General features: G+C 41.0%; 39 protein-coding genes, 1 tRNA gene, 2 pseudogenes and 1 other annotated feature (1 of these 43 running past the window's edge). Of the genes and pseudogenes, 16 read left to right on the forward strand and 26 right to left on the reverse strand.

Annotated features, from left to right (window positions below; all coding sequences use genetic code 11):
* Positions 1 to 598 precede the first annotated feature (598 nt).
* A complete protein-coding gene (locus tag FTU55_RS01980) occupies positions 599 to 1,864 on the forward strand; it encodes an integrase arm-type DNA-binding domain-containing protein (RefSeq protein WP_180046032.1) in 1,266 nt (421 codons plus the stop codon).
* A 146-nt stretch (positions 1,865 to 2,010) separates the two neighbouring features.
* Here FTU55_RS01980 and FTU55_RS01985 read toward each other — a convergent pair whose 3' ends face one another.
* Genes FTU55_RS01985 through FTU55_RS01995 form a run of 3 tightly spaced genes read right to left on the reverse strand, consistent with a single transcriptional unit; the run spans position 2,011 to position 11,184 of the window.
* The gene (locus FTU55_RS01985; protein WP_180046034.1) at positions 2,011 to 3,387 is read right to left on the reverse strand and encodes a hypothetical protein; all 1,377 of its coding nucleotides are present in this window, start codon (positions 3,385 to 3,387) and stop codon (positions 2,011 to 2,013) included.
* Positions 3,388 to 3,406: 19 nt separating this feature from the next.
* Positions 3,407 to 9,382 carry a DUF637 domain-containing protein gene (locus FTU55_RS01990; RefSeq protein WP_180046036.1) on the reverse strand — a complete coding sequence of 1,992 codons (5,976 nt, stop codon included), beginning with the start codon at positions 9,380 to 9,382 and terminating at the stop codon, positions 3,407 to 3,409.
* 44 nt (positions 9,383 to 9,426) lie between these two features.
* On the reverse strand, positions 9,427 to 11,184 hold the full coding sequence (locus FTU55_RS01995; protein ID WP_180046038.1) for a ShlB/FhaC/HecB family hemolysin secretion/activation protein: 1,758 nt from the start codon (positions 11,182 to 11,184) through the stop codon (positions 9,427 to 9,429).
* A gap of 198 nt (positions 11,185 to 11,382) precedes the next feature.
* On the opposite strand from FTU55_RS01995, the pseudogene FTU55_RS02000 reads away from it, so the two are divergent.
* Positions 11,383 to 11,689 (forward strand): annotated as a pseudogene (locus FTU55_RS02000) (integrase); the annotation flags it as partial.
* Positions 11,690 to 11,770: 81 nt separating this feature from the next.
* Here FTU55_RS02000 and FTU55_RS02005 read toward each other — a convergent pair.
* Positions 11,771 to 14,731 (reverse strand): DEAD/DEAH box helicase, encoded by a 2,961-nt coding sequence (locus FTU55_RS02005; protein ID WP_180046040.1) that lies wholly within the window; start codon positions 14,729 to 14,731, stop codon positions 11,771 to 11,773.
* Positions 14,732 to 14,888: 157 nt separating this feature from the next.
* Here FTU55_RS02005 and FTU55_RS02010 point away from each other — a divergent pair.
* Positions 14,889 to 15,397, forward strand: a pseudogene (locus tag FTU55_RS02010) (IS3 family transposase); the annotation flags it as partial.
* Positions 15,164 to 15,280, forward strand: a sequence feature (AL1L pseudoknot). Its footprint overlaps the pseudogene before it by 117 nt.
* Before the next feature lie 69 nt (positions 15,398 to 15,466).
* On the opposite strand, the gene FTU55_RS02015 reads toward FTU55_RS02010, so the two are convergent.
* The 3 genes from FTU55_RS02015 to FTU55_RS02025 are packed head-to-tail and all read right to left on the reverse strand — an operon-like array spanning position 15,467 to position 22,382.
* The gene (locus FTU55_RS02015; protein WP_180046042.1) at positions 15,467 to 18,718 is read right to left on the reverse strand and encodes a type I restriction endonuclease subunit R; all 3,252 of its coding nucleotides are present in this window, start codon (positions 18,716 to 18,718) and stop codon (positions 15,467 to 15,469) included.
* Positions 18,715 to 20,097, reverse strand: coding sequence for a restriction endonuclease subunit S (locus FTU55_RS02020; protein ID WP_180046044.1), 1,383 nt, complete (start codon positions 20,095 to 20,097; stop codon positions 18,715 to 18,717). Before FTU55_RS02020 ends, FTU55_RS02015 begins: the two co-directional genes overlap by 4 nt.
* On the reverse strand, positions 20,097 to 22,382 hold the full coding sequence (locus FTU55_RS02025; RefSeq protein ID WP_180046046.1) for a class I SAM-dependent DNA methyltransferase: 2,286 nt from the start codon (positions 22,380 to 22,382) through the stop codon (positions 20,097 to 20,099). Before FTU55_RS02025 ends, FTU55_RS02020 begins: the two co-directional genes overlap by 1 nt.
* A 301-nt stretch (positions 22,383 to 22,683) precedes the next feature.
* Between FTU55_RS02025 and FTU55_RS02030 the strand changes: the two genes are divergently transcribed.
* On the forward strand, positions 22,684 to 22,854 hold the full coding sequence (locus tag FTU55_RS02030; RefSeq protein WP_000935322.1) for a YhfG family protein: 171 nt from the start codon (positions 22,684 to 22,686) through the stop codon (positions 22,852 to 22,854).
* 12 nt (positions 22,855 to 22,866) lie between these two features.
* Positions 22,867 to 23,463: a putative adenosine monophosphate-protein transferase Fic gene (locus FTU55_RS02035; RefSeq protein ID WP_180046047.1), complete on the forward strand. Its 597-nt coding sequence runs from the start codon at positions 22,867 to 22,869 to the stop codon at positions 23,461 to 23,463.
* A gap of 103 nt (positions 23,464 to 23,566) precedes the next feature.
* On the opposite strand, the gene FTU55_RS02040 is transcribed toward FTU55_RS02035, so the two are convergent.
* From FTU55_RS02040 to FTU55_RS02055, 4 genes are all read right to left on the reverse strand, one after another.
* On the reverse strand, positions 23,567 to 24,463 hold the full coding sequence (locus FTU55_RS02040) for a hydrolase or metal-binding protein (RefSeq protein WP_180046049.1): 897 nt from the start codon (positions 24,461 to 24,463) through the stop codon (positions 23,567 to 23,569).
* Between the two features lie 138 nt (positions 24,464 to 24,601).
* A complete protein-coding gene (locus FTU55_RS02045; RefSeq protein ID WP_180046051.1) occupies positions 24,602 to 25,693 on the reverse strand; it encodes a YqaJ viral recombinase family protein in 1,092 nt (363 codons plus the stop codon).
* An 88-nt stretch (positions 25,694 to 25,781) separates the two neighbouring features.
* A complete protein-coding gene (locus FTU55_RS02050; protein WP_180046053.1) occupies positions 25,782 to 26,819 on the reverse strand; it encodes a DUF932 domain-containing protein in 1,038 nt (345 codons plus the stop codon).
* A gap of 47 nt (positions 26,820 to 26,866) precedes the next feature.
* Positions 26,867 to 27,184, reverse strand: coding sequence for a hypothetical protein (locus FTU55_RS02055; RefSeq protein WP_180046055.1), 318 nt, complete (start codon positions 27,182 to 27,184; stop codon positions 26,867 to 26,869).
* 812 nt (positions 27,185 to 27,996) lie between these two features.
* On the opposite strand from FTU55_RS02055, the gene FTU55_RS02060 reads away from it, so the two are divergent.
* Together FTU55_RS02060 and FTU55_RS02065 are read left to right on the forward strand one after the other, a co-directional pair.
* On the forward strand, positions 27,997 to 29,115 hold the full coding sequence (locus FTU55_RS02060) for a hypothetical protein (RefSeq protein WP_180046057.1): 1,119 nt from the start codon (positions 27,997 to 27,999) through the stop codon (positions 29,113 to 29,115).
* 102 nt (positions 29,116 to 29,217) lie between these two features.
* Complete coding sequence (locus tag FTU55_RS02065) at positions 29,218 to 29,721, forward strand: hypothetical protein (RefSeq protein WP_180046059.1); 504 nt, start codon at positions 29,218 to 29,220, stop codon at positions 29,719 to 29,721.
* A 178-nt stretch (positions 29,722 to 29,899) separates the two neighbouring features.
* On the opposite strand, the gene FTU55_RS02070 is transcribed toward FTU55_RS02065, so the two are convergent.
* The gene (locus FTU55_RS02070) at positions 29,900 to 31,285 is read right to left on the reverse strand and encodes a hypothetical protein (RefSeq protein WP_180046060.1); all 1,386 of its coding nucleotides are present in this window, start codon (positions 31,283 to 31,285) and stop codon (positions 29,900 to 29,902) included.
* A gap of 115 nt (positions 31,286 to 31,400) precedes the next feature.
* Here FTU55_RS02070 and FTU55_RS02075 point away from each other — a divergent pair, with 115 nt between their 5' ends.
* From FTU55_RS02075 to FTU55_RS02085, 3 genes are all read left to right on the forward strand, one after another.
* Positions 31,401 to 31,604: an AlpA family transcriptional regulator gene (locus FTU55_RS02075; protein WP_180046101.1), complete on the forward strand. Its 204-nt coding sequence runs from the start codon at positions 31,401 to 31,403 to the stop codon at positions 31,602 to 31,604.
* A gap of 267 nt (positions 31,605 to 31,871) precedes the next feature.
* Positions 31,872 to 33,164: an inovirus-type Gp2 protein gene (locus FTU55_RS02080; RefSeq protein WP_180046062.1), complete on the forward strand. Its 1,293-nt coding sequence runs from the start codon at positions 31,872 to 31,874 to the stop codon at positions 33,162 to 33,164.
* A 22-nt stretch (positions 33,165 to 33,186) separates the two neighbouring features.
* Positions 33,187 to 34,194, forward strand: a complete 1,008-nt coding sequence (locus tag FTU55_RS02085; protein ID WP_180046064.1) for a hypothetical protein — start codon at positions 33,187 to 33,189, stop codon at positions 34,192 to 34,194.
* 244 nt (positions 34,195 to 34,438) lie between these two features.
* Here FTU55_RS02085 and FTU55_RS02090 read toward each other — a convergent pair.
* Positions 34,439 to 34,528 (reverse strand) — tRNA-Ser (locus FTU55_RS02090).
* Between the two features lie 90 nt (positions 34,529 to 34,618).
* Complete coding sequence (gene greB, locus FTU55_RS02095) at positions 34,619 to 35,113, reverse strand: transcription elongation factor GreB (RefSeq protein ID WP_005176376.1); 495 nt, start codon at positions 35,111 to 35,113, stop codon at positions 34,619 to 34,621.
* A 366-nt stretch (positions 35,114 to 35,479) separates the two neighbouring features.
* Between greB and FTU55_RS02100 the strand changes: the two genes are divergently transcribed.
* A complete protein-coding gene (locus FTU55_RS02100) occupies positions 35,480 to 36,595 on the forward strand; it encodes a transglycosylase SLT domain-containing protein (RefSeq protein ID WP_005176374.1) in 1,116 nt (371 codons plus the stop codon).
* Positions 36,596 to 36,666: 71 nt separating this feature from the next.
* Here FTU55_RS02100 and FTU55_RS02105 read toward each other — a convergent pair whose 3' ends face one another.
* Both FTU55_RS02105 and ttcA read right to left on the reverse strand, forming a co-directional pair.
* Positions 36,667 to 37,050 carry an SCP2 sterol-binding domain-containing protein gene (locus tag FTU55_RS02105; protein ID WP_016659963.1) on the reverse strand — a complete coding sequence of 128 codons (384 nt, stop codon included), beginning with the start codon at positions 37,048 to 37,050 and terminating at the stop codon, positions 36,667 to 36,669.
* Between the two features lie 216 nt (positions 37,051 to 37,266).
* On the reverse strand, positions 37,267 to 38,190 hold the full coding sequence (gene ttcA, locus FTU55_RS02110) for a tRNA 2-thiocytidine(32) synthetase TtcA (protein ID WP_005176370.1): 924 nt from the start codon (positions 38,188 to 38,190) through the stop codon (positions 37,267 to 37,269).
* 509 nt (positions 38,191 to 38,699) lie between these two features.
* Here ttcA and FTU55_RS02115 point away from each other — a divergent pair.
* Positions 38,700 to 39,542, forward strand: a complete 843-nt coding sequence (locus tag FTU55_RS02115; RefSeq protein ID WP_034597413.1) for a lytic transglycosylase domain-containing protein — start codon at positions 38,700 to 38,702, stop codon at positions 39,540 to 39,542.
* Between the two features lie 115 nt (positions 39,543 to 39,657).
* Positions 39,658 to 40,563, forward strand: coding sequence for a protease HtpX (gene htpX, locus FTU55_RS02120; protein ID WP_005176364.1), 906 nt, complete (start codon positions 39,658 to 39,660; stop codon positions 40,561 to 40,563).
* Positions 40,564 to 40,657: 94 nt separating this feature from the next.
* On the opposite strand, the gene FTU55_RS02125 is transcribed toward htpX, so the two are convergent.
* From FTU55_RS02125 to FTU55_RS02135, 3 genes are all read right to left on the reverse strand, one after another.
* On the reverse strand, positions 40,658 to 41,251 hold the full coding sequence (locus FTU55_RS02125) for a DUF4112 domain-containing protein (RefSeq protein ID WP_005176362.1): 594 nt from the start codon (positions 41,249 to 41,251) through the stop codon (positions 40,658 to 40,660).
* A gap of 88 nt (positions 41,252 to 41,339) precedes the next feature.
* Positions 41,340 to 42,677 (reverse strand): magnesium transporter, encoded by a 1,338-nt coding sequence (gene mgtE / locus FTU55_RS02130; RefSeq protein ID WP_005176359.1) that lies wholly within the window; start codon positions 42,675 to 42,677, stop codon positions 41,340 to 41,342.
* A 117-nt stretch (positions 42,678 to 42,794) separates the two neighbouring features.
* Positions 42,795 to 45,887, reverse strand: coding sequence for a multidrug efflux RND transporter permease subunit (locus tag FTU55_RS02135; protein WP_180046066.1), 3,093 nt, complete (start codon positions 45,885 to 45,887; stop codon positions 42,795 to 42,797).
* A gap of 283 nt (positions 45,888 to 46,170) precedes the next feature.
* On the opposite strand from FTU55_RS02135, the gene FTU55_RS02140 reads away from it, so the two are divergent.
* Positions 46,171 to 47,349, forward strand: a complete 1,179-nt coding sequence (locus tag FTU55_RS02140) for a hypothetical protein (RefSeq protein WP_168381651.1) — start codon at positions 46,171 to 46,173, stop codon at positions 47,347 to 47,349.
* A 38-nt stretch (positions 47,350 to 47,387) separates the two neighbouring features.
* Here FTU55_RS02140 and FTU55_RS02145 read toward each other — a convergent pair whose 3' ends face one another.
* Together FTU55_RS02145 and FTU55_RS02150 are read right to left on the reverse strand one after the other, a co-directional pair.
* Entirely contained in the window at positions 47,388 to 48,542 is a 1,155-nt protein-coding gene (locus FTU55_RS02145) for a LuxR C-terminal-related transcriptional regulator (protein ID WP_180046068.1), read from the reverse strand.
* 205 nt (positions 48,543 to 48,747) lie between these two features.
* On the reverse strand, positions 48,748 to 50,538 hold the full coding sequence (locus FTU55_RS02150) for a YadA C-terminal domain-containing protein (RefSeq protein ID WP_180046070.1): 1,791 nt from the start codon (positions 50,536 to 50,538) through the stop codon (positions 48,748 to 48,750).
* Positions 50,539 to 51,050: 512 nt separating this feature from the next.
* Between FTU55_RS02150 and FTU55_RS02155 the strand changes: the two genes are divergently transcribed.
* Entirely contained in the window at positions 51,051 to 51,428 is a 378-nt protein-coding gene (locus FTU55_RS02155; protein ID WP_180046072.1) for a hypothetical protein, read from the forward strand.
* Here the strand turns inward: FTU55_RS02155 and FTU55_RS02160 are convergent.
* The 5 genes from FTU55_RS02160 to FTU55_RS02180 all read right to left on the reverse strand — a co-directional run bounded on the left by FTU55_RS02160 (position 51,415) and on the right by FTU55_RS02180 (position 55,729).
* Positions 51,415 to 51,609 (reverse strand): hypothetical protein, encoded by a 195-nt coding sequence (locus FTU55_RS02160; RefSeq protein ID WP_180046074.1) that lies wholly within the window; start codon positions 51,607 to 51,609, stop codon positions 51,415 to 51,417. The two genes, FTU55_RS02155 and FTU55_RS02160, sit on opposite strands and share 14 nt — an antisense overlap.
* Before the next feature lie 259 nt (positions 51,610 to 51,868).
* Positions 51,869 to 53,503: a chaperonin GroEL gene (groL, locus tag FTU55_RS02165; RefSeq protein WP_180046075.1), complete on the reverse strand. Its 1,635-nt coding sequence runs from the start codon at positions 53,501 to 53,503 to the stop codon at positions 51,869 to 51,871.
* A 57-nt stretch (positions 53,504 to 53,560) separates the two neighbouring features.
* A complete protein-coding gene (gene groES / locus FTU55_RS02170; RefSeq protein ID WP_004810787.1) occupies positions 53,561 to 53,851 on the reverse strand; it encodes a co-chaperone GroES in 291 nt (96 codons plus the stop codon).
* A 200-nt stretch (positions 53,852 to 54,051) separates the two neighbouring features.
* Complete coding sequence (locus FTU55_RS02175) at positions 54,052 to 54,810, reverse strand: metallophosphoesterase (protein WP_016659956.1); 759 nt, start codon at positions 54,808 to 54,810, stop codon at positions 54,052 to 54,054.
* The gene (locus tag FTU55_RS02180; RefSeq protein ID WP_180046077.1) at positions 54,791 to 55,729 is read right to left on the reverse strand and encodes a diacylglycerol kinase family protein; all 939 of its coding nucleotides are present in this window, start codon (positions 55,727 to 55,729) and stop codon (positions 54,791 to 54,793) included. Before FTU55_RS02180 ends, FTU55_RS02175 begins: the two co-directional genes overlap by 20 nt.
* 416 nt (positions 55,730 to 56,145) lie before the next feature.
* Here FTU55_RS02180 and FTU55_RS02185 point away from each other — a divergent pair, with 416 nt between their 5' ends.
* On the forward strand, positions 56,146 to 57,671 hold the 5' portion of the coding sequence (locus FTU55_RS02185) for a phosphoenolpyruvate carboxykinase (GTP) (RefSeq protein ID WP_104470892.1). The gene runs 304 nt beyond the window's last position; only the first 1,526 of its 1,830 coding nucleotides appear in the window; it begins with the start codon at positions 56,146 to 56,148; its stop codon lies beyond the right edge, outside the window.

A 57,671-nucleotide genomic window follows, 5' to 3' on the forward strand; every position in this document is an offset into this window, starting at 1 on the left:
CGCGACTCATGAGTGCTCGGTTATATGCGGGCCAATTGGTTGTGCGGTAGATTTTGTGTGCAGGCTTCTTCATTTGAAAATTATATCGCTGAAAAACCCTTTACAGATAGGTTTGTGCAACAAAGCCCTGTCAACCTATAAAATTTAAATAATTGATTTTAATCTTCATCTGTCGCATATACATTGCGACAGGTGAAAGATTATCAATGATTATTTTATAGAAAAGCAATCTATATAAATATTCATTTTTCATATTTTATGGATTTTTATTTTTAGATATTCGAAGCAAAATAATATATCTTAAAGGTATTTATATAATACCTATAAAATATGCTTAGCTCTCCTCTTTAAAATAAATCAGCTCCATATAAAGAATATAAAAATAAAACGGAGCGCAATAAAAAAAGCCCTGACAATGTCAGGGCTTTTTGAATTTGGCGGAAGCGGTGTCCGTCTAACAGTAGTCCTAAACAATCCCAAATAACATTATAAACATATATTTTTCAATTATTTAATATTTTAATTATCCAAAGCCATCTTGCCCAATCCTACTATTTCCAGTATTTTATGAGGGGTAGGTTGTGGGGTAAAATATAATATGCCAAAGAAATCTAAAGAGTTATCTGCTCTGAGTGTAGCAAAAATTAAAACGACTGGTCGACATTCTGTAGGGGGTGTTGATGGCTTATGTCTAAATGTCGAGGGTAATTCCCGTGTCTGGATTTTGCGTGCTGTTGTGGGGAAACGTCTGGATAAAGATGGAAAGTTGAAACCTCATCGTCGTGATATTGGTATCGGCCCCTACCCTGAAGTTTCTTTAGCTGAAGCCCGTGCCAAAGCCACTGAATTACGATTACAAATACGAAGTGGCATTGATCCAATTGCTCATAAACAAGAACAACTAGAAAAGCTGTATGTTCAGAAACTTCGTGACAAAACATTCCTTGAGTGTGCAAAAGTCGTTATTGCCAATAAAACCCGTGAACTGAAAAATGAAAAGCATATTGGGCAATGGACATCTACATTAGAATCCTATATCTATCCAGCTTTAGGCAATCGTTCAATTAGCACAATTACAAAAGTTGATATTGCCGAAGTTCTTAGACCTATCTGGATTGAAAAGAACGAAACAGCTAAACGTATTCGTGGTCGTATAGAAACTATTTTTGATTATGCTAAGGCTATGGGATATCTTGTTGGGGATAACCCAGCTGAATGGAAAGGTAATCTTGAACCTATATTGGGTAACATAAAACAGGAATCACGCCCCCACCCATCCTTACCTTATGAACAGGTAGCTGAGTTTATTCAGCACTTGAGGCAGAAAAAAGGTATTTCACCTAAGGCTCTGGAATTTACGATTTTAACGGCTTGTCGGTCTGGAGAGATTTTTGGTGCAACGTGGCAGGAAATCGATTTTAAACATAAGGTTTGGATCATTCCGAAAGAACGGATGAAAGCAGATAAAGAGCATCGCGTACCTTTATCTCAAGAAGCAATTGCTTTGCTAGAGTTAATTAGACCATATACGCAGCAACAAAATTTCATTTTCCCTGCTCCACGTGGCGGTATGCTTTCTGACATGTCATTGACAACTCTGATCAAACGTATGCATGAACAAAAGCTTAAAGAAAATGGCTTAGGCTATATTGATCCAAAGCAAAATCGAGTGATTACGACCCACGGTTTCCGTTCAACCTTTCGTGATTGGTCAGCTGACAAAACAGATTATCCACGTGAGGTTTGTGAGCATGTACTTGCACATAAGCTGCCAGATGAAGTTGAAGCTGCATATTTACGTGGGGCTTATCTAGAAAAACGTAAAGGATTGATGGCGGACTGGGCTGAGTTTTGTGTTACGTAAAAATAAATATTGTAAAAATCGTGCTTCATCATTAAATAGTAGAAGCACGAATATGCTCATAAATTTTTTTTATATTTGTAATGACAGTTTCACAAAACAATTTACAGGCTGCATAAATTCATTAATTTTTAAATAATAGTTAATTATTATTTAGCCTGAAATGAGCTGAAAACTGGATCAGAGTACTGTTTAGATTCACTCAGATCGTTACAACAATAATCCATAAAAGTTAGCTTAACAAAGTAACTATCAAAAATAATTACTTTAATTGCTATACGAAATAAACTGAACTCCTGTTGGTCTATTTGATCTAAATAGAGCTCTGAGTACTCTTTAAAATGTTCAATCTTACTTTTTACTGTAAACCATTTAGATACCGCTGGTGGATAACTCTTAATCAATGCGTGAATAATAGATTCAGTATATTCATGACGGCTTGTCTTTTCTTGTTCAGGTCGATCCCATGCACCAATAAACAACTCTTTTTCAATAGGTGAATCATAATACTCTGGCTGATAAAAAAATCTAATTTCTTTAACTGTGCCAGTTGATAAATCCGCTTTTTCTTCAGGATAAGCTTGTACAAGCCATTTTTGCGATAAAGCCAATTTCCACATATCCGTATTAATGAGTCTGAGTTGATTTAATTTTTTAGAATCATTTTGAATAGTATCACTCACAATATATTGCTCTGAATCTTCAAATGTAAAATGCGGTATATTAAAAACTTTAGGGCTATGTTCTACTTTTGGAATACGAATTAGATTATTTTCTGATCTTCCTGAAAAAAACCATAAAGTATTCCCAGGTCTATATCCTTTTTCGGGTGTATAAAACACATAGTTGTTTAAAAAACTCTTAACTTCTTCACGCTTAATTCGAGTTTCTTCAGATTTTTCTACAACGTCACTAATATTTTCTGTTAATTGTATAAAAATTAATTCATCTGATAATTTTTCAACTTTAAAGGCAGGTACATTTAATAATTTATCTCCCCACAAATCAATATATGGCTTACCAAATACTACTCCCCAATACATATCAGGTAACCAATTACGCAATTGATCTGTCGTTGGCTCAACTCCTCCAATATGTGGGTTAGCAAGACTCCAACTATCATTAACCTCTATATCAATAATAGTTAGATCAGCATTAAATTTCGTACAAACTTTTTTTACGTATTCAACTAGCTTATTTTGATCAGTTTGTTCTAACTCACTATGAATTACCTCCATAGCATGCATATTATTATGTATAGGAACACTAAAAGCCCCCCAAGCCTTTGTTTTCTTAGCTCTAGACCAGTATAGACTACTAGCCTGTCCGCCACGATCATCAGGAATTAATGTTTCAATTAAGTCTTGAGAAAATTTAATTTTAAATGGCTCTCCAAACCCGCATTTTTCAGGAACTAATTCAGGGTAATGTTCGCATCTAAACTTTATACGCCGAAAGAAACTTTCGGGATTAGCTAAGTTTTGATGAGTATAAATATTTGTACGAATCGCAGTACTAATTTTCATATTGATGATGTTCCTAAATTTAACTGAAATCTTTTAATAATTTAAGAGCTTGCGTCTTTTGATCAAATGTATAGATAGCCCCTTTAGATTCTCTGATTGTTTGCTCAATAGTACTGGAGTATTTAGTATCTGGATTAATAACTAATGTTACTGGCTTTTTAGTCGCAGCATACCCTCTAAATTGCTTTGTATCAGTGATGTACTTTAAATTTTTGAATTCAACTAATGTACCCCCATTACCAAATGCATCTGGAATGATATTGATCTGTCCATCTCTTTCTGTTCTAACCGTAATCATTTCTCGGTTACTATTTCTTTGTATTCCTAACTTGCTTGCAGCACTTACTTCAAACTCCCTTCCATTCAATCTATTGCGTGTAATTACATCAACTTTATTTTGGTAAACTGTTTGGACATAGGAACGATCTGTTTTTAATTTATCAAGCTCATTCTTTGCAAGGTTAAGTGAATCTCCTTTACCCGGTTTTAAGTCAGTTCCAACAATTAAATCTATTGCCGCTAAAGCGCGATCAAATGGAGAAGTGCTTCTACCAAATACTGTCAATAAATCATCGGCAATGCCTATTAGTTCATCTGCACTTTGTTCTTTTAGAGATTTTACAAGATCACTTTTTGTATACTGTAGACCTTTCTTTTTTGCAGCGTTAAATTCATCCAATGTTTTAACTAAAACTTTACCCGTCGCAGTCGCTAATTTAACTAAAGAATTATTTTGAATCGCAGTATCAGCGCTATTTGCAGCTGTATTTACATCATATCCTGCATATGCAGCAACAGTACCTGAAACCAATTTACCTATATTTCGAATTTTGAGTTTTTCATTGTCCGTATATTCAATGCCATTAGCAGGATCAGGCATTAATCCTGCGACGATTTCACCTACACCCGCCCCGATTGCCCCAGCCTCACAACTTGCTTTTGTTGCAGCTGCTGCCGCACAACCTACTGCAGCATGAGCAATTTTATGAATTGTGTATTCAAAGGCACTAGGATCAACTTTATCTAGACTTGTACCAATTTGACTTGCTAGTTCTCCCTGTAATGCCCCTGCTAACCCGGCTAATAAAGCAGCCTGTAAATTGTCTTCGAGATTTCCCCCTTTGATAGCAGTTTGTACTAAAGTAGAGCCGACAGAAGTCGCAAAGTTATTCATTAAACGATCAGGAAAATAAGTACTATCAGGCTTAAGATTTAAAGCTGTACTTACTTGACTCAACAAACCTGCTGTTACAATACTTGTAGCTAAACCTCTTACCGACTCTTTACTGCCCAGCTCATTTAAAGTCTTAGCAATATCTCCACCATTATTAATCAGGCTTACACTCGCTTGTGTTGCTAAAGTTGTAATTGCTGCCTGACTCATTGCAACTGCAGATCCCCCCAAAGTAGATGCTGTTCCCCCTAATGCCCCTACTGCTGTAGCTCCAGCGCCTGCAGTCGCTGCTACCACAACAATTGCAATGATTGCGGCGCCAGCGCCTGTCAAACCTTGCTGCTTATAATTCCAATTCTCTTGAGCAAGTTTAACCGCTTCCCAATTGACATCTTTTCGAGCAATAAGCCCTTTCAAATATTCATTACCAGGCTGATTAGAAAGCTTAATCACCTCAGCACGAACATCATTGTTTTGGCCAGAAACAACAGGCACTTGTACTGTTAGTCCGCCTTTCGCTTCAAACTTTGGTACAACTGGTCCATTAAAACTTGGCAGTTTTGCTGTTTCAGTAATTGAGCCTGTATCCTGCATAGATTGCCAAACAACTGAATTTTTTTCTTTATGAAGAGTATTTTCAATGAGTGTAGTTGCCGAAGTTAATGTAATTGTTCCTCCTGCAGTTATTGAAGCGCCAGATAGATAGTTAAATTCTGAACCTTGTAGAAGAGTATCAAATGCTGCTTTAGTACTTATATAATCAGCTTTTGCTTTAACAGGTAATTGTGTAATTTCTTTATATGATGAATTTGAGGTCGAATCATTATATTTAAATCCCCAAAATGAAGATTTTTTTCTTGAAGTAGTCTCTTTTCTTTTTATTTCATCAGTTACAAGTAGTTTTATATTTTTAGCTTTAATATCAATATCGCCATATGCATCCATATTTGTAGAATATAAAACCGTATCTCCTTTGCTTTTTAATAAAATATTTTTACCTTGTAAATTTACAGGAATTGAAGAATAGTTTTGAGCTTGATAAATAGTTTGTGTAGTTTTTTTCTTTCCGTACCAAGTTTTTTTAGTCGTTGTTTGCGTTGATTTATCATAACTTTGATCTTGACCAGTTAATAATTGAATATCTTTTCCACTTTGTAAATCAACATCTCCATACCACGAAATAATATCAGCACCTTGAATAACTAAATTATCTGTTAAGTTTTCACCTAATGAATTTATTGTTACTCCATTTGAGCCCCTAATTTGATTCGCAACAAAATTCTCTCTAACTTGATAATTAGCACCTGTATCAACACCAAAATCAAAACTATCAACTACTCCATCTATTAATATACCTGCATCCAGTTGCTCAGTAAGTTCTTTAGAGGTTTTAGTTTTTTGTAAAGTACCTTGAGACTCTATTAAGATTTTTTCTGGACTAGTAACATCTGTTGCTCTTAATAAAATTCCCTGCTTTGCATTAATTTCGATATTTCCTGTGTTACTTACAACATTAGCTTTTTTATGCTCAAAACCATTTATATTAGACAAATAGAAATTCATATCTGACTGAATTGCTTTACCTCTTTCTTCAGCAATCGCAATCTCATTAAGAACATATTGGGGTCCAAGTATTGCTAATAAAATTTGATCAGTAGGATATTGCGAAACTAACAATGCTTTAGCTGCTGCGATAAATTGATCATTATTTTTCTTTTCATTCGAAAGCATCTGATAATTTAAAGTATGAGGTGCATTAACATGTTTATTTTTTATACCATCAACAACAATATCCCCATTAGTGGCTACTAAATTTATAGCGCCTTTAGCATTTAAATTACTTCCATCTAACTGTATAGATTTACCAATTAAATTAATCCCACCATTACTTGTTACTAAGTTTACAATTTGCTCTGAACCATTACCTTTCATACCACCATAACCAGCCAATTTTAAATGACCATTCTTTGCAATAAGTTCAATATCACCAATTGCAGATAAATTTATTATCTTTGGGTCAATTGTTAAACCAGTAGTTCCGGTAGTTTGAATACTTAAATCACCATTTAAACTACTGAGTTTACTATCATTTTTTAATAGATCACTTCCCGTGGCATTGAAGACCAGACCTGGCTTCATAAATAAATTTGTGGTCTCTAATAAAATAGCACCACCTGTCAATTGGGCATTCTGCATCACCTGATTGCCCGTTGCAGTAAGGGACAAAACACCCTTTGCTGTTAAGTTGGTTTTAGCTGATGGATGCCACACAGTAGCGGTCGGCGTATAATCTGCATTCAGATATAGGGTTCGTTTTGAATTGACTGCTAAATGTTGATCTGAGTTCGCTGTGATATTTTTAAGAGCCAAAATATCCTTGGCGTAAATTCCAGTATTCCCCTTAGACTGCAGCTTACTGTCTGCAACACTGAGCATGCCTGCTTCACTGTTTAGATGTAGCTGGTTTACAGTTGAGGTCAACACAGTATTCTTAATATCAATATTACCCTTTTTAGTTCCGACTGATACAGACTGGCCTTCGAGCTGATTGCTAAGAGTAGTGTCATATCCATTATCTCCACCACCAACAACCACATCAATATTGGAATCTAGATTTACACCATTTTGTCCAAGGATTTTTAAATCACCTTTGACTGTAGTTAAATCTGCGGAATTAACACTGACTGTACCTTTTTCTGCACTGGCAATTACAATTCCTTGAGCTGCGTTAATCACGGTCTTATCTGTAATCTGTTCATCACGATCGGCCTGGGGCGCGGGCACAGTGGTTTGGACCGAATTCAAGTTTACATTTTCATGGGCGATGATCGATGCATGGCCTGCAGTGGAGTTAACTTTCAGACTTTGTGCCTGAATACTGCCCTGTAATGAGGCTAAATTGACATCTTTGACTGCAGTTAACGATGTGCCTTGTGCTAAAGACATGGCATTATGTGTCGTTAAGTCAATGCCCTGATCTGACTTTACTGTCGTGTTCAAGTTTAGAGTATCAGACTGGGTGACAATACCATTGGCTGCATGGAGCGCCGTACCCGCAAGCTCTAGTCCTTGCTTGGCTTCAAGTTGTAGTTTTCCTGAAATCTTAGCTAAGGGTTTCGCTTTATTATCCCAAGTCAGATTTTTGCCACTGTAGATATTGATATCTTTTAAACGTGTAGCATTATTGACTAGGTTAAAGCTTAAGTTTTTAAGACTGACATCACCTGAGCTATAGATATTTAAGTCTTTGCCGGCATAGAGTGTTCCACCATCTACTTGGAGCAAATGTGCCTCTTCAGCTGACTGGACATTGATTGAACCACTCGTGGCCTGTAGGGTATTTCCTATTAGTTTCAGATCTTTGTTGGCAGTCAAATTTAAATCTTTCGCAGCGATCAGTCTTGCTGTGCTGTTACTCACCAAACTTTCATTGGCATTAATATTGGCAGAACCACGGTTACTACGTAACTCTGAATTTGCTGCCAGACTGATCCCTTTAGCATCGACATATAAGTCCCCATTTGTACTGAGGTTATTAATTTTGGTCCCGGTGGCTAAGTTTAGATTACCTTGAGCTCCAATAATCAATGCTGCTGAGTTCAGAGTTGTGGCATCATAATTTAGCGTAATATCTTTTGCATTCAGATTTACGTCATTATCAGAATCAATATTGATCAGGCCATAGCTATTCACTGAACCACTTATAGCAATATCCGCAGCAGCTCCTGTTCCGGCAACGCTGACCAAACCATTCTTTTTATCTGTGGTTGAGATTGTCCCACTATGCACAATTTTACCAGTATTGGTCACCACTATATTATTTACAGCTTGGACTGTACCTGCATTCGTGACACCTAAGCCCTTTTCATTCCCCATCAGAAAAATGTTATTGGCATACATCCCGCCCAAACTTTTAATATCTACTGCCAATGCAGGTGCTGCAACTGTTGAAGTTTTACTGTCAATGCTCTCAAGATCGGCTGAGATGGTATTTGCACCTGTAATGACATTAATATCTTGATTAGCATGCAGTTGTGCATTCAAGTCTAACGCACGTGCATAAATATCTACATAATCAACATTATTGTTGTTCCCACCTAAACCTAAAGTTGAACCTGTGTTGGCTGTAACCGTCACCTTACCCTGGTCTACAACAAATTGCTTTAGGCTTCCATCCGCATTTAGCTGTGCCTTGCCTGTGGTAAAAATGGCCTTATTGGCATTAATGAAACCGCCACCTTTAATATTAATACCAGCTGGGTTAGCTATAACGACATCTGCACGTTGACCGGCAACCTCAAGATTTCCTTCAAAACGGGTTGCTGCAGTTGAATTGATTTCATTTAAAATAAGCCGTGCTTCACCTTTAGCTAAAAATGGGTTTGCTCCTACACTTCCCACAATGGCAGAACCGGCACCTGTACGGCTATTATTCAAGACTACACCATTACTCAGCACATCCATTTGTTTATAGATGTTATGGGAGACACCATTTACTGGGGTTTGAATGTTGACTACAGGTACATTTTGACCTTGGCTATTCTTTCCCACGCCCACGACTGGACGGTTCGCTGCATTAGCCACCGGATCTGCCTGAATCTGTGCATATACAGGCGCTACAGACATCCATATACTCATGCTGGCCACCAAGCTTTTCACTACCCAATGCTGGTGTAAAGCTGTACTATCATGAGTTCCTGGAGATATCGCTATTTTTGCACTCTCCCCAGCAGCTTTGGTTTGGCTTTTACTATTTTCCCCTACAGCGATGAACATATTGCGGGGTTTGCTGAAAATGATGCGATAAAGATTTTTATTCATTGAAAGTACTTCTATTTTTAAATCAAGTTTTTAAATTCAAAGGTTTAAAAGGAATAATTTAGACTAAAGCCTGTAATAAGCTCTTTTTTCATACGCTGTGGTGCAACCAGTCCGTGTCCAACAAAAGCATCCAGATATAGCCCTTGGTAGTAGCTACGTATTCCCGTAACTCCACCAGCTAAATAACACTGCCCTGCAATACTGTGTTCTCCAGCAACCCAGCCCTGATCTACCCCTAGATAGACTTGGCTGTTCAAGGGAGTGTTGATATTTATTTCTTGCTGCAGGAAATGCCCATTATCTCCAGATAACATGATTTCCCCATCAAAACCGCGAACACTATAGCGGCCACCAATATAGAAGCGGTCTTGGGGCACCAAGACCTTCGGCGCATATTGTCCTTTCCAATTGATGCGGTATTGAGCTGCCTGACTGAATAAATTAAAAGGATAATTTATTCGCAAGTCAGCGCTCCAAAGTGGTGCGCGTGAGTAACCTTCGACCGGAAGTGGATTTCCAAAAATGTCGGTAATTTCTTCTTCTGGCGCAGCCAGTGAATTAAAAGCGCCAACCCCTCTTCGATAATCTAACCCAACATCGACTAAGGTATTGCCAATATAGTGCTTATGCTGAATACCCGCATGCCAGCCAGCTGTACGTCGATGCTGAACACCGATTTCAATATCTTCAATATAGTTGCGGTTTTGCTTTTGATAAAATTTGCCATATACGGAAGTTTTATATTGGGTTCCGCGTAACAACATTTTAGACAAGGTGATATTAGCCTGCTGACTTTCACCACTGTATAAAATCGGACTCTCATAACCCGCAACATACTGATCGTATTCATACCAGTTGTAAGTTGCACTCAAGTCAAAGGTCTGGAACGGTAATTGATAGCTGGCAAAGTAACTTTTATTACGGTCTTGATCAAAATCATCAAGCGAATGGCTGAAATTAAGATACAGACTGTCATTCATTCGGGCAGGATTATTCAGGGTCAGTCCAATGTTACCAATATATTGTCCGGTGCTTTTATTGCCCGAATCATCTACAGACAGGCTGACATGAAGTTTTTTATAAGGTTGCGTGCTAATCAGAATGTTACTTTGCCCTACTGCCGTCTCTTCTGTAGCAGGCTCTATTTGAATATCAACCTCTAATCCAGATACTTTTTTTAAATTTTCTAATGCATGATCTAATGAGCGGATATTAAGAATATCTCCTTCTGTAAAAGGAAGTGCTGTCTTTAACTGCAGCACTGAAATATCAGGGCCATTGTGTCTAATCTTAGCTATGCGTCCTGGCACCAATTCAAACCTTAACATCCCTTGCGTCATATCCTGTTCAGGCACCACAATTTGAGTCGTGACAAAACCTTTCTTGATCAGCTCATTCTGAGCGAATCTCACCACGTTCTGTAAGCTCTGAGTACCAATGCACTGCTCTACAATCGTATTGCTTTTTTTATTGAGGATTTGGCTTAAAAAATTGAAAGTATCAAGAGTTTTTGGATGTGAATCAGTCACATCTATACGGATAGTGTGGATATCAAAACAAGGTTCTTCCGTAACAATAAGATGCTGTTTTTTGAGTAAAGGTGTCAAGCTAGGCTGGATAATAGCTTGGGTATCCAGCTGTTGCTTTAAATCACTTAAACGTTGATCCTGTCGAATGAGCTCAGGAAGCGATAAGTCTTGCGGAAACGTAGCGTTAGCAGCAAATAGATTGATATTTCCTGCAGCATGTACGTTACCTATTCCCCAAACATAACAAAGACTTAAATAAAGTATTTTTTTCATGAATTACATTTTTTAATATAGCTTTTCAATACACAACAAAATCTACTTTTTTTATCTAAAATTTGCAATGCTTTCTTACTACCAATTTCTTCTTTTTTACCAGATGATAAATTCTATTATTTACATTTTAGAAGTAGTTTCCCTGAATTCATTTGAAAACATATTCAGCTATAAGCTTTCATTTTTCTTGTACACTGTAATGGTGAAATGCTTTCTGACATACCCTTAACAACTTTGATAAAGTTCATGCATGAACAGAAGCTTAAAGAAAATAACTTAGGCTATATTGACCCTAAACAAAATCGAGTGATTACCACACATGGCTTCCACTCTACATTTCGTGACTGGTCAGCAGATAAACAGATTACCCTCGTGAAGTTTGTGAGCATGTACTTGCACATAAGCTGCCAGATGAAGTTGAAGCTGCTTAGTTACGTGTAGCATATCTCGAAAAACGCAAAGGCTTAAGGCTGATTGGGCTGAGTTTTGTAATGCACAAAATTAATAGCATAAAATCTATGCTTCCGCCTTAAATGGCAGAAGCATTAATATATTTTTCCCTCATCAAGTTTGATAGAGATTATACTTATTTAATAATATAATAAGTTTCAGCATTCAAGGTTTGTTTAATAATACATGCCAACTGCCCTAGTACTGATTCAACACGAGAATTCAATTCAGAATAATCTAGGCTCGGCTGAACTAATACTATTTCTATAGTAACGTCATAAGTTCTATACTTTTTAATCAAAGCATCTAAATCTGACATTTCACCTAATATGAATCTACTATTTTTAGTCTTTTTATAAGTGTTATTCTCTCTAATTTTTAATTGTTTTAATGCTTTTACTGCATCAGATAATTTATCACAAGTTGAAAGGGTTTGCTGAACCAGCTCATTCACAGCTCCAATAGAAGATTTTGTACCTATAGCATATTTACAATGATATAAACGCATACATACTTTTTGCTGTTCTTCATCAATCCAAAATCCAACTAAATCTGCAAGTTCATTACTACCATCGTCATAGAACAATATGTTCGGCTTATTTTCTTGAGATTGAAGTACATCAATTATTTTACCCTGAACAGAGTTTTTCACTGCCCCAAACTTCCAACTCTCTTTATTTATCTCCACCCCATTCCAGTCCAACTCAGTTACATTATCTTTTACTAATGTGTAAGAATATTTGTTCTTATAACCAATTTTTTCATTTAAACTAATTACTTCAAAACCTGAAGTCCAAGCAACAAGCCCAAGTTTTTTTGGAAGTTCCTTAATAAAATCTAACTCACAATTAAGTTTTATTCCATTATAAGACTCGGAAACTAAAATAAAACCATGAGTTAAATCATAGATATAATCAAGTGTACAAAAATAATCACCTTCAAAATAAATTTTTATCGAAAAACTTATTTTCTCTTCAGCTTGTTTAACATTTAAAACCTCATAAAAGCTAAAATTTAATGTTTTTAAGCCCAACTCGCCTCTAATCCGTATCAAATTAACAGCCTTAGAAATTAAATCTACAGGTGAGATTGTGAGAATTTTAAAGTTAGCTAAGTTTTCAACACTAAATGGCTCAAGCATATTATTAACAAATGAATCAATAGGAATATTTTCATTATGAATTTTGTCATATAACGATTCACACCATTTGACCCATTGATAAATGTTAGCACTAGACATTGACCATGTGATACCCTTCCTAGAGCACCCCAAGCTAGCTTTCTTACCGTCAATGTAACCATGGCCAAACAAATTTGATAATGCATTATTATTTAAATCTTGCTGTGTTAATTCTTTGTAGACATCTGTACCAGTAAACATTCTAAATCTTATATTTCTAGATGTTGATAACATACCTAAATTTGCAAACGCTGAACGTTCTAAATCATAAAACATTCGAAATAACTCAGGAAAACTAAAGTTAATATAGCCTAACTCTTTTGCTAAATTCTGGACTAAATCCTTATTACTTCCATGAACAAATAAGTCAGTACCTTTTCTCAGAAATATGAATATATCGAACAAATCAAATTGTAACTCATCACTAGACACCCACATAGGGGTAACTTTCTTTCTTGATAAGATAATTCCTAAATTTTCTTCCCTAAAAATTGCAGAAATATAATTATCCGACAACTTATTAAAATATTTTTTAAGATTAGTTTTTTCAAAAATCTCGTTAATATCATCATCAATTTCTTTATAAATTGTTGCGCTATTTTTAATATAGAATGAATTTGATGAGAACAATTTTCTTATCAATTCATGATTATATTCACCATCAATTGAAGAACTAAAAAATTCTTCTATCATTTTTTCTTTACTTAAACTCCCAATCAATAGGTTCCAATCTGCATCAGCCTGATAAAGCTCTTGAAATTGCTCTCCAATATCATCTGCAACAACATTTGAGATGATTGTTGCTTGACCTAGTTTTTTTGTTCTATTAACCCTTGTGAAACGACCCACTAATTGCATAAATATTGGCAAGCTCTTACATTTTTTATGTAAAGCTAATATTTTTAAATTAGGTAAATCATACCCTTCTCCAAACATATCAACACAAACCACTATTTGTGTTTTTCCTTCCTTTAATTTACTTTTATCTTCTTCATTTATTCCATCTTTGCTGGTTGCTAATAAAACTTCCATTTTTTCAGGGAAATATTCTTTTATTAGAGAGGTATATAATTTTTTTAATTCTTTTGCATGCTTAATAGAAGAAGTTTTAACCATAAGAACATGCTCTAGCCCTGCCAAAATATCTTTCTGTAATACTTCCAATGCTTTCCTTGCGACAACTCCATCGGATTTCTCGTCATAATATTCATTGACAGCTTCAAATTGAATTTTCTCAAAAATACCTTCATCAAAAGCTTTTGCAATTGAATATTGATATATGAGTTTTCCTTCTAATTTTTTACCATCTCCTCTGTAAGGGGTTGCGGTAAATTGAAATATCTTCTTTTTTCTTTGGGCGAAATTATCACGAAGTTTTTTCCATGTTGGAGCTTCACTATGATGAGCCTCATCAAAGATCAACCTATCAAACTGATTTAAAAAAACCTTCAAATTTTCATCTTGGAATGAATTAAAAATTTGCGATGTTGCAACGACAATAAACTGTTCTTCTAAATCATGTTCAACAATTTTATCAATATCTTTTGGTTCTAACCTAGAAATAATAGGTTGTTCACTATTCTCAGGAAGAATTCCCCAAGCAATATATTTTTTAAAATCGATTAGATCATCACTTATTTGCTTTCGTAAAGAGTCGGATGGAACAACGATTAGTGTTCTCTTAAATATTGCTTTAAATAACAATGATGCAATGACACCCGTTTTTCCTGTCCCTGTAGGCATATTAATTATTACAGGCTCTTCCTCATCATTTAAATCATAGTCTAAACATTTAAGCAATGCTGACTTTTGAGGTAGCCTTAAGGCTGTTTCATGAATAGCAAGGGTTGATTTCCACGATGAAATTATCTGATCTTTTGACTTATCATTTCCAGTATCAACTCTTACTAGCCCCATATTTAACCTGTTAGATTTATTGAAATAAGTTCCATAATGATAGTATAAACTATTTAAAACAAGAGCAAATAATCAATAAAAATATATTATTACAATTATAAAGTTTATGAACCGTACCGGGTTTGTCGGAGAGTCAATATTCTGAGAGACTATTCCGATGAAAAAACCAAACTATATCCCCGAAATCAGAGAAAGAGCGGTTCAATTACTAATTGAATCTGAAAAAGATTATCCTTCTACTTGGGCAGCAATCACAGCTATTGCGCCTAAAATCGGTTGTACTCCTGAAACATTGCGCGTTTGGTATTTAAAGCATATGGATCAACTAAATCCTGCCAAAGTACAACAGATATCTGACCAAGAAAAAATGAAGCAAATGGAACGTGAAATTAAAGAATTAAAACGTGCCAATGAAATTCTACGTAAAGCAGCCGCTTTTTTCGCCCAGGCGGAGCTCGACCGCCCACACAAATAATGGTGGATTTTATCCATTACAATAAAGATCGATATGGCGTTGAAGCGATTTGTAGAATTTTACCGATTGCAGCTTCGACCTATTATCGGGCTTTAGATCTCGTTGATAACCCAGAACATCGAGCGAAACGTGCTCTGCATGATGTAAATCATGCAGAGCAAATCAAACGTATTTGGAAAGAAAGTTTAGGTTGTTAGCGGCAGTGTAAAAATGACCCCCTAATGGCATTTAAAAACTGACCCCCTTGGTTAATTTAGCGGTCATTTTGGACTGCTCAACATATCAAAGATCACCCGTGCAAAGATGCTGGCCTTCGCCGGATCAGACAGCAACTGCATCATCTGTTCCTGATGTGCCGCACTACTGCCAAGAATGGCATCATCCATCGCTTTCGGGAAATCACCCAGCATGGCTTGTTCACGGGTATTGTTGGCAATCTGCTTCATCACAATCTCATTTTCCGCCAGCTTGTCACGTACCGTATAGGCATAGTTCAGCATGTCTTTATCGGTTAGGTTATCAGTGATAAAGACATCATTCAGACGCTCAATGATCTGTGACAGGAACTCTTCTTTCTTATCGCGTGGCTTGGCTGCACCGAGGTCATTGCCGGGTTCTAGCTTAAAATCTTCGGCATCTTCTTTCAGCTTGATGTCTTGCTGACGGATCTTGGACAAGCGGTAATGGCTCATACTGACATTACTTAGATCTACCTCATCGTCTTTCGTTGCGGTTTCACGCAGCAATGGACGCAGGTTACGCGCATACAGACTAAGTTTTTCCAGTTCTTTATCATCGTAGTCCACGATCTGCGACATAAACTCGTAAAAACGAGTAAAACTGCCCAAGTCTTTTTTAAAGATTTCCAGCTTGTCTTTTTCAAGCTTGGCCTCTTTAAAGGCATTGTCGGCATTGGCAATCAGCACGGCATCATTGGTTTTCTTGCAGCGTTCCAGCATATCTCGGGTGGTGTTATAGGCTTCGATGGCTTGGCTATAGCGTTTCTGCCAACGTTCAACCGCAGGCTTGCAAATGTTACTGATCGCGGCATTGGATTTGTTCTTGGTAAAGAAGGCTTCTACAAACTGCTCGACTTCCGTCCACAAGAAAATTTTGCTGGCTTTCAGCTTTTCAAACAAGTCAAAGATCTGATCCGGATTGGAGACATCGGCCAGTTCTGCGGTTTGATAGTAAGGCTGGAAGGCCGCAAGAATGTCTTCAGGATCGTTAAAGAAGTCCAAGACAAAGGTGCCAGATTCCGCTTTGCCCGGATAGGTGCGGTTCAAGCGTGACAAGGTCTGTACACACTCAACACCACCCAGCTTTTTGTCTACGTACATGGCACACAGTTTTGGCTGGTCAAAACCTGTTTGGAACTTGTTGGCAACCAACATGACCTGATAATCATCACTGTCAAAGGCTTTGCGCATTTCTCTGCCTTTGAGTCCTAGGTTCATGTTGCGTTCGTTAAAGGTCTGCCCGACTAAGCCGCTGCTGTCGGTATCCTTGTCATTAAACTCAACCTCACCCGAGAATGCGACCATAGCCTGAATGGACTTATAGCCCTGATCAGTCACATATTTGTCAAAGGCCAGCTTGTAACGCACCGCTTCTTTACGTGAACTGGTCACCACCATGGCTTTAGCCTGCCCACCCAATAAGCCCATCACGTTATTTTTAAAATGTTCGACAATGACTTTCACTTTCTGAGAAATGTTGTGGTCATGCAGGCGCACCCACTGATTCAGTCTGATCTTGGCTTTTTTGGCATCGACCTGTTTGTCGGCTTCTTCAATTTTTTGTTTTAGCTTATACACCACTTTATAGTTGGTATAGTTTTTCAGCACATCCAGAATAAAGCCTTCTTCAATGGCTTGGCGCATGGAGTAAACATGGAAGGCTTCCGGCTTGTTTTGCTTGGATGGGGGTAGCTCAGGATTGGGTACACGGCCAAACAGTTGCAGGGTTTTGTCTTTCGGTGTCGCGGTAAAGGCATAGTAGCTGAGGTTATTACTGCCCTTACGTGCAGCCACCACCGCATCCAGAATATCTTCCGAAGACAGTTCAGCATCCTCTTCGCGCTCTTCCAGCATCAACACTTCTTTCAGTTGTCGTGCCGTAGAGCCGCTTTGTGAAGAATGCGCTTCATCGGCAATCACCGCATAACGTCGCTGTTTCAGATTGGTACTGTTTTCAATCGCACGCAACACAAAGGGGAAAGTCTGGATGGTCACAATGATAATCGGCTGTGAGGTTTCCAGTGCCTTGGCCAGTTTTTCTGATTTGGAGCCATCGCCTTCTTTGTTATTGATGCGTCCGACCACGCCATCGGCATGTTCAAACTGGTAGATGGTGTCCTGTAGCTGGGCATCCAGAATGGTACGATCCGTGACTACAATCACCGAATCAAACAGTTTCTGATTGTGTTGATCGTACAGGGTCGACAACTGATGTGCTGTCCAGGCAATCGAGTTGGACTTACCTGAACCTGCACTGTGCTGAATCAGATATTTCTGTCCAGTGCCCTCCTGTAAGGCGGCATTGATCAGTTTGGTGACCACATTCCACTGGTGGTAACGTGGGAAGATCAGCAGTTCTTTTTTATACTTGCGTCCCTCCCAGTCTTCTTTTTCTTCAATTTGCAGATGAACAAAACGTCCAATGATATTCAGCAAATTGTCCGGTGTGAGAACTTCATTCCACAGATAGGCCGTAGCGTACTGATTCTGGTCTTCTGGCACATCATTGCCTGCGCCACCGTCATGCGTACCTTTATTGAATGGCAGGAAGAAAGTATCTTCTCCAGCTAGTTGGGTCGCCATATAGACTTCGTATTGACTCACGGCAAAGTGTACCAATGCGCCACGCTTAAACATCAGCAAGGGTTCAGGCTTGTTAGTTTCTGGATCTTTCGGCAAGCGGGTGCGTTTGTACTGCAACATGGCATTCTGCACCGCTTGTTTAAACTCGGACTTGAGTTCCAGTGTCGCCACCGGAAAGCCGTTGATAAACAGCACCAGATCAATCCGCCATTTCTTGGCCTGTTTGCCCATGTCCTGTAACTCGACAGCCGTAGCATACGGGCTATAGACCAACTCTGGCACAATGCGGCAGATGTTCTTTTTGTAATTGGCTAAGGTATCGGGATTCAGCGCATGTTCAGGTTTAAACTGACACAGGAAAAATCGTGCGCTGCGGGTTTTCACTCCGTGACGCAGCACACCTAAAGTGCCATAGCTACGTGACTGTTCATCAGTGGCATTGATGTCGGCTTTCTTCAACTGGGCAACCACGGCTTCTAGAAAATGCCGTTCGGTATCTTGTGGAAAGATGCGCTGAAACTTCTGCCAGTCCTGGCTTTGCGTCTGCTGTACAAAGTCTAGAATATCCCGCTCATACAAGGCAGTTTCACGGTTATAGCCTTGTGGTGTACCCAGTTGCCAGCCTTGAGCCAGCATCTGTTGAATGATATCGTTCTGGAAAATGCTTTCACGGGTGGCGTCTAGACTCATGCGCTTAACTCCGTCTGTGCCCCAGCAACCATTGGCGCTTGCCAGTGGCGAACATCAATCTTGCCTGTCACTGCCGCGGAGATTAGGGCGGTTCGGCGTTCTTGCATTAATGAAATTGCTTGTTCCTGTTTCTTTAATAAGATATCGATTTGTTTTAGCTCCTGATCTAAATAATCAACAATTTTTTGTTGCTCCTTTAAACCTGGATAAACGAACCTCACAGCTTTAAAATCATCTTTATTTAATTTAGGTTGAGCTGATGATGCAGTAGCACTTAATCTCAATTGACTAGAAACGGGTATGGATTGCCCTACATATGCCATAAACTCTCTAGATACTTTAGACTGATCAAACTTGGCCATAAACATATTTGGAGCTAAGGATGCATAACCTTTATCAAAAGGCATCTGATAAAATAGACCAGCATAAGCACCTACGTTAGCTAAGAGAAACTCACCTCCATAAAGTGCAGATTTTTTTAAGTATTCATAAGATTTTTTATTTACCCATACTCCATCTGTATTGGCTAAATCCTTTCTCAAATCAGTTAGTCGCACTAACCGAGCAAAAGAGGGCTCATCTAGATATTGTACATTTGCTTTTAAATCAGCAAATGAACCATTTGCTGTATAGTCTGTTAGGACTTGCTTTAAATAAGCAAACTTACTTACATCCCAATGCTCAGGCACTTGCCCTAACCACTCCACACCAGAATCTTTCATCGGAACATTTGGATCAAGTCCTTTAGTCACGGCATGGCTAATCACCGCCTGACGTTTTTCTTTCAGCAGTTCGATCAGTTGTTGTTGTTTTTCAATCAGGTGATCGATTTTGGCGGTTTCGTGGTCGAGGAAGTTGGCGATCTTTTCCGCTTCAATATAAGGTATCTCGACTAATAAAGCATTTCTTATCAGTTCTTGATTAAGAATATTTGCACCATAAATATTGGTTGAAGCATTCTCGATAACAAATTTAGGCAAAGCATAATACAAATAAGACAAAGGCAGTTTTGCTGAATGTAGAAATGATGCGATTGCTTCATTGGTATACATATCACAACCAGCAAATGAAACAGCTCCAACAGATAACTTAAAGCTATACATCAGAGAGCCTTTAGGGGTGATATCCATAGATGCTTCTAAAGCGGCTTTATCAGATATCTGCTTAACCGTATTGTTAATTACCTTACCTTTTAAATCTGAAATATTAACCCAAAGATTATCTCCAATAAAATTGGAATCATTTTTAGTCGGCGGAGTCCATCCCACTTGAAATGGAGCTAAGTATTTAACTTTACTGACAATCCAATGTTCAGGAATCTCACCTAAAAAACCAACCCCTGAATCCTTATACTCTGCATAGGCTTGATACTTTGCCATTATGAATGCACCTCTTGTAGAAGTTCCATAATTTCACGGCTCACCGCATCTAAATCCGCATCAATCTCAGCTAAATCACGTGGTGGTTGGTATACGTAGAAATGACGGTTAAACGGAATTTCATAACCCACAATACCAATCTCGCCATCTTTTTCATCACGCTTGTCGGCATTGATCCAGGCATCGGCCACGTGTGGCTGTACTTCACGTTTAAAGTAGTCTTCAATCAACTCTGTAGTGCTGACTTTTGGATTCAGTGCAATGTTCTCCGCATCACGTAAATCCCCATCCTGCACAAACTCCACCACTTTGCCTTGATAGCTGAACTGGCCATATAGTGGGTTTTCCGCCTGTTTCACAATTTTATTAATCACCGGTTCAGCTTCAGGATTTTTCCAGGTGATGGCATCTAACAGCTGTTTCTTCTCTTTGGCATCCAGCTTGATGTCGGCCTGCTTGAGGGCTTTTTTCAGCACTTCATCAAACTGGTTGAAATCATCAAACTGCTCAGTGCCAATCACATTCTGTAAGGCTTGGGCTTTTTCCATCAAGGCTTTCTGGAATAGCCAGATTTTGCTGTCCAGTACCTCTTTAATGTCTTTTTCTTTTAGCTCAGGGAACTCGGCTTTAATCAGGGCACGGACCTCAAGGGCAACGTCCTGCAACTGACCATAAGTTTCAGCTGTCCATGCTGTACCAAAGGCTGTGCCCAATTGCGCATCGATACTTTGCATCAGGGCATTAAACGGTTTTGGCGCAAAACGTAATGCAGCAATCGCGCTATCCGTGATCTGTGCCGATAAACGTAATGGACGTTCAATGGTCACGCGACGATAGCCAAATTCATGGCTGTCAAAAATCTTGCTGGCGAATGGTTTTTGCTGTTCGGTTTCACCATCGTTTGCCAAAGTATCTACCGCCACAAAGTCACCGTAATTTTGGGTAATGGTGGCAATTTCAGCTTCAGTCAGATAGTTACGTTTTGAACCCAGCGACTTACGCATTTTGGTACTGAGGTTCGAGGCATTGATCAGCTGTACCTTACCTTTACGTTCAGCGGCTTTTTTATTGCTGAGTACCCAGATATAGGTGGCAATCCCGGTGTTGTAGAACATGTCGTTCGGTAAGGCAATAATGGCTTCCAGCAAATCGGCTTCTAAAATGTAGCGACGGATCTCACTTTCGCCACTGCCTGCACTACCGGTAAACAATGGTGAACCATTCAGGATAATCCCGATGCGGCTGCCACTCTCGCTACTACTGGCATCACGCATCTTGCTGATCAGGTGCATCAGGAATAATAGTGAACCATCCGATACCCGTGGCAAGCCTGCACCGAAACGTCCATCAAAACCTTTTTGTTCGTGCTCGTCTTTGATGTCCTGTTCGATCTTTTTCCAGTCCACGCCAAAGGGTGGATTCGACAGCATGTAGTCAAACTGATCGACCGAGAGTTGATCATTCGACAGCGTGTTGCCGAGTTTAATCCGGCTCACGTCTTGGCCTTTGATCAGCATGTCGGCTTTACAGATGGCATAGGATTCTGGATTGAGTTCCTGACCAAACGCACGCATCACCGCATTTGGGTTCAGCTCATGCAGATATTCCATCCCTGAAGACAGGAAGCCACCCGTCCCCGCAGTCGGGTCGTAAATGGTGCGGATAATGCCGTCTTTGGTCAGCACGTCATCATCTTCCATAAACACCAGTGCCGTGGTCAGACGCACGATGTCACGCGGGGTAAAGTGTTCCCCTGCGGTTTCATTAGAACCTTCGGCAAAACGACGGATCAGTTCTTCAAACACCAAACCCATGTCATGGTTGGATACGCTCTTTGGACTCAGATCCGTGGTAGCAAACTTTTGCACGACTTTATACAAAAGGTTGGCATCATCGAGTAAGCCTGCAAATTCGATGAAGTTAAAGTATTCAAAAATCTCACGGGCATCTTTAGAGAAACTTTGCACATAAGTGCTTAAGTTGGCCTTGATGTCACTCTGCCCCATTTTGCTGAGATCCATTGGGGAGGTGTTAAAGAAGGCTAGACCGTTGGTGGCACGCAGCAATAACTTTTCTTGAGCTTCTTCTGGCAGATTCAGCTTGGAGACTTTTTCATGTTCTGCCAGTACCGCAGCCTTGCTTTCTTCCAGTACACATTCCAAACGACGTAACAAGGTAAATGGCAGAATGATGCGGCCATATTGCGATTGTTTGAAGTCACCACGCAGCAGGTCGGCAACCGACCAGATGAAAGAAGCGATTTGTGAAAAGTTATTGTTGGTCATAGTGGTGAATCAATTCCTGAATTCTTATCTGTGATCAGTATCTGGCGACACTTCAGTTGCTAGAGATAATACTGATAATTTTTTAACTGTTGGATAATATTATATTATTTAAAAAGCAGATTGTTGATTATTCATTTATTGCATGACAGTTAAGCGACAAATTTTGTCGTCTGGTTTCAGATTTTTCTCATAGAAGGTTCATCCACCATAACGCTACAACCCTGCTTTTGAAAGCCGTGCCTATTTATAAGCCCATCTGCTAAACTAGGCTTACATTACCTTTGTTCAAGGAAATTCCGAAATGCTAAACACTCTCGAACAGAAAAAAAAATATATCCAAGCTACGCGCTTGCAGAATTATCAAGCCAGTTTAAAGCTGGAAGGCATTAACCCGTCCTCAACCGCACCGGCATTAAGTAAAGCTCAGATTCTACAGAAATATAAGAAATTCTCACAGACCTCGGAATCGTGATCAGGCTTCCTTATGGATAAATATGGTGAAATGGGTGACAGCATTTACTGTTACCCCGACTCGGACGTCCTCAAAAACAAACTGAACATTCAGGATGCTGAAATTCTGCAACAGGCAGAACTGGAGTTGACTGAGTATGCCAGCACACGAATTGAGTATGCGGAGCCACCTTACGATCTCAAATACCTGCAATCCATTCACTTTCAGCTCTTTTCAGACCTGTATGCCTGGGCAGGTGAACTAAGACAAGTGGATATTGCCAAAGGCGATACCCGCTTTTGTACCTTCCCGCGTATTGAAATTGAAGCCAATAAGCTCTTCAAGCAACTTGAGCAGCAGCACTATTTTCAAGGTTTAGCCAAACCAGCACTTATCCAAAAAATCGCTGATTTTTATTGTGAAGTCAACGTGATTCACCCATTTCGTGAAGGCAATGGACGCACCCAGCGTATCTTCTTTGAACACCTACTTGCTCACTGCGGCTATGGGGTACAGTGGAGTAAAATTAACAATAAGGAAGTCTGGATTCAGGCCAATATTGATGGATTCAACTGCCGGCTAGATGGACTGATCGCTATTTTTGAAGCCTGCATTATCACTCCTGAATAACAAAAAAATTAAGGGAGCCAAAGCTCCCTTCAATTAGTGACTAGCCAACTTGTTCAGAATCCATTAATTGACTTACCAAGCTGACTAGATAATTCAACTGTGCTCAATTCACAGCTCTAACACTCTGCTGCAACCCCTGCTGAATCTCCTGCACATAGCTCAATTGCGCTGAATGCTCTGTATCTACAGCACTGTCACTGTGTGGATAAAATTCCTCCAGCAATTCCACCCCCTCCTCTGCATGCACCTCAAACTTGGCATTGGCAAAACCCTGCCGTGCAATCTGATCTAATGCCGCCTGATCAAACCCTGCCTGTTTTCCCTGTTGGTCAATCTCCTTAGCCGTCTGAATTGCTGTTTGCAAATCCACGCCTTCCCGTAACGTTAAATCCACGTAATACACGGGCTGACGATAGCTTTGGGTGGTACTTTTTCCCCTTAACGTGAGTTGCAATGGTAAACACGACAACAAACCACCTGATGCTGCATGGTAGTAATTCAAACGTGCTGCCAAAGTGCGAATGCTGTTAAAACCAGTGGTTCTGAAAATAAAAGTCCCAAACTCATCGGCTTCGCCTAAATTGACATGCAGGCGTCCATAAGGCTTGCAATGTCCACCTTGTCCAAGTGGGCATAAGTCGGGGGATGGACAAGGATGTTGCTCTACACCTTGTGATGTCATACGTTGGCAGGTTTGACCATTCCCCACACAAATCGGGCGACCTGTCTGTCGGTCAAACAAGCTGTACTCGGCACGTAAGTTCAATTCAGGGTCATTGAAGATCATCCGCACAGGGATGCTGCGCAGTTTTTGATTCGGTGCTTGGCTACGCAATTGCTCATCCAAGGGGTGTTTAATCCAACCGTCCTTACCCTGTATTTGACTGGTAATGGTGAACTGATCATCTTTCTCTGGCAGACGCTTGCCATTCTTTTCTATTACACGGCCAATACTGATCCGTCCCAAGATGGGTGGTGTGATTGCTAAACCTTTAATCATGTTGAAATTCCTCTGTCGTTGAGATGTTTAGATGTGTTGTCCTGTGTGCTTAAAATAAAATCGGCATAAAAAATCCCGTGCAGGGCTGCACGGGATTTCAGGTTTCTTCTTGCTGAGTGTTTGGCTCTAGGCTTTAAGCTAATCTTGATAAATGTTGAAACGACGACTGCCTGCTTTCTGCAATGGGTACTGTTGAATGAGTTCAGGTTGGTGCTGAAGTAAGGACTTGATGTCTAGGCTGATACTGTCCTTGCTTTTCTTCCATGTCACTGAACCTTGCTGAAATACAGCACGTTCATGTTCCTGCATCAGTGCCTGAACACGGTGTTTAAGTAGGTCAAATTGGCTTTGGTGCTGTTCAATCTGCTGTTTCTCCTGTATCAGCTGATCAAACAGTTCATTGGCAAGCTTTACCTCCGTTAGATCAACACAGCTCAGTGGGGTATGTTCAGGATAGAGCTGTTGTAAAGCTTTGGCTGCCGATTCACTGGCATCCACTGCTGGCGGAACGTCATTTTCAACACACTCCCAAAACAGCCGTTCTGCCTGAATGATCTGTTCAATCAGGGCTTCATTACGACTGACTTTGTAGATTTTAGTTTCCTGCCCACACAGCAACACACAAATATGTGCCGCTTGTTTACCTGTCACGGCCAGTTGGTGTTGTACCTGACACAACACGTATAACGGCACACCATCTCGCCACAGTTTAGCGCCATATTCTCCTGCGGTTTTACATTCCAGTATTTGTACGTCTTCATTGCCCACCACGGCATAATCCAAGTTCGCCAACATAAAGGCTTTGTCAGGATCAGGGTGCTGTAACACCGCATTAACCCGACGGACTTTATTATTGGTGTGCATGCTGTAGTATTCTGCGACCAAGGGTTCTAACTGCTTGCCCCAATATAAAGGTGCATGTCCTGAGCTTTCATCTTCAATATTTTGCTGTACCCGTCCTGTTTTAATCATCCACAGTTCTAGCATCGACATATAAGGATTCAAGCCACAGGCGGCTGCGGCGTCACTGCTGCCTATTCCCTGTTTACGCACTTCCAGCCATGCTTGATAGTCCAGTTGTTTGGTGTTGATCAGACGTTTGGCATTTAAACTACGTTTTGAAGGGCTTGGTGGTGGATGTAGCCGTCCTGAATCAACGACAGCAGTTGAATTGGTTGTAGTTAAAGTGCTGTGATGCACTGTTGGTGTTGTGGTCATGTTTGGGTTCATGTGATGTTCCTCATCTCAATACGTTCTAAAAAACGGCATAAAAAAAGCCACATCCGAAGATGTGGCAAAGAGGGATACAAGATAAAATTTAGGCTGCAAGATATAATGCTTGCTCTAATCCACGTTGCTTTAATGCTGCCCCTGCACCAAACCAAGCAGAGTCAAGGCGGTGATCAGTACTCATCGCACGACGTTCATGGTCGACAAACTCGGTGATCGCACAAAGTAGTCCATAGGCGGTGTCTTTGGCTGAAGATAAATCTGCCCCACGTCCCTGCCCATTAAACATATTCATGACTTTGGTCATGGCACGTCCATTCGGTTCAGTTTTATTGGGTTGTGGATTGGCTTGAGACGCGACATTACGGTAGTACTGAATAATGTTATCCTCCTGTTCCATCGCACTTAGGCTATTGTTGTTAAATACCGCATCAAAATAAGCCGCTGCTTCTTTCTGGGTGACTTTACGTTGGGTGAGTTGTTTCATTTCATACATGTGGTCGTACCATGTTTTCACTGAAATACCGAGTTGATCTTTGACTTTGTCGGCATCAAACTTAGTACTGTGCGGTACTTTGACCACGCCTGCATTGGAACTCTGCCCTCGTAAGGCAATCGCTAAGGTGTTATTGCACACCACACGGATATTAGTGAATTGTGCGGTGGTGGCTAAAGTACCATCACATGCGGTTGCTAGCAGAATATAGCCATTGCTGACATCCCCACCTTTCAATTCTGCAGTTTGTCCTGTACGTGCCAAAGCCCAGAACTTTTTCCCACCTTTTAGGACACCTGCGGTTTCCAGTTCAAAGCCTGATTGCTCAGTGAGGTCTCGATAGAATTCTAAAATCTCTCTGGGTTGGACTTCTTGATAACGCTGACTCACCACCGATAAAGGAGCATGGGTATCTGAACGGTACAGTACACGCTGGTCTTCATACGGCATGATGATGCTTTGCCCACGTTCATTCTGTGCCATATAACTGACATTGGATGATTCAATGCGCCAGTCCATACCTGCCTGTTGTGCCCAGACTTCTATCGGTTGATTTTGGGTAAGTTGATTCCCTAGTCCATGCCAAGGGGTATCACCAACATAGGCCATTTGTTCAAGTTGATGTGCCATGATTTTAATTCCTATAAAAAGTTAAATGTCTATAAAGGTATAAAAGCTTAATTACGCATGCTTGGACTAAAATCACGGTCACAGTCATTGCAGTAATAATGTCGGGTATAAACAGGATGTGAGCTTTTTGGGACTTCATTCTCGGTCATCAGCATCCAAATTCCACCGATCAGGACACCTACTAAGGCACCTGCAATCGGGGGGATGTTTAAACTTTTAGAAACACTGATGCCTAAGGTCGCTAGTGCCAGAGGTGACATCACATTGTTTTGCGCTGAAGGTGAATGACTGTTAATGACCAAATGTTGTGGAGATTCCAGTAGTACCGTGTCTCGGGACTGACAATAAGGACATGGCAAACTCATCTAAATAATTCCTGTAATAAAAAATGAGTGAAATAAAAAAAGCCTGCTTTGGGGGAAAGCAGGCAAAGCGTGAATTGGGTTATTGCATAAGGCTGTTTTGAAGGAGCCACATGCTTCTCATTTAAATGATATGTATCTGTATTTTTTTAGAATTCGACTTTAAAAGCTGCTTTTATATTAATTTTAACGGCTTGATTCCAAGATCAATTGACCTGATTTTTATCAGCGATTATCATGCAAGGGCTGGCCTACATTGCCAGTCGGTTTTAGCAGACCGTTCATCTAGCGCATCAGAGTTTATTCTTCTGAGTATTCTCTACGTGCGTAAAACCTTCTCGTCCCCCTTTGCGGTAGAACGGGAGGGGGACGCGTTCGCGCGTGCTGGTTCTAGATGTCCAGTCTGCTAACCCCTTTTCGTTCTGCCACCATTATTTAGCAGTAATTTGGTAGAACTTCTATACATCTAGGAGTCATCTATGACGCTATTCAATTTATGTGCTTCCCCTGCACTCGCTTCATTCTCATACCCTCCCAAACTTTGGTATTTCATCCCGATTCCAACTTTATGGTCTTGCCCTGTGCACTGATTCATTTCATCACACTGATCAACCACTGAGTTTTTAATTCAGGGGCTGCTTTGTGCTGGAACAATATGATGAAATTTATCGCACAGCTAATTTGATCTGTTCTCATTGCGCTCAGTAATAACATAACTAGAGCCTGTGACAGCCAGATAATATGTATTTGAAATTACAGTCAATTTCATAATTCATTTTTAAAACTTTAAAAATATTTGATGGGGAAATAACAGGATGAAATACATTTCAATTGCACTACTGACTAGCCTAGCTTTAGCAGGCTGTTCAAAACCACAGAATGATACAAAAAATGAAGAACTGACTCAAAGTATTGAAAAAATGTCATTGAATGATGATACCCCCGCACAGGCCGTGTCTTCCCCTTTGATTATCGCCCGAAATGAAATTACGACTCCGCTCACTAAAACGGGAGAAAACTTTCAGGAATTAATCAAAGATGAGGGCTATTTTTCTTTTTATCCGCCGTATCAGACCATCTCTGGATTACAGATGTTTGCTGAAAATGACGATACTGCTGAAAATTGTCTAAATTGCGTGAATTTCCAAACCACTCTCAATGATTTAAGAAGTGTTCTGGCTTTAAAAAACAATCAAGTTCTGGTCATCGGGCATACAGGTCAACAATTTCCTGCATTCACTTTTGCTTTAGGTGACGATTATTCCTTGCGTGCAGCGCATGATACCGCGATCAATTATATAAGATCGACCATGCAAGTTAAGCCACCGCAAAAAGATCAGTTTGAAAGTACAGAGCAATATCAACAACGTATTCAGACCCTTCAAAAAGAACTGGATACTAAAAATGCCAATTTAAACTATGACTTAAAACTTCTAGAAATGAGTTTAAATGCGACTTCTAGACAAAGTTTGTTCATGACGAGCAGCTATACGCCCAATGATCGTCCAAGTGGCCCGATTGATAACTTCGTTTATTATGATGCTGACTCGAAAAAGTTACATTTTGAGGACATGAATTTTTCATCTGAACTGATCGTAAATTTCACAGCCCCATCCACGCCAGAGTTAGCAAAAAATATTATTACGGCTGATGGACAGAAATATGTCGGGTATATTTTTAACTTTAATCGGAATAAATTAGAGTTAGATAGTTTAGTCATTTATCAAGCTATCAATACTCAAACTGGTTTATTAAATGAGCCTATTGCAATACTTGAACCGAGTACGATTTCTTTTCAACGAAAGCATTTCAACGGTATCGAAAATGCTCGCTTAAAAAAATTTGATGTCGCATTTAAAAAGCCAATTCACTTTGATTTTACGCTGAATAACTACACCCCTATCGAGCATGTATTTAAAAAGATCGGTGAGTAATCCTCAAGCTTATTAATCTTAAGAATTTTATTAACAATTAAATATACAAGAGTGGCCTCCACCCTGTAGATCACGATATTCGCTTAAGAACAGGTATTTATAATGAATTGTATTCCATCTATTTTTTTATCCAGCGTACTGTTGCTAACTTTAACGGCATGTAATTCAGACAATGATGCGCCAAAGTCTAAAGATACCCAAACGCAAACAAGCTCTGCTGAAAATACTACCGCACAAACAGATGAAGCTTTACCGGAGGATGAATTTAGGACCACCATGGTAGAATATGATCCAGACGATCCTGCTTTTGAAGCTGTAGAGCAAGCGCCCCAAGAAGAGTTTGAGCTAAGTGTCCGTCGTGATCCATCACAGCATACCATGACAGGCTACGTAGATAAGCTGATGATTGTTTCTCTAAATAACGATCCCACGACTTTAACTGGTGTTTCGATCAACCGTGGCAATTGTGGCACCAAAGGTTTCTATGACTATAAAAATATGCGTTATGGTTCTGTAGCGCAAATTTATCTGGGCTGTGCTGCTGAGTATGTTCGTGAAGTAACGATCAGTACCAATAGTGGCTTGACCTACACCTATAAGTTTTAGCTATTCGAGAGGCTAAATATAGCATCATTTATTAACGGAAAAGTTAAGGTTACCCTAAGTGAAACTGCTGAACATATCTGGTCAGCAGTATAGCTGTTGAGGCACTAAAAGTGCGCCATATAGTCAGCCTAGGTCGGTGTAAAGATGAGTCTTGATCTTAGAAAAATAAAGATTTTTCTTACTTAACCATATACAAACTTGCAAAACTAAAAGCTTTCCCTTTTTCATCACTTATCTTGGTATTAAGTTGATTTACATTGATAGAACATAGCTTTATTCCGCGGTTAAATGATACGTTCTGATTGACTTCCTTATTAAGGTCAAAATTAGTAACTAAATCCACAAAACTGGGCTCAAACAGACCTGTTTCAACATTGATCTTGTCATCAGACAATTGAAGTGATGTACTAATTTTAGAATAAAATTCAAAATACAGAGCAAAAAGATTCTCTTGAATCGCCGAAGCTGTAAAATATATAGTCAACTTTAGGTTAGATTTTGCTTTTACAGTAGCGTTATAAGAATAGTGAACACCTACCAACTGAAGTAAATTAGCCAAGTAATCTAAAAATCCCTTTTTTAAATCACTTTCATTCTCAAAAGATTGTGCCGCACCATCATAGCCCCTTAATTTATAGACTGTATAACAGAGCAAAGTAAAAACTCCCGCTCCTTTTTGGGATGCTTTTTTAGATTTTTCTGCATTCAGTATTTGGATAATTCGATGTAATTGCTCTAAACGTGGATTATTCGAATTAGGAGCATTTATAGATGCAGCTGTATCATGCAGTTTAAATTTTGCAAACTCCAAATAATCTAACAAAGCGTCAACCACTGGAACCTTAAAGTCTTCCGCTAAGCGAAACGTTAAGTAATCCTTCTTATCTGCTTCCCCTGTAAACAGAGCTAAATCTGCAATTGATACATGTCCTATTTCATATCCTTTATTTTTAGCTAAAATTTCAAAATCATGTAAGTACTCATAAATTTTCTTTTCAAATTCTTGTCCTTTTAAATACTCATCATGATTTAATCGCGTTGTGCGCTGGTTTAGACTGGAAAAATAATTTTCAATACTAATCCAGGTTAAGAATAGACGTTCCGGATTAAAACGGTAGAGCACTAAGTAACGTATATCAATATGTTCAGTCAGTTTGATATAAGCTTCTTTTAGCTGCTCATCTTCACTTAACTTTTTCTTAAACTTTAATCGAAGCTCATCCATTTCCTTTACAAATAAATCATTACCTAGATGATTGATCAAAAAAGCTTCGGTACCCTGATTGATTTTATTTCGCCCATATTGAAGGCAATCAAAAACATACCCTTGTACTGTTTTTTTAAAATCTAAAGTATTTAAAGAGTTTCCTTCTTTCAGCTCGAATTCACCACAGACATCACCTATAAATTCACTAATTTCAACTTGGTAGAAATCACGCAGCCAATCATAAAAATCTCTAAATTCATCAGATTTTTGAATATCATGAATGATATTTATCGTTTTCAGCATCCGCATAAAACGTACCGAACAATATTCCCTATCCACTTTCCACCATTTTTTCATATATTTTTCAACAGATTATAATATATTATTTTTTCACTAAAAAATATATTCACCATGAATCACAATTTAATCGAACCAAAACCAACTCATCCTATGGAGTTCGATCATGGATAATATGAAGAATCAAACGATACAAATCATTCGTTTACCAAAAGTCATTGAAACATGCGGATTATCTCGCAGCACGATATATGAAAAGCTTAACCAACGATCCCCAAGGCATGATCCTACCTTCCCCAAACCCGTGCGTCTTGGAACAGCCGCAGTAGGCTGGCTTCAACATGAAATTAACCACTGGCTGCTCTCCAAGAAAGCATAGGCTCTAAGTGCTTATCTTTTCAGTCAGGTAAACCACAAATCTATCGACTTTACCGAAAGGGGCTGGATTCCAAGTCCCCTTGTAGACAGTTGTTGTCTCTAATTCTGATGGGTGGCTTCTATAAGATTATAATTAGATCAATATATTTGTATCTTATTAATATTTATATATTTTATAAATAAAGATTATTTATCTTACTTAGTCTCTGCTCATACTATAGGTTAGATGGCAACAATCAGTATTTTATTACCGATTGGAGTTATATCTATGAACGATAATAACATTCATTATCCTAAGATCAAAGAAACTGAGGTTAAAGATTCTTTTGACCCAATACCAAGTTTATCAGTTCAAATTGAAACAGACCTATTAAATGAGTCTGAAGAAGTCCTATCTGGGTATGACGATGAATTAAATGAGCAATTTGAACTAGAAGATCTCTTAAACTCAGAAAGTGATAGCAAGCACGATGAGTTACCTAGTCCTCAGACTCTCAATCAATTCCTTAACCACCTAATAGACCCTAATGTAGCTGCATGCACCATCGCTATTAGTTTATGTGATGAAATAATTAAGCAAAAGGCTACCTCCCTATACAGTCTGTATCAGCCAAAAAATAAAGAGGATATTTCCCTTTTCAATCGAAAACATTGGGAATTGACTCACCCCAGAATAAAGCAATTGCTTCGTTCATTCTTACTTAATTCCAAGCGAACAGCTGTATGGGTGAATATAAAGTGTGAACAGCTTGAGGCTGTTATGGCTGCGTTAGATAAGGCCTTAAAACCATATCTAGACTTTATTTATGACTTAATTGAGCATCCATATGAGGAACTTAATGAGGTAGATGCAAATGGTAGACTGACAGGACATAAGGTTTCTTTAGCAGTAATCTTAAATCGCTTTATTAAAGTGCTTTTTGAACAGTTACATTCGCCTGAATATCTACAGCGTGTGAATGACCGTCGCAAAGTAGCGAAAAGGGGTGAAAAAAAGGTTCAGAAATACATTGATAAGTTACGTGGCCTTTATTCACGTTTATTGGGTGTTCGGGTTGATCTCTATCTACCTGCAGATAAAAAACATTTTACTCCTCAACAAATCGTAAAGCATTTCCATACGATTTTACAGAAACTGCGTCGCAGTAAATCCCTGCATTTAAAAGGCTATGTTTCAAAAATGGAATATGGCGTAGATCAGGCTTTACATATTCATTGTTTTTTCTTTTTCTGTGGTCGTAAACATCGAGAAGACATTAGTTTAGGTCGAATGATTGGTGAGTTGTGGGACAGTCAAATTGGCGGTAAACACAGCTATTTTAATTGTAATACCAGTAAGAATCGTAAGAAGTACAAATACGATGCTATAGGCATCATTGACCGTGATGATCAGACCAAATACGACAATATTGCAAAGGTGATTCGCTACTTTGCCAAGTTCGAACAATATGTCTTACATAGCAGCTTAGCGCGCGTTAAAACGCTCAATACAGGCTTATTACCCCATATTAAGAAAGGTATGGGTCGTCCTAATCTAACTCAATACTACAAATCTATTTAACCTTATTACTGAGATTCTTACTATGAAGCAATTACCCTTACACCGTCCTCAACCTCAATGCTTGCAGTCAACTCATGCTGTGTCAAATGTTTATCCAAACAACCATGTGGATTTACTATCTGAGAATGTAATAACACGATGGACATATGCCGATGAAGGCTTTGGGAGAAGAGCATTTGGATTAATTGATTTTCTTAAACAGTTAGAACATGACAGAATTAGGGTTTTTCCTAAACCAACTGCAGCTTATCCACATCCTTTTATGAACTCTTTGTGCTATTTTGCTCTCCAGCAGATATCACCGTTTTCCTATTTTATCGATCTTTTTGATGGCTTTGAAACAAATCCTTATTTAAGGGTTTTCCATAAATTTGCTGTTGAAAACTCACAACTGATGAGATCAGTACATCAAGTCCCTAATCATATTTGGGAAAGTTTATTCCAGCGTTTACGTGCTGAATTATATACAGCCAAGGCAAAACTTCAGACGAATAAATATGAAGCAGAAATACAAAAACTTCGCAATGAACAAAAAGCTTTCTTTAGACGTGTTATGCAAACACAAGAGCAAGCCAATTGTATTTTCTTAGAATTGCCTTTTATTTCTCAAATTGATCCTCCTCATTACCAAACCCAGGAGGAAGCCGAGAAAGATTCAGCAAAAGTATTGAAAAAATACTTTCAGTGGCTACATACAGCACCAGAGCTAAGAGGCAGGCTTTTTGATATTCACTGGCGCATCATTAAAGGACTGGATCATAAGCTAACAGCACAAGCATTCATTTACATCCTCGGCGATAAAATTGATTATTTGCCGTTGCTAAAAGAACAGTGGGAACTAACCTGCTCAGATTATCAGCTTCAAGGTATTCTTCCAGAACCGAAGCACCTTCATTGTTACGATGGACAAGGACTAGTTCAAAAAGCATGGTCACAACTCATCGAACGAGTACATGAGCCACTTCGTTTTTATCGTTATAAGGGCAATGGTATTACTTATGTGTGGAAAGAATACACAGGCAATGTTTAACCTATAGTCTTTTTTATTTCGGCCTAAGGGTTCATTCGTGAACCCTTTTTTATATATTAAAAATATCTTTTCAAAGCTATAAATGAGTTTAAAATTATTAACGTTTTTTATACTCATTTCCTATCTTATCCTGAATCGTCCTGTTTTTGCTTGTCACATCCAAAATTTTATGAGGGGTAGGTTGAGGGGTAAAACTACAGACAAAAAATAAGCCCTTGTAAAAACAAGGGCTTATTTAGATATTTGGCGGAAGCGGTGAGATTCGAACTCACGGAGGACTCACACCCTCGTCGGTTTTCAAGACCGGTGCATTAAACCACTCTGCCACGCTTCCAATGGCGGCTATCATATAAAGAAAATTTTAACTTGGCAAATATTTTTCCAGGTTTTCGCAACCGACTGTACAAAATAAAATCAAAATCATTTAATTTGCTGAATTTTCAAACTTTTCATAGCGAATGTCGACAATATACCAGTGTTTTGCACCTGATGGCGTCTGCACTACTGCTTCATCATCCACACTTTTGCCCAGCAAGGCGCGCGCCATTGGCGAGTCAATTGAAATATGTTGTGGATGATGATCATAAATTTCATCAACCCCGACAATTCTTAGGGTTTTCTGCTCGCCATCATCATTTTCAATATCGACCCAAGCGCCAAAATAGACCTTGCCCTCCTGTTCAGGTGAAAAATCAATAATTCGCAGCTCTTCCAGCCGCTTGCCGAGGTAACGTACCCGACGGTCAATCTTGCGCAGCAGCTGCTTGTTATATTGGTAATCGGCGTTCTCCGAACGATCGCCGAGACTGGCCGCCCAGTTCACTTTTTTGGTAATTTCAGGGCGTTCTTCATGCCACAAATGCTGAAGTTCCGCGACCAGTTTGTCATGTCCACCACGGGTAATTAAGCTCGATTTCATGGCCTTTAACAGCAGAAAAATATGCCTGTAGCTTACCAAAAACTGCTGCCTTCTCCCCAATTACTCCACTTTTAAAGTTTATAAAATATTTTTCCTAAATAGAATCATTTACTTATGAAACAGTTTTTTATTTTTTTATGGACAAAATTTGACAACTCAAATTTTGGTCTTTATTATGCGCACATCTTTTAATTATGATCATTTTTTAACCTGTGTGGCGTAGCCACATTTTTTATCTTTCATCCCATGTCATTTTGAATGACGTCATGAGTGCCCACCCTCTTATTGAATTTATCAAACTTGAAAAAGTCTGAGGCCTTTTGCCTCCTGCTTTGTAGGGCATAAATTACTTGTAGCGGAGACAACATGCACAGTAGTTCAACTTCTGGGTCGAGGCTTGGCCTTCACTCTTTTTTCAACTCTCTCCCTTTAAAAGTCTTAGTATTAAGCAGTGCGTTAATTCCGTTTCATAGTATTAATGCAAGTAAAGCAGCGTATCAGTTTGATCGCGTGGTCAATCACAATAAATTGACCGTGGTTTCTGTTTCGAATCCGACCACCGTGTTTCAGAACAGTCAGCATCTGCATGGCTTTGGTTATGACCTGGTGCGCAACTATGCGCATAGCCTGAATGTCAAACTCGAGTTTAAAACCGTACCGGACAATGCGACAGCGTTGCAATGGGTGGCGTCAGGTAAAGCCAACTTTGCCATGACCACTGCCAGTATTCAGAGCATTGAAAACAAGCATCTGACCGGTTTTTCGGCCACCTGTGGCGATTTAAACACCTTGCAGAAAAATGGCCTAAACAGCAATTTAAACTGGGTATTTAAACATGCCGATGATCCGCTGAGCCAGACCGCCAGTGCCTTTGTCTGCCGTGGCAAACAAAGCGGTGCCATCAACCAGCTGGCCTCGTTCTATAACCAGAATGTGGTTAAGCAGGAATCCTGGAATACTATCCAGCGTGACTTAAGCAATCGCATGCCTTTATATAAGGCCAGCTTCCAGCGCACTGCGCAGCAGTATGATCTGGACTGGCATTTACTGGCGGCCATTGGTTATCAGGAATCGTACTTAAAGCCGAACTCTGTTTCACCAACCGGTGTTCGTGGTTTGATGATGCTGACCAACAGCACAGCCAAAGCTATGGGCGTCAGTAACCGTACCGATCCAACCCAGAGCATTCAGGGCGGTGCCAAGTATTACAACCTGATGCTGAACCGTTATAAGCATATTCCGTTTCCAGACCGTAACTGGTATGCACTGGTGGCCTATAACATGGGTCCGGGTGCCGTGAGCCAGATTCAGAAGCGTATTCAGGCCACCGGTAAAAACCCGAACAACTGGGTCAACCTGTATGCTTACTTAGACGGCAATAAAGCCAAGAACGGACGTTATCGTCAGGCCTTACAATACGTGACCCGTATCCGTGCCTATCTGGAACACATCAAGACCACGCCGCAGCTGGTGAATATTTAAATGCTTCACCGTTGATCTTCAAGGCAAAAAAAAGCTTACCTTCGGGTAAGCTTTTTTGTGTCGGGTCACAATCAGGTGGTTTGCGCCAAAACGTTTTTGAACAGGTCTTTTTGCTCTTGGCTTGGTTTTGCAGTTTGCAATGCCATTAATTGAGACATATCGCCTTGTACTTTGATTTTACCGGTCATGAAGGCTTGCATGGCTGCAGCCATATCAAACTCCAGGAACACTTTACGTAAGGTCTCAGCATCCATATTCAGGGTTGTTTTTGCATTTGCAGACAATCCTTTCTGGATTTTGCCACCGTCTAAAGCTAATTCTGTATTGCCTGAAGCATCCGTAACAACCAAATTAATTGCAAGATTCGCAAGCGCAGGTGGTAAATTTAAGTCACCAGCTTGAGCCGTCAGGTTCTCTACGGTTGCAAACCAATCATCAGATAAAAAAGCAGGCATGATTATTCCTCAATTTATTTGTTCATTTGTGTCGCCTGTCCAGACAACATTTTTGTGAAGCAATGATGCTTGTGACCTGTTATAGCATGTAATCATAAAAGATGGCTAAGATTTTTTGTACGATGCGTTCAAATTTTATATTTTTAATACAATATTGAAATAATTCAAATATATAAAAAAAGCACTGAACTGAAGTTCAATGCTTTTTTTGACTATTTAGTCAGCTGCATAGCCTAAATTGACCATGTTGATGCGGTTGGACTGACCATCTTCATTCTCGTGCGAATAACTGCCTTTAAAGTCAAACTCGCGCTCGCTATCGAGTGCTTCAAAGTCAAACAGCTCGCGGTCTGCCAGTTGCGATGGTGATACATTTTGCAATGCACCAAAAATACTGTGCAGACGTTTTGGATGGGCATTGTCCCATTCACGCAGCATGTCATTGATAATCGCACGTTGCAGATTTTCCTGCGAACCACACAGGTTACATGGAATAATCGGGAACTGGCGCATTTGCGCGTATTTGATGATGTCTTTTTCTTCCACATAAGCCAGTGGACGAATCAGCATATTCTTCTTGTCGGAAGATAACAGCTTCGGTGGCATCGCCTTTAAGCTGCCGCCATGGAACAGGTTCAGGAAGAAAGTCGCCAGAATATCATCACGATGATGCCCCAGTGCCACCTTGGTTGCCCCAATTTCCTGGGCAAAACCATACAGTGAACCACGACGCAGGCGCGAACACACTGCACAGTAGGTTTTGCCTTCCGGGGTCAGACGCTTGGTAATGCTGTAGGTATCTTTTTCCAGAATATAATACGGGATATTATTTTCTTCCAGATAACGCGGCAGCACATCTTCAGGGAAGCCCGGCTGTTTCTGGTCCAGATTCACCGCCACTACATCAAAATGAATCGGGGCAATACGTTTAAACTGCAACAGAATATCCAGTAAGGTATAACTGTCTTTACCACCCGAAATACACACCATGACCTTGTCACCGTCTTCGATCATCTTGTAATCACGAATGGCATGACCCACCTGGCGACGCAGCTTTTTCAGCAAACGGTAATACGCAGAGCTGGTTGGCAGTTCTGGTTTAAAATTAAATCCTTGATCGGACTCAACTGGCGAGAACATAGACGAGATTTACCCATAAAAAAAATACCGCGCAATTTTAGCCGATTCAGTCCCGGCACGCATCAAAAGAATGTAATTTCCTGCTTGTCATTTTTTGTCATCTCGCTGTCTTTATTTTTATGCTAATTTGAACGTTTGCGTTCATCTTTTGAGCAAGATGCTTATCTTTTGGACTTTTCCACAGTTTTCCACAAAAGCTGTGGATAACTTTGTGGATTTAAAACAACTTGACAAGGTCACTTGCCTGCAATTGAAGGCTTCTATTTAAATCGATCATTTTTTAATCAATTTTATTCCCAATTAAAATCAATGATTTAAGTGTGTCAAGCAGACCAGAATAAAAAAAAATAAATATTTTTTTTGATTGTTCTGTCAGCAAACAGGGCTTGATTTTTACAAAGTAAACGGGGAAATAAATGTAAAGACTCTTTTCATCAATGTTTTTTTTGTTAAACTCAAACCACCTGTTTGGGGACAGTATGAACTTCGTTACCATAATGAATACGATAATGTATAAAAGATTACATTTTAAACAACTGGCTTTTTGGGGATGTGTGACGCTGCTTGCGGTTGCATCGCACAGTCATGCCGGACAGATTTATGTCTATAAAGACAATAATGGCAGTACCCTGCTGACCAATCGTAAAAGTTCAGACCAGTCCCTGAAAAAAGTCAAAGTGACGTATTATCCCGATAGCAATATTCACCGTTATAGCAACTGGGGCAGCTCTGAAGCATCGGTCTTACCAAGCTATAGCCGCAATAAAAATGCCTTTGACCATATTATCCAGCAGGCCGCGCAGCGCCACGGTATTTCATCTGGGCTGATTAAAGCCGTCATGCATACCGAGTCCGGCTTTAATGTCAATGCCCGCTCTCCGGTCGGGGCCCAAGGCTTAATGCAGCTGATGCCAGCCACTGCCAAACGTTTTCAGGTTTCTAATGCCTACGATCCTTATGAAAATATTATGGCCGGGGCCAAATATCTGGCCTGGTTACTAAAACGTTTTAACGGTAATACATCCTTAGCATTGGCCGGTTATAATGCCGGTGAAGGCAATGTCGCCAAATACGGTGGCATTCCGCCCTTCCGTGAAACTCAGGACTATGTGCGCCGCGTGACCAGCCGTTATCACAATCTGTATGCCGGTGGTGTCAGCAGTAGCGATCAGGGACCGTTACTGGCCCAATCCAATACGCTTTCTTCTGGTTCGCATTTAACTGCAGCCCAGCCTGCACGCCCATCGCGTGAAATTATTGTTGCCGCAGATGGCAGCTTTACCGATGCACCAGTCCGCTCCTATGCCACGGCACATGCCTCTGCTGCAGCCCGAATCACCATTTCGGACTAAGATGATTTTTTGTTGATTTTCACGATTTTTTCTTGAATTTTTAATACATTCACCGCATATTTACTTGCATGATTTATGAATCAGATTACATTTTCATTTTAAGAGGATTTACTCAATGATGCGGATTGGTTTGTTCTTGCTAACCAACCTCGCGGTACTGGTTGTAGCTGGCATTATTTTGTCACTCTTCGGTGTCGGTAGTTACCATGGCGCGGGTGGCTTAAATCTAGGCAACCTGTTGGTCATCTGTTTTGTCTTCGGTATGGTCGGTTCTTTAATTTCCCTGTTCATGTCTAAATGGATGGCGAAAAAAACCACCGGTACAGAGCTGATTGACCCGAATGCCCCACGTAACCAGGCTGAAGCGTGGTTATTAAATGAAGTTGCACAATTGTCGCAACGTGCTGGCATTAAAATGCCAGAAGTGGGTATCTTCCCTTCTTATCAGTCGAATGCCTTTGCAACCGGCTGGAACAAGAATGATGCTTTGGTGGCGGTTTCAACCGGTCTGCTGGAGCGTATGAACAAAGATGAATTACGTGCCGTACTGGCGCACGAAATTGGTCACGTGGCCAATGGTGACATGGTTACGCTGGCGTTAATCCAGGGTGTGGTCAACGCCTTCGTGATGTTCTTTGCCCGTGTTGCCGGTGATTTCATTGATCGTAACGTATTTGGCCGTGAAGATGGCGAAGCGCCAGGCATTGCCTACTTCGTGATTACCATTGTGCTGGATATCGTGTTTGGTATTCTGGCTTCGGCCATTGTGATGTGGTTCTCGCGTCAACGTGAATACCGCGCCGATGAAGCGGGTGCCCGTCTGGCTGGCAAACAGGCCATGATTTCTGCCCTGTTACGCTTACAGGCCGAATCTGAAATGCCAGATGCAATGCCAAAAGAAATGAAAGCCTTCGCGATTTCTGCCGGTCAGGAACAAGGGTTTAGTCTGGCAGCGTTATTCCAGACCCACCCGACCATTGAACAGCGTGTGGCGGCATTACAGCAGTTAAACCTGCCTTAATAATAATGCCCAACCGTTAAATAGACAAAAGCCTCCATATGGAGGCTTTTGTTTTTATGCGTGATAGATACTGGTTGGAATGATGACAGCTTACTTAAAGATTTAAACCCTGCATCCACTGCCAGACCCATTGCAGCCCGGCCAAGGTCGCCACCACCAGAATGATCAGGAACAACAGGCCTAATAAATCAGGAAGATGAATCCACAGCCAGGCCACCACAGGATTACGCCAGAATGCCGAATATTGCTGCTTCTGCTCCAGTTTTTCATGCAAGAAAGGATGCACCACATGATGGTCACTCTGGATATCATATTCCTGCCGGATATGATCATGCACAATATCCAGCGCCTTACGGCTAGGGCGAATAAAAATATCAAAAATCGTCCCGGCAATCGGAATAAAGCCTACCACCGCATCCATAACCGCCAGTTTCATGACCGGATTCAGCTTGGCTTGTGGCACGCCGACCTGTTTGGCTTTATAAATTGCATAACAGGTCAACACAAAACCGGCCAGATCGCCGGCCACCGGAATGGTACTTAAAGCCGCATCAGCGCCCACGCCCTGTTTGGTAAACGGAATCCGCACCACCGAATCCATCATATTGGCAAACTTGGCCAGATCACGCTCCAGGCGAATCACCTCTTGCCGGGAAAGTTTGGGTTTGGTGCTGTGCAGCTCTGTCATGAATCAACCTGATTTTTATCTATTTATGTCATGTTTTTACTATACTCGAGCGCGCTGCTCAAACGTTTTACTGCTTTGTAAATACAGGCTAAAACAACAGCTGTGAGGCAATAAACAGATAAACCACCACCCCGCTGGCATCGCAAATTGAGGTCACCAGAGGTGCCGACGCACTGGCCGGGTCCAGTTTCAGCTTATTGAGAATAAACGGCAGGCTCATGCCAACCAGACAGCCCATCAGCACAATGCCCAGCATACTTAAGGCCAACACCACCGCCACCATCAAATCGCCACGCACATAACCCAGTACCGACACGGCCAGTGCCATGGTGCCACCTAAACAAAGCGCCACCAGACTTTCCCGCCCGAGCAGATAGAACCAGTCACGAAAATGCACATCGCCGGTGGCTAAAGCACGGACCATTAAGGTCGCCGATTGCGCCCCAGCATTCCCGCCACTACCGACCAGCAAGGGCAAGAAGAACACCAGCACAATATGCGCGGCAATAATCTCTTCAAAATGGGCAATCCCAAAACCGGACAGCAAACTGCCAAACACCAGAAATACCAGCCAGAACACGCGCTGGCGATATAAAGATAAAATTGGTGCATTTTTCAGGCTCAGGTTGGGCAAGGATTCAATCGCACCGGATTTTAAAATATCTTCAGTAGTTTCGGCCTCGACAATGTCCATGGCATCATCATAGGTGACAATCCCGACCAGACGCTGCGCCTGATCAACAATCGGCAAGGCCAGAAAATCATAATGCGCCAGCTTCCAGGCAATCTGTTCCTGATCTTCATCGACCTGGCCCATCACCAGATCCGTGGTCATGAGATGCTGCAGCTGTACCTCTGGCGCGGCCTGAATAATCTGCCGCAAGGACACCACACCGAGCAGATGCTGTAGCGCATCGACAATATAAATCAGGTACAGGGTTTCCCGGTCTGCCGCCACCTGACGCAACTGTTCAATCGCCTGCTGGATCGTCAGCTCTGGGGATAAAGTCACAAAATCCGAACTCATGATCGCCCCGGCAGATTCTTCCGGGTAAGCCGCCAGCTGCTGAATTTGCTGACGTTTTTCCGGGGCCAGCTCGGCCAGAATCCACGGCTGTAGCGTCGGACTCAAACCTTTAAACAGGTCGGTCCGGTCATCTGAATGCATGGCACTCATCAGCTGCAACAAATCGGCTGGGTCCAGCTGTTCGGCAATTTGCGCCTGCACAGTTTTTGGCAAAAACTCAAAGATCAGCGCGGCCTGCTCCAGGGTGGGAATCAATCGAACCTGCGCTTGCAGCGACAGCTGTTCAATCCAGACCGCCAAATCGGCCGGATTCATATGCGCAATCAGGGTCTGTACCCGCTCTGGATGCTGCTGCAAAATGGCCTGTTCCAGTGCCTGAAGTTCAAAAGGATTCAGCATAAACTCTCATCATTATTCTTGGTTATTTTTTAAAATGTAAAGTGATTTGCACTGCATCTGCGTGCTGCCGCAGTGTCCCTGAAGCAGCAGCATTTTTCTCTGTATAAACCCGGCGGATCAGGCCTGTTTCAGTTTAAAGATCGAACGCACCAGTACATACATAAAGGGAATAAAGATCAGCACCAGAACCGTACCGAAAATCACTCCACCCAGCACACTCACGCCAATTTCCTGACGGCTGACCGCACCGGCACCAAAGGCAAATACCAGCGGAATGACCCCGGCCCCAAAGGCCAGCGAGGTCATCAGAATAGGACGTAAACGCAGACTCGCTCCTTCCAGTGCGGCTTCCACGGCGCTGCGCCCCTGCTGCTGCGCCATCGAAGCAAACTCGACAATCAGAATCGCATTTTTACAGGACAGGCCGATGGTGGTCAGCAGTGCAATCTGGAAATAGATATCATTCGGGAACCCGGCCAGGTAGCTGAACAGGATATTACCACCAATACCCAGTGGAATCGCGCTCATCACCGCAGTTGGAATGGTCCAGCTTTCATACAGCGCTGCCAGACACAGGAAGATAAAACCAATTGATACCAGATACAACAATAAAGCCTGATTGCTGGACTGCTTTTCTTCAAAGGACAAGCCGCTCCAGGCCAGATCAACACCGTCCTGCTGGTCAACCAGCTGCTGAATATCCTGCATGGCCTGACCGGAGCTGGCACCGGCTGCGGTATCGGCTTCCATTTCCAGTGCGGTATAGCCCATAAACCGGTTCACCACTTCTGGTCCGCCACCCCAGCTCAGGGTAGAAAAATTACCAAATGGCACCATCTGCCCGTTGGCATTACGCACCGACCAGGCCTGTAAATCTTCCGGGGTGGCACGGAACTCGGCATCACCCTGCATAATCACCCGTTTAATCCGGCCACGATCAATAAAGTCATTGATATAACTGCCGCCCCATGCCGCCGACAAGGTGCTGTTAATCGCGCCTTGGCTCAGGCCATTGGCCATGGCCTGTTTCTGATGAATATTGACATTCAGCTCGGCTTTTTCCGGATTGGATTTTTTATCCAGATTGGCAAAGCTGGAATAACGGTCGGCCTGACTGCGCAGGCTCTGGAATTGCTGCTCCAGATAATCACGGCCCTGCCCATTTAAATCTCGCAGCCAAAACTGCAGGCCATCGGTCTGGCCTAAACCGCGCACCGAGGCCGGCATCCCAATCATAATCTGCGCATCCGGATGACGCTGGAAATGCTGCATGGCCCGCTCACGAATTGCCTGCGCAGCATTGTCACTGCCCGGACGATCATCCCAGTGTTTCAGCGCAATAAAGCCCTGCCCCAAGTTCTGACCAGTACCTGAGAAATTACGGCCATAGCGAATCATCACCAGATCAACATTGGCCTGTTCCTGTGCAATAAAATAGGCACGAATCGTTTCCCCAACTTCACGGCTTTTTGACAGGGGCGCGCCTTCTTGCAATTTAAATTGTACCGTGAGCATGCCCTGATCTTCACTTGGAATAAAGCTGGTCGGCAAGGCTCGATAGAACAAGGCAAATACCCCGATTAAAGCCACAAAAATCACCAGAGAGATGGTGCGATGTTGCAGGGTCCAGCTTGAAGAACGCAGATAATGCTGTTTCAGATTTTCCAGTTTCTGATTAAACCAGGCGGCCCATCGGGCGGTTTTCTGCTTTGGCTTTAAAATTAAGGCACATAAGGCCGGGGTTAAAATCAGTGCCACCAGCAAAGATAAGGACATCGCGGCCACCAGGGTGATGGAAAACTGACGGTAGATGACCCCGGTCGAGCCACCAAAAAATGCCATCGGAATAAACACCGCGGTCAGCACCAAGGTAATCCCGACCAGTGCCCCGCTAATTTCCTGCATCGACTGGATTGCCGCCTGTTTGGCTGAAAGCTGCTGCTCATGCATCAAACGCTCAACATTTTCTACGACCACAATCGCATCATCGACCAGCAGGCCAATCGCCAGTACCAATGCAAAAAGAGTTAAGGTATTGATGGTCATGCCCAGCACATACAGCACTGTCAGGGTACCTAAAATCACCACCGGTACGGTGATGGTCGGAATTAAGGTAGCGCGCCAGTTCTGTAAAAACAGGAACATCACGATCACCACCAGAATAATCGCTTCAATGAGGGTTTTTACCACCTCTTTCATCGACTCCTTCACAAACGGCGTATTATCGCGTGGATAGACTATCTTGTAGCCTTCAGGCAACTGTTTGGAGAGATGATCAATTTCCTGCTGGATTAAAGCCGAGGTCGCCAGTGCATTGGCGCCAGAGGCCAGGGAGATGCCCAGCGCAGCTGAAGGATAGCCGTTAATCGTATTAAAGGACTGATAATTTTCTGCCCCCAGCTCGACCCGCGCCACATCTTTTAAATAAACAAAACTGCCGTCCTGGGCCGACTTTAAAATTACATTTTCAAATTCTTCGACAGTTTTTAAACGTGAACCGGAGGTGACTTTGGCATTTAAATACTGATCGGTTGCGGTGGGTAAATCGCCAATACTGCCGGCTGCCACCTGGGTATTCTGGGCTTCAACAGCGGCCCGAATATCGCTTGGCATCAAGGCATACTGTTTCAGTTTTAAAGGATTCAACCAGATTCGCATGGCATATTGCGAACCGAAGACATCCACCTCACCCACGCCTTCAATACGCGCCAGATCCTGTTCCAGATGGGTCATCATATAATCGGACAGTTCAATATTGGAACTGTGACCAGCGCTGTCATACAACCCGATGACCATATGGGTATCACCCAGAGATTTGAACACATTCACGCCTTGGCGCTGTACATCTTCAGGCAAACGGTTAATGGCGCTGTTAATCGCATTTTGCACCTGCACCTGTGCGGTATCTGGGTCTGTGCCATTTTCAAAACTGATACTGATACGGCTGCGCCCCGAAGAATCACTGCTCGAGCTAAAATACAGCAGATGATCCAGCCCTCGAATCTGCTGCTCCAGCACCTGGGTCACGCTCTCCTCCACTGTTTCTGCCGAAGCTCCAGTATAAGTGGCACTCACGGTAATGCGGGGTGGTGCAATATCTGGATAACGCTCGACCGGCAAACCTAAAGTGGAAAAAATACCAAACGCCATGACAATAATGGCCAGGACTCCAGCAAAAATAGGACGTTCAATAAAAAATTTTGACAGCATAAAACAGGATCACTTTTCGGTGGCAGCGTTGTTATTTAAGTCTTGCTAGAGCATCAAATTTATCAGCAAAATCAGAAAGCTTAAAAGGGTTTCTCAAATTACCACAGCTAAATAGATCTTCTATGACGACCTATCAAAAAATGCAGTTTTGTCACAAAAATATGCTTGTTTCTCCATCATTCCTCACATATTTGGCTTATACCCTCCCAATTTTGGGATAGCACCTAAACTCATCTAATTTCTATACTGCAGACATGACAATTTGAATAACAAGGAATTCGTGATGAAAAAAACTTTATTATGCTTAACTTTAGCAGGCTTACTCAGTGCATGTGGCGGTTCAGACAATGATTCTGGTAGCAATCAGAATCCACCACCATCAAATCAAACCACTGAGAATTACGGTACTTTTTTAAATAGTTCTGTCGATAATGTAAGCTATGAAACCAGTTCTGGTATAAGTGGCACACTTACAGAAGAGAATAAAACTTTTAAATACCAATCTGGAGATAAAGTTCAATTCAGTATTAGTGGTGTACAAATTGGTGGACTAGTTACAGCTCAGGATAATATTTCTCCTGCAGATTTATTCACAGATGAAACTGCCCAAAAGAATCTACTCAGCTTTATTGATGCTTTAGATTCAGACCCTGATACTGATGGAGTGCAAATTAGTGATGAAATACTTGAGAAGTTAAAAAACATTCCTAGCATTACTTTCGATCAACCCTTTGAGAATTTCTCTACTCAAATTTCAGAAACTAACCTCTTAAATGATCAAGTCTTAGTAAGCCCTGATGAAATCGTTATTAAACAACAACAAGTTTTTTATAAAGATATCGCAGGCACATGGCAATTGCATGAAAATAATAGTGTAGCAGTGATACACATATTAACGAATGGTAATTATATACTCGGACAAGCTTCTCCAAAAGATGCTGAAAGTCAAGCAGGGATTGAATTAGGCTCGCTTCTATGGAACCCTTTAAACAACAGCTTTGAGCCAACTATTACTCACGATACAAATGGTACAGCAGGTCTGTCTCATGCTAGTGATGGTAAACCCTACACTCTAAGCTCGGATGGCACTTATTTAATTCTGCATGAACCTGGTGCAAATAGTACATATAAACTGACACGTGTAAAACAATCATCTGGTTTAGTCGGCACTTGGAAGTTCTCAGAAACTCAACTCTTTGCTTTCTTTGACAATAATTACTACTTCTTCCTAGATGGAGAAGGTGGTGACGATTGCGGTTGGCCTGGAATTGAATATGGTAAGTTATCCATTACAGCAAATACGCTTACACCAACAGAAGTCTTATATGACACCAATGAATGTGGTGGATTACAAGACTCTTGGGATGGCAGTAAAGTTAATGCAACTTATAGCATCTCAGGAACAAGTCTAACCTTACATCCGCAAGGCGAAGACACTTTCACCCTACAACGTAGTAACTAAAAACTCTTAGAAGCTGTCTAAGCTAGACTTAGGCAGCTTTAACCAATATGTTCAAAATGAATGGTACAGCCCATTAATAAATGCATCAATTCAATCTGCGATGTACACCCGGTTTTTTCATAAATATTCTTAAAATAGGTACGCACCGAGCTTAACGTCAGCTTGCAATGCTCTGCAATCTCTTCAAGTTTATAACCATTAATCAGCACCTCACATAACTCAACTTCCCGATTCGACAAGTGATACTGCTGCTTTAAATAATCTTTGGCTAAATAATATTTCTGCCCGGTTTCAGTCACAAAAACCGCGACATAGGCCTGTTCTGGTAGTCCTTCAGTATTTTTTAGCTGGCTTAAATTAAAAGGAATCACCGTTAGCATTAAGGTACTCTGATCAGCTGCTGTCAGCTCAATCACCCCGCCTGGTTCTTTACTCCATTGACTTAAGTCCGAACCTGCCCCCTCAATGAGCTGATCGAGTTTGGCCTGAAAGCCGCGGCCCACTTTTAAATGATTATAACGGTCCAGCTCAATCAGGCTGGAGCGATTAAGAATTGCTTGAGCCTTTTTATTAGAATAGATTAAACAGGACTGCTGATCGAGTAGCAGCACGCCCGTTTTTAAGTGATCTAAAATATGGCCTAAAGCCAGTTTCTGCTGCTTGGCCTGACAAAGCTGCCGATGAATTTGTAGTGCCCGGCGTAAATGCTTACCGATTCGCCTAAGAAATTCATGTTCTTCCGGACTATAAGGCTGAGCATCTGGTGCCCGGTGAATGCCTAAAACTGCCCAACGATGCTGGCCCTGATCCAGTAAGACTGCTGCGATATGACAAATCCCGGTTGGTTCCAGACAACGCTCATAAAAGATATATTCATCAGTGCCTGGCATCTGGCCATAAGACTGTAAGTTTTGCTCAATGGTGTCTCCTACCGCGGTTTGCTGCCATAACGGCGCATGCAGTTTCATATCAATGACTTTAATCCGCTCATCCTGATAGGCATCAATACAGACTTGAGGAATATTATAGGTATGCACAAAGTCATAGCTTGGACTCAACTGGTCCAAAGCGGTAAAGATCGCAGTTTTACTGTTGGTGTAGTGCACAATGGCTTCAATCACTTGTGGCCACAAACGCGTATCCATCGCGGCATCATAAATTAACACAATGATCTGGTGTTCTTGTTCTTTCATCTCTTCCCCAGCTTAATCATTAAGCCCTACCAATTTAATACAAAACATCATCATACATTTAATTATTTTTGAACCACTTATCTATTTCTTACATTTTATGCGACAGATCCCCAAGATATTTTATAGGGTTATAAATCCTTACCCCTATAAAAAAATCCCCGCAAATGCGGGGATTCTGTGTTTAATCCATTCTCAAATTGGTAAATTATTTACCACCGAAAACGTGTGATAGACCAATACGGCCACCCACTTCACTACTACCTGCAACACCCAGTGCAGCACTTAGCGAAGTTTTACCATTTGCAAATACATTTGCTAGACCTAATGCAACTGCTGATTCACCTTCATAGTGACCTACACCACCGAATACAGCCATTTGACCTGCACCGATATTTGGAATTTGCTGTTGTGCCGCTAAAGCGATTGCAATACCACGGTAAGATGTTTTCTCAACATCATCCACACGTTGATTCAATTGATCAACACGTGAATTTAAGTTAGCAGCCGTAGTATTAAACTGAGTTAAGCGAGAATCAACTTCAACAATTTTAGAATCTACTTCTGCTACTTTAGCATCGATAGCTTCAGTAGCGCCAGCTACAGCACCATCAACAGACTCTTTAATGTTATCAACGATACTTACACCATTGATACGGAAGTCACCAGAGTCAACATAGTCAGCAGTGATTTTTGTTGTTGCAGTAGTTTGCTTACCTTCTGAATCAACAGTCGTTTTCTTAACTTCAACGCCATAAACGTTTTGGTCATCTACTTTATTAATCACACCAGTTGAAACTGATTGAGTAGTTTTGATAGTAGCCTCACCAACGTTTTCATTAGCGACTGCAGTAGCACCAGTAACACCAGTAGTTTTTACAATACCTGCTTGAAGTTTAGATTTATCTACAGATGTAACCGATTCGCTATAAGTTACATTTTTATTAGTAATTGTATTATGAACAACTGCTTGTTCAAATTTACCAGTTGTATATGTTGCTGTACCTGTACGAGTTGGTAATAAATCAGCTACATCTGCTGCTGTTACATCAGCAACTCCTGCCAGTGTATAATTACCATCAGCATTTTCAGTTGCTGCATAGAATTTTGAAGCAACTTCATTACCAGCGTCATCATTATAAACTTCAAGAATTGTACGACCATTAATAGTATATTGACGAGTTTTTAATGTCGAACTATTTGCTGCACCTACTTGTTTTTCATTTGTAATAACACTGCCGTCATACTGAAGAGTGCCTAAGCTAAGATCAGCTAATGCAATACCATTACCTGTTAATGCAACAAAATTGTTGCCATCTTTAGCACTTACACCATAAATATTTTTAGATACATCAACTGGCTGACCAGCAGCATTGTAAGCACCAGTGTTACCAATAATACCCGTATTCACATATTTACTTACAGAAGCACCTGGTTGCACTAAAGTACCTTCAAACTCTTCAGTTTCACCTTCTGGATTAATATATGCACCCTCAAGAATTCTGTTTGCTGCACCAACATTACCTTGATAGCCATAAATCAGATGTTCATCATTAACTTCTTTTAATTCATAACCAGTAACTATTGTACCAGTGGTTACATCACTCAACTGACCACCATCAGACAAAGTATTTAAAAGAACATCGCCACCTTTGTATTCAACTAAACGGCTTTGACCTGTTACTTTGTCAGTAACAATCTCAAAGTAACCTTCAGAAGTCGTAGAACCTAATTTAGTCAAACTAACAACATTCTTACCAGATTCAGTCTTATAATTAAAGATCTCATAAGTTTGTGCAGATCCTGTAGAGCCCGTTGTTCCTGTAACCGTGCCCGTACCTAAGTCTACCCAGTTATTACCAGTATTTAATACAGGTGAATAAATATAATCACCATCAAAAATACCTTCTGATTGCTGGGTTGGATTAGCTACTTTAGCATTTGCTGATACTGCTACTACTGCCAAGCTTGCTGCTAAAAGCGTTTTCTGAAATTTCATATAAATTTCCTTCAATTTTTATAAAAAGACTGGCCTACCCTAGGATGATGTAAACCAGCAAAACTGAGTTGAATGTCTGGTTGTTCTGGAGAATGCCATCCACCCGGTTACCGCTGCTCTAGCGGTCCTGAAGCAATAATATACAAACTGAAACAAAAATATCAATCAAAATTTGATTTATTTTAATTAAAAATTTAAATTTATTGCCAAAGATTAAAAAAAATCAACCATAACTTACTGTTTTAAAACATATTATATGAATAAACAAGCATAAACTTTTGGTTTATATTAATTCAATTTTATTGTAATTCTGATTGATAAAATCTGCCAAAAGTATTGCTTCATAAGAAAGAAAGCTATGAGTTACAAATAATTACGTAGAAGAGAGTACAAATAAATGTAGTACAATTGAAATCCCTGTAAAGTTTTCCTAAAATCTACTCTTTGAAAATAGTAGTTTAAATACACTTTAAAAAAGTGTTACATATCGAGGCCTTAATCAGTAAAAATATATGAGTAGCCAACAAGAAAAAATTTTGTTTGCAGAGCGCTTGAAACAAGCTCTCCAGAATTCAAAACACCCGATCAGCCCTACTTATTTATCAAAAGAGTTTAATCATCGTTATGATGGCCAACCTATATCTGTACAGTCTGCAAATAACTGGATATTAGGCAAAGCAATTCCAAATCAAGATAAATTAGCGACCTTAGCAATTTGGCTTAATGTGTCAAATCAATGGTTAAGATTTGGCGATGAAACTGGCAATTTAGAATCCCAGTTGACTGAATTGGACTCATTAGATTTGGATTATTTTCTCAAATTTCGTGCTTTAAAAAGTCAGCAGAAAGAATTGATTAAAAAGTTAATTGATGAACTTAGCCACGGTTAATTTTTTTTGCAAGAAATTCTAAAGTTTTTCTTTCCTGTAGCTCATATTTTCTTATTCGCTCCTCATAGTCTTTTATCTTTTTATATAATGATTTTAACTCCGCCCTACTGACCAATATAAATTCAGTACGGCGCTCAACTACTGCAGCTTCCTCATTGTTTATAATAACTGATTTATCCATAGTATCAAAAAATATCAATTACATATTGATAAAAATATAAACTAAAAGTTCATAAAAACCAATAATAAAACTTTAAAAACCCAACTTTTTTGGGATTTTCCCCAAAACAACTACACAGTTAACACTTACTGGCAGTAATTAAAAATAAGTCTCAGATTCTACTTTATTTTAAACAAAAAATATAACTTTTTATTAATATTTCAATAAAAAAATCCCCGCAAATGCGGGGATTTTTTATGATCGATGATCGGACGATGACTTACATCATGCCGCCCATACCACCCATGCCACCCATATCTGGCATCGCAGGTTTATCTTCTGGGATTTCAGTGATCATACATTCAGTGGTCAACATTAGGCCCGCAACAGATGCAGCATGCTCAAGTGCAGAACGGGTTACTTTCGCAGGGTCAAGAATACCCATTTCCAGCATATCGCCATATTCACCTGTCGCAGCGTTATAACCGAAGTTACCTTCACCGTTCTTCACAGCGTTGATCACAACTGAAGGTTCATCACCTGCGTTTGCCACGATTTGACGAAGCGGCGCTTCGATTGCACGACGAAGGATATTAATGCCAACGTTTTGATCATCGTTCGCACCAGTCAGACCATCAAGTGCAGATGCAGCACGCACCAGCGCAACACCACCACCTGCAACAACACCTTCTTCAACTGCAGCACGAGTTGCGTGAAGTGCGTCGTCTACACGGTCTTTCTTCTCTTTCATTTCAACTTCAGTTGCAGCACCAATTTTGATAACTGCTACACCACCTGCCAATTTAGCAACACGTTCTTGAAGTTTTTCTTTGTCGTATTCAGAAGTAGATTCTTCGATTTGTGCACGAATTTGCTGAACACGCTCAGCGATTTGGCCTGCGTTACCCGCACCATCCACAATCACGGTATTTTCTTTAGATACAGTTACTTTGTGTGCAGTACCTAAGTGTTCAAGCGTTGTTTGGTCTAACTGCATACCGATTTCTTCAGAAATCACAGTACCACCAGTTAAAATCGCGATGTCTTGCAGCATTGCTTTACGACGGTCACCGAAGCCAGGTGCTTTCACCGCACATACTTTGATGATGCCGCGCATGTTGTTCACAACAAGCGTTGCAAGCGCTTCACCTTCAACATCTTCAGCGATAATTAATAGTGGCTTACCGGTTTTTGCAACTGCTTCAAGAACCGTAATCAGTTCACGGATGTTGCTGACTTTCTTGTCTACCAGCAGGATGAACGGGTTTTCAAGTTCAGCAGTGAGCGTGTCTTGTTTGTTGGCGAAGTATGGCGAGATATAACCACGGTCAAACTGCATACCTTCTACAACGTCAAGCGCATCTTCGAAGCCTGAACCTTCTTCAACAGTAATGACGCCTTCTTTGCCCACTTTTTCCATTGCTTGCGCAATTAAAGCACCTACAGTGGTGTCAGAGTTTGCAGAGATCGAACCGACTTGCTCAATCGCTTTAGAATCAGAAGCTGGTTTTGCAGTTTGTTTAATATTTTCAACAACAGTTTTAACTGCAAGGTCGATACCCCGTTTCAGATCCATTGGGTTCATACCCGCAGTCACTGACTTGATGCCTTCGTTCAGGATGGCTTGCGCCAATACAGTTGCAGTTGTGGTACCGTCACCTGCAATGTCATTGGTTTTAGAAGACACTTCACGAACCAGTTGCGCACCCATGTTCTCGAACTTGTCTTTTAACGTGATTTCTTTCGCAACAGAAACACCATCTTTAGTGATGTGCGGTGCGCCGAAAGAACGGTCGATCACCACGTTACGGCCTTTAGGACCTAACGTTACTTTCACTGCATCTGCAAGAATGTTGACACCCGCAATCATTTTGCTACGAGCTGAATCACCAAATTTTACGTCTTTAGCTGACATGATTTACTCCAATTTTAAATCTTAACTAAATCTGATAACCATTGAGTTAGTGAGAAATTAGCCTTCTAAAACAGCTAAAATGTCAGACTCTTTCATAATAAGCAGTTCTTCACCGTCTACTTTTACAGTGGTGCCGGCATAGGTACCAAACAATACTTTATCGCCAACTTTCACATCTAATGCACGTACGCCATTGTCTGTGATTTGACCATTACCAACTGCAATGATTTCACCCTGAGCAGGTTTTTCAGCAGCAGAACCTGGCAATAAAATGCCGCCAGCAGTTTTTGTTTCTTCTTCGACACGACGAATTACTACACGGTCATGTAATGGACGAATGTTGCTCATAAATAACTCCATCAGACTAAGTCTTCGTTAGATAACTGATGACGACTTATTTATTCCTTTGGTCATCATCAAAATGAATTTTAGATGTCACTTTTGTGGGGATGGAAAAAAACGCTTCAAGGGGAAAAATGAAAAAAAATCTGTTTTTTGTCTTTTTTTTCGCCAGCCATCAGACCACTGTCGCTTTATTCCCCATATTTCTAATACGGTTCAAATTTTTGTGTGCGTTCATTAAAAAAATAGGCCTGAATTTCACCGCTGTCATGAATCACATTAAAGCTGTTATTAAAACGATGATGCAGACGATAAGACAGCGCCGTGCCGGCATGAATATCCAGCACCGGATGACTGGCCTGCAAATGATAAATCTGGTTTAAATCATAGACTGCGGACTGATGCAGATGACCATGCAACAGCCCGAACAGGCCATGCTGGCTCCAGCTTTCCAGCGCCATTTTGCCAAGCATTGGACAGTCTTTTACCCCATGCGGATCATCCGGCGGGGTATAAAACGGTTGATGCGCAGCAATCAGCTTGATTTTATGCGCCGGCGCCGCGGCCAGAATCTGATCGACCAGCTGGATTTGCGCCAGCGAAATATGCCCGCGGGTATGGTAACGCCGCCGGATACTGTTTAAACCAATCAGAAAAAAATGCTCGGTTTCCAGCACAGTTTCCATCTTGCCAAAAAACAGCTGATAACGCGCAAATGGATTGACAAAACGGGTCCATAAATCGAATAGCGGAATATCATGATTGCCCGGCACCACCAGATACGGCCGCTCCAGGCTGTCGAGAAACTGCTTACAGTCATAAAACTGTTTAAAACGCGCACGCTGGGTTAAATCACCACTGACCACTATCGCTTCAGCCTGATGCTCCAGGCAAAATTGCCGGATGGCTGCCATGCAGGCCGGCTTTTCGGTGCCAAAATGCAAATCAGACAGATGCAGAATCATAAGGCACCATCATATTTAAGGCATTTTTTTCCACTGTGACTTTTAGCGGTGGTCGCATCCGGACAATTTCACCATCAATGGCCACCTGCATGGTTTTTAGTTGTGCGTGAATCACCACCTGATCTGCAGCAAAAGTATATACATCGGGTGCTTGTTCAATTTCCCCTTTCACCAGCTGCCATAAAATTTTAAACAAGGTCAACTTATCACTTTTCGCCACCACAATGCCGGCCACCTTGCCCTGTGCTACCGCTGTGGCAATACGCAAATTCATCTCCGACAATTGCAGCTGGTTATTGCCAAAAAATACCAACGGAGTTTTCACCGGAAACAGCTTGCCATCGACTTCAACTTTTAATTTCAGTTCCTTGCGATGGCGAATCAGTACATCCAGACCGGAGGTATAGGCATGTAAAGGAAAGCGACCCAGATAGCGGTTATACAGCTCCCGTTTCTGGATAAATAAAGGATACAGCCCTAAGCTGGCATTGTTTAAATAGATGTGTTCATTGATCCGCGCGATATGCGCCTTGCGTGGCCGGCCGGTTGCAATCACATGCGCTGCCTGAATAATATCCACCGGAATATCAAATACGCGGGCCACATAGTTAAAGGTACCTAAAGGTAAAATGCCCATGGGAATATCGGTATGAATTAGTTTGGCCGCCACAGCATTCAAGGTGCCATCGCCCCCTGCGGCCACCACCACGCCATAATTGTCCGGGTCCTGATGACGTAAAAATACCTGCGCCATTAATTCATCAAAACTGGCATACTGTTCGATATCAAAGGACTGGATTTCAAAACCGTATTGGGAAAAAATCTGGATCAGCTCTTCATACACCTCGGTTTTATGGGTCGCATGAAAGCCTGATTTTTTGTTATACACAATAGACAATGGCTTGAATTGTTCAGACATTTTGTCCACATCTTTAAAGCATTTGTTCTAATTTCAGCCAATTAAGTGGAAATTTAAAGCACCTTTATGTAAAAATCGAATTACCACCATTTATTTAATCAATAATGATTCTCAGAAAAAATTTAGATATAAATTATTGTTTTAAAAAGAAATAAATAAATTAAATAATATACATAAATATAAAAAATAAATAAGATACCCCCTTATTTAAACATTATCTTTTTGTTTTTTATAAACTTATCATTTAGATTGCATTAACTACCAAAATAATTCCTTTAGTCCTTTAGTCTTATTTTTTTCGTCATTTTGTGCTTTAATACAGCCACTTTTTTTTCATATTTCATCTGAGCGGTTCATTTCATCTCTCAGATTGTACTTTGTACAACAGTTTGTACACATTTTAGATAGGCCTCACCATGACCCAAGTGAACGCACCAGAATTCGTTCGTCACCCTAAGCTTATTGCTTGGGTGGAAGAGATTGCTAAATTAACAAAACCAGCAAAAATTGAATGGTGTGACGGTAGCGCAGAAGAATATCAACGTTATATCGACTTGATGATCGCTAACGGCACAATGCAAGCGCTTAACCAAGAAACTCACCCTGGTTCTTATCTTGCAAACTCTGATCCTTCTGACGTAGCTCGTGTTGAAGACCGTACTTACATCTGCTCTGAAAACCAGGAAGATGCCGGTGCGACCAACAACTGGGAAGCGCCTGCAGTAATGCGCGAAAAATTGAACGGTTTATTTGACGGTTCAATGGCAGGTCGTACGCTGTATGTGGTTCCATTCTCAATGGGTCCACTCGGTTCACACATTGCACACATCGGGATCGAGTTAACTGACTCTCCTTATGTTGCAGTTAGCATGTCTAAAATGGCTCGTATGGGTAAAGCTGTTTATGACGTATTAGGTACAGATGGCGAATTCGTTCCATGTGTACACACTGTAGGCGCTCCGCTTGCCGAAGGTGAAAAAGATGTTGCATGGCCTTGCAACAAAGAAAAATACATCGTGCACTATCCAGAAACACGTGAAATCTGGTCTTACGGTTCAGGTTACGGCGGTAACGCATTGTTAGGTAAAAAATGCCTGGCATTACGTATTGCATCGTTCATGGGTCGTCAACAAGGCTGGTTAGCTGAACACATGCTAATTCTTGGCGTAACCAATCCTCAAGGCGAAAAACACTACATCGCAGCGGCATTCCCATCTGCATGTGGTAAAACCAACTTCGCGATGCTGATTCCACCAGCAGGTTATGAAGGCTGGAAGATTGAAACTGTAGGTGACGATATTGCCTGGATCAAACCAGGTGAAGATGGTCGTCTATACGCAATCAACCCTGAAGCTGGTTTCTTCGGTGTAGCACCTGGTACAAACACCAAAACTAACCCGAACTGTATGGCGACGCTGCACAAAGACGTGATCTATACCAACGTTGCTGTGACTGACAATGGCGAAGTATGGTGGGAAGGTCTTTCTAAAGAAGCACCTGCAAACCTGACCAACTGGAAAGGTCAACCACATACTGGTGAAGAAAAAGCAGCGCATCCAAACGCGCGTTTCACCGTATCTGCAGGTCAATGTCCTTCAATTGATGCTGACTGGGAAAATCCAGCAGGTGTTCCAATCTCTGCATTCATCTTTGGTGGTCGCCGTGCAGACACAGTGCCTCTAATTTCAGAAGCATTTGACTGGGTTGATGGCGTGTATAAAGCGGCAACCATGGGTTCTGAAACCACTGCTGCTGCGGTTGGTCAACAAGGTATCGTTCGTCGTGACCCATTCGCAATGCTGCCATTCGCGGGTTACAACATGGCGGACTACTTCTCTCACTGGTTAGAAATGGGTGAGAAAGTGGGTGCGAAAGCTGAAGCTGCAGGTAACAAACTGCCTGGTATCTACAACGTGAACTGGTTCCGTCGTGATGCTGAAGG

Origin of the sequence: Acinetobacter sp. YH12117 (genome assembly GCF_013418865.1) — a bacterium.
In the GTDB taxonomy this organism is placed as follows: domain Bacteria; phylum Pseudomonadota; class Gammaproteobacteria; order Pseudomonadales; family Moraxellaceae; genus Acinetobacter; species Acinetobacter indicus.

Coding starts and splice junctions, on each gene's coding strand:
- FTU55_RS02085 (WP_180046064.1), top strand. CDS start 33,187: ATGAAGCAATTACCCTTACACCGTCCTCAACCTCAATGCTTGCAGTCA.
- FTU55_RS02175 (WP_016659956.1), bottom strand. CDS start 54,810: ATGATTCTGCATCTGTCTGATTTGCATTTTGGCACCGAAAAGCCGGCC.
- htpX (WP_005176364.1), top strand. CDS start 39,658: ATGATGCGGATTGGTTTGTTCTTGCTAACCAACCTCGCGGTACTGGTT.
- FTU55_RS02015 (WP_180046042.1), bottom strand. CDS start 18,718: ATGAGTCTAGACGCCACCCGTGAAAGCATTTTCCAGAACGATATCATT.
- FTU55_RS02160 (WP_180046074.1), bottom strand. CDS start 51,609: ATGGATAAATCAGTTATTATAAACAATGAGGAAGCTGCAGTAGTTGAG.
- groES (WP_004810787.1), bottom strand. CDS start 53,851: ATGAGCAACATTCGTCCATTACATGACCGTGTAGTAATTCGTCGTGTC.
- FTU55_RS02105 (WP_016659963.1), bottom strand. CDS start 37,050: ATGCCTGCTTTTTTATCTGATGATTGGTTTGCAACCGTAGAGAACCTG.
- FTU55_RS02050 (WP_180046053.1), bottom strand. CDS start 26,819: ATGGCACATCAACTTGAACAAATGGCCTATGTTGGTGATACCCCTTGG.
- FTU55_RS02145 (WP_180046068.1), bottom strand. CDS start 48,542: ATGAAAGAACAAGAACACCAGATCATTGTGTTAATTTATGATGCCGCG.
- FTU55_RS02005 (WP_180046040.1), bottom strand. CDS start 14,731: ATGGGGCTAGTAAGAGTTGATACTGGAAATGATAAGTCAAAAGATCAG.
- FTU55_RS02055 (WP_180046055.1), bottom strand. CDS start 27,184: ATGAGTTTGCCATGTCCTTATTGTCAGTCCCGAGACACGGTACTACTG.
- FTU55_RS02125 (WP_005176362.1), bottom strand. CDS start 41,251: ATGACAGAGCTGCACAGCACCAAACCCAAACTTTCCCGGCAAGAGGTG.
- FTU55_RS01985 (WP_180046034.1), bottom strand. CDS start 3,387: ATGAAAATTAGTACTGCGATTCGTACAAATATTTATACTCATCAAAAC.
- FTU55_RS02030 (WP_000935322.1), top strand. CDS start 22,684: ATGCTAAACACTCTCGAACAGAAAAAAAAATATATCCAAGCTACGCGC.
- FTU55_RS02140 (WP_168381651.1), top strand. CDS start 46,171: ATGAAAAAAACTTTATTATGCTTAACTTTAGCAGGCTTACTCAGTGCA.
- FTU55_RS02070 (WP_180046060.1), bottom strand. CDS start 31,285: ATGAAAAAATGGTGGAAAGTGGATAGGGAATATTGTTCGGTACGTTTT.
- FTU55_RS02155 (WP_180046072.1), top strand. CDS start 51,051: ATGAGTAGCCAACAAGAAAAAATTTTGTTTGCAGAGCGCTTGAAACAA.
- FTU55_RS02025 (WP_180046046.1), bottom strand. CDS start 22,382: ATGACCAACAATAACTTTTCACAAATCGCTTCTTTCATCTGGTCGGTT.
- FTU55_RS02040 (WP_180046049.1), bottom strand. CDS start 24,463: ATGATTAAAGGTTTAGCAATCACACCACCCATCTTGGGACGGATCAGT.
- FTU55_RS02020 (WP_180046044.1), bottom strand. CDS start 20,097: ATGGCAAAGTATCAAGCCTATGCAGAGTATAAGGATTCAGGGGTTGGT.
- ttcA (WP_005176370.1), bottom strand. CDS start 38,190: ATGTTCTCGCCAGTTGAGTCCGATCAAGGATTTAATTTTAAACCAGAA.
- FTU55_RS02045 (WP_180046051.1), bottom strand. CDS start 25,693: ATGAACCCAAACATGACCACAACACCAACAGTGCATCACAGCACTTTA.
- greB (WP_005176376.1), bottom strand. CDS start 35,113: ATGAAATCGAGCTTAATTACCCGTGGTGGACATGACAAACTGGTCGCG.
- FTU55_RS02115 (WP_034597413.1), top strand. CDS start 38,700: ATGTATAAAAGATTACATTTTAAACAACTGGCTTTTTGGGGATGTGTG.
- FTU55_RS02075 (WP_180046101.1), top strand. CDS start 31,401: ATGAAGAATCAAACGATACAAATCATTCGTTTACCAAAAGTCATTGAA.
- FTU55_RS02035 (WP_180046047.1), top strand. CDS start 22,867: ATGGATAAATATGGTGAAATGGGTGACAGCATTTACTGTTACCCCGAC.
- FTU55_RS02135 (WP_180046066.1), bottom strand. CDS start 45,887: ATGCTGTCAAAATTTTTTATTGAACGTCCTATTTTTGCTGGAGTCCTG.
- FTU55_RS02060 (WP_180046057.1), top strand. CDS start 27,997: ATGAAATACATTTCAATTGCACTACTGACTAGCCTAGCTTTAGCAGGC.
- FTU55_RS01995 (WP_180046038.1), bottom strand. CDS start 11,184: ATGAAAAAAATACTTTATTTAAGTCTTTGTTATGTTTGGGGAATAGGT.
- FTU55_RS02180 (WP_180046077.1), bottom strand. CDS start 55,729: ATGTCTGAACAATTCAAGCCATTGTCTATTGTGTATAACAAAAAATCA.
- FTU55_RS02150 (WP_180046070.1), bottom strand. CDS start 50,538: ATGAAATTTCAGAAAACGCTTTTAGCAGCAAGCTTGGCAGTAGTAGCA.
- FTU55_RS02080 (WP_180046062.1), top strand. CDS start 31,872: ATGAACGATAATAACATTCATTATCCTAAGATCAAAGAAACTGAGGTT.
- FTU55_RS02065 (WP_180046059.1), top strand. CDS start 29,218: ATGAATTGTATTCCATCTATTTTTTTATCCAGCGTACTGTTGCTAACT.
- FTU55_RS01990 (WP_180046036.1), bottom strand. CDS start 9,382: ATGAATAAAAATCTTTATCGCATCATTTTCAGCAAACCCCGCAATATG.
- groL (WP_180046075.1), bottom strand. CDS start 53,503: ATGTCAGCTAAAGACGTAAAATTTGGTGATTCAGCTCGTAGCAAAATG.
- FTU55_RS02100 (WP_005176374.1), top strand. CDS start 35,480: ATGCACAGTAGTTCAACTTCTGGGTCGAGGCTTGGCCTTCACTCTTTT.
- mgtE (WP_005176359.1), bottom strand. CDS start 42,677: ATGCTGAATCCTTTTGAACTTCAGGCACTGGAACAGGCCATTTTGCAG.
- FTU55_RS01980 (WP_180046032.1), top strand. CDS start 599: ATGCCAAAGAAATCTAAAGAGTTATCTGCTCTGAGTGTAGCAAAAATT.